The organism is Pseudoruegeria sp. HB172150 (genome assembly GCF_013184805.1).
In the GTDB taxonomy this organism is placed as follows: Bacteria; Pseudomonadota; Alphaproteobacteria; order Rhodobacterales; family Rhodobacteraceae; genus Psychromarinibacter.
Window position 1 is genome coordinate 1 of sequence record NZ_JAATNG010000008.1, and the last position, 55,287, is coordinate 55,287.

Consider the following 55,287-nt stretch of genomic DNA (forward strand, 5'->3'; position numbering starts at 1 on the left):
GCGCCGATCGCGATGGAGAACGGCCTTCGCTTCGCCATCCGCGAAGGTGGCCGCACCGTCGGCGCAGGCGTCGTCTCCGAGATCATCGAGTAAGCTTCGACAATAGAGACCTGCAAAGGGCCGCCAAATCGGGCGGCCCTTTCGCGTTCAATGCGCTGTCGATTAACCTGAATCACGGAATGCTGCCTGAAAACCCAGATTTCATCGCGTTCCTTAGTGGGTTCTGTATCAGGTTAGAATCGAAACCCTGTGGGGTTCAAGCCAGCCCGCGTTCGATCAGGCTCCGGGCCATGTCGGTGACGGACTGCGCGCCGGTAATCGGTGCCCGGCAGAGCAGGCGCCGCGCGCGGCTGGCGTCGAGATACGGGTTGTAGCCCAGTTCGTTCATGGTGGCCCGGACATCGCCATCGAACAGCGAGAGGATGCGGAGCAGCCAGTCCGGCGCCTGCCGCGTCGGGATACTTCCCGCACGATCGGGGAAGGCCTGTACAAGCACTTGCGCCGCCTGTTTCAGCAATAACGTATCGAACGCAGTCAGATGTCGTTTGCCCGCCGCCGAAGGATCCTTCATGGCGGCGACATGGATACGGGCGAGGTCGCGGACGTCGATTTGATGGATGTAGAGCTTCGGCAGCATCGGAAAGTCGCCTGTCAGGATCCGCCGGATTACGGCGCCGGAGGTGCCCGGATCGTTGTCCAGTAGTGGGCCGGATATAAAGCCCGGATTGATTACGGCCAACTCGGGACCACCATCGTAGGCCATTTCCCAAGCTTTCCGTTCTGCCAAGACCTTTGAGGTGGCATAGGCGTTCAACCGCCCGTCTTCCGGGTTTGCCCAGTCATCCGGCCCGAGCTGGTCCAGCCTGCTTGCGCCCCGACGTCCAGCAACGATGGCGACCGTCGAGGAGGTGAGGACGATGCGGTCGACCCGCGCATTTCGGGCGGCGGTGAAGGCGCGTTCGGTGCCCGCGACCGCCGGGCCGATGAGTTCCTGCGGATCCTTCGGCATGGTCGTGACGAAGGGCGAGGCGGAGTGGATCACGTAACGCACGCCCTCGGCGGCATTAGCCCAGCCGTCGTCGGCGGTCAGGTCGAGCGTGACGAAGTCCAGCCGCGAGGTGTCGGCGCCAGCGGCTTCCAGCGCCTGGCGCGTCGCATCCGCACGCTGCGGATTGCGTAGGCTTCCGCGGAGGGTGTATCCCGAATTCAGGAGCTCCAGAGCGACGTGGCCACCCAGAAAGCCGGTAATGCCGGTCAGAAGGACTGTGTCAGACATTTCGGTCTCCAGTTGAAGATAAGAACGAACTGAACGATAATCGTTCATATCGTTCATTTGTGTGGAGGTGTCAAGGGTGAGTCCGGCAGCGTCGGCGAAAGCGCGTGAGCGGGTTGAGCGGGTCGTGGCGGCGGCGGAAGCGCTGTTCGTGGCGAACGGACTGCGGGGTACCACGATGGAGGCGATCGCGAAGGCGGCGGGCGTAGCGAAGCCGACGCTCTATTCCTACTATCCCGACAAGGAGGCAGTGTTCGCAGCAGTGATCGCGGCGGTGGTGGAGCGAATGAAGGCGGTGGCGGATGTCGAATTCAACGGCGACGGTCCACCGGACACGCGGATCGCGCGGGGGCTGACGGCGAAGTACGAGGCGGTGCGGGAGCTGCTGCAAGGGTCGCCGCATGCGCTGGAACTGATGGGCAGCAAGCACCATCATGCCAAAGCGGAGTTTGCGGATCTGAACCGGTGGTTGGTGGAGCGGCTGTCGGGGATTCTGGTGGCTGCCGGTTGGAACGATGGCATTGCCACGGAACGCGCGCGGCTGTTGATCGCCTGCGGCGAGGGGATCCATGACCGCGCGATGGACATGGAAGAACTATCGCGCCAGATGGATTTCGTGACGCGGCGGTTGCTGGCCGAAACCTAAACGGAGGGTCCGGAGCGCAGCAATTGTTGCAGCAACTCGGGGCCGTGCAGGAAGGTTTCGAAGGCAGGGCCACTAGCCCAAAGTGCCTGCAACCCGTCGATCAGTAACAGAACGAAGGCCGACGACACGTCGCGCGGCATCAGGTCGACCCCGGCGGCCCGGTCAGGCGGCCGGCTGCGATCAGCGCACCTGGCCGTTCCGGTTCATGCAGAAGCGAAGCGCGCACGCGGACCCGGTGCGACGAGGACAAGATAACATCGTAACGCGGGCTGTTGATGCCGAAGACGCCGCAGGCAACACGCACTGCCCGCAGGTGACCCACCGCGTCCGGGTGATCCGACTGCGGCGCGATGCGGGTCACTGGGCGCCATCCGCCTTTGTGCGTCCAAACGTGATGACCGGGACGCAGCACATCGGCCGGGACAGCGCCGCCATCCGCCTCGACCAACGTTCCGGCGGCAAGGCAAGCCAGTGTCGGTAAGCGCGCGCGGATGGGATCTAGCCGGTCATCCCCGGTCCAATACGGGGTGAGGGTTGTGTCGAATTGAATTTCCTGACGCAGAACGGACATGACGGTCTTACCTTGAACGGGTGCATCGTCGCCGCACCGCGCCGAGAATTGGTGAACGTGGCGGTCCGGCCGACCGTCATCAAAGGTATGTTTAGAAACCCGGACCTGTGCCGCTGCTTAGGGCTTGATTTCGCCCTGCGAAGCCCGTAGCAGGAGGCTCGGCCTAGGGGTGTAGCTCAGTTGGTAGAGCATCGGTCTCCAAAACCGAGGGTCGGGGGTTCGAGCCCCTCCGCCCCTGCCAGGCCAGATCCCAGTATCAGTCATGTACGCAGCGGCGCCGGGCGAGGTCTACCGTTATCTGGTTCTGGCACTAACGGTTCCGCTGCCTATGCTGATGCCGTTGGCGAACACTGCCGTCGAGGTTACTGCTGAAGTTCCGAGGGCCAGGCTGAACGTGCGTTTCGACCTGGGCATCGCGGCGAGCCAGAAGATTGTTTTTTTACTTCGTAGGCTGGCGGCCGGACGACATAGCTCGCCCGGTCCGGCCTGAGCTGACTATTGCGCGGGCTGAAGTAAACGATGACGGTTTTTGTCGAGGCGGCGGCGCATGGCGATGAATTTCAGATCGCGCCTACGAGTTCCACGGGATTGGCCAAATTCTTGGCGAACTCCCGCCCGGTTAGGGCATCTGGATGAAGATGCCATCGACACTGCCGCGCCTCGTGGGCTTTCGGTTCGCCCCGCATGATCGTCGCCTATGTGGTCTGGGCATACCATCGTATCGCTCTGAGCACCGCCGCCGCCGAAGATCTACAGCCCGAGCGGGGGTGTGCTGGTCAGCCGGGAGGCCGTCAGGCAATGGGTGAACCGGCTTGGCCGCCACTCTGCCGATTGCATCAGACACGACAGGCCCCGCGTAGCCGGCATATGACATCTGGATGAGGTGGTCATCCCGATCAGGGCCGGAAACACTGGTTGTGGCGAACGGCGGATGCGCACCAACTTGCTAGTTAAAGGCGCCCCGATTTCATAGGGCGCCGTGTTCGTTTCTAGGCCAGAGCGACAGCCGACTACTTTTTCGCGAGCGCGATAAGCTCCGCCACTGACTTTACGCGCAACTTGGACAGGATTTGCGCGCGGTGATGATCGACCGTTCTGGGGCTGATCCCGAGACGGGCAGCGAGCTCCTTACTGGAGACCTCGGAAGGGTGCTGCACGATGCGCTCCGCAATTTCCCTTTCCCGCGCCGAAAGCAGCCGAAACCGGCTTTCCAGAGACTGATCGGCGCTTTTCTTCGCGACCAGTTCCTTGCAGAGTTCGAAGCAGGCTTCGATCCGCTCAACCAGATCGCGCTGCCGGAACGGTTTCTCAAGAAAGTCGACGGCCCCGGCCTTAATCGCCTGAACGGTGACCGGAATGCCGCCATGGCCGCTGATGAAGATGATCGGCAGCATCAGCCCCTTGGAGGCGACGGCTTCCTGAAGTTCGAGACCGTTCATCCCGGGCATGCCATAGTCGAGGATTAGGCAGCCTGTACGATCGGCCCCCACATCTTCCAGGAAGGAACTGGCAGCGCTGTAGCCCTCGACGTTGTAGCCGCGTTTCTCTAAGCCCCGCATCAAAGACGCGCGGATGTCATCATCGTCATCGACGATGAAAACGGTCAGCGGTTTCTGCAGCGAGATCTGTGTCATGTGCCAGTTTCACCCCGGACGTCGAAATCTGATATAGCGTAGCTGTCTTCAGTCGGCCGGCGGCTTGTCGCTTCGCTCCTTAGTTGAAGGGTCACGGTGAAATGAAATAGCGCGCCGCAGGTATCCGTGGACTCGTTCCAGATCGTTCCGCCATTTGCCTCCACTATGGATTGACAGATCGAAAGACCGAGCCCCATCCCGGCGGATTTCGTCGTCTCGAATTGGTTGAACAGGTTGATCCCACTGTCTATCCCCGGCCCGTTATCCTGTACGCTGACCTTTAGGAGGCCGCCGTCGCGCACCGCAAGCACATGCACGCGACGATCCCGAACGGAACTTGCGGTCAAGGCTTCGAACGCGTTGTGGAACAGGTTCACCAGTACTTGGGCGATCTGCACTCGGTTGGCATAGACGGGCGGCAGGTTCGGTTCCAACCGGGTCTCAACGGTTACTCCGGCCTCGTTCGCCTCGGCCCGGACGAGGTGCAGCGTCTGGTGCAGCAGGTCCTCGAAGGTGAAGACTGACTTTGCGGATCCGTCCTTCTGGATGAAGTCGCGCAACGCGTGAATGATCTCGCCGGCTCGGAGTGATTGCCCCTCGATGGCCGACAGGATTTCGCGCATCTCGGACATGTCGGCATCGTCTTGCGACAGGACCAGCAGCGCAGTGTCGGCGTTCTGGGCAATCGCCGTCAGAGGTTGGTTTAACTCATGCGCAAGACCCTTGGCCATCTGCCCCATGGTATTGCCACGGGCCAGATGCGAGATGTCCTTGTTCAGCTTCTTGATCTGGTCCTCGGTCGCCTTGGCCGACGTGACGTCCTCCATAGTCATGACCGAGTGCAGCAGCGTTCCCTTCTGGTCGCGAATAAGGATCACATTCACAGTCGCCCAGATGACGGTCTTGTCCTTCCGGACGCAGCGCATCAGCCGGTTGACCGAAATGTCGTGCCCATCGGCGCCGTGCCCGAATAGGCGCGGCACGGTCTCTTCCGGATGCGCGATGTCGGCGAAGTGCATTTGCAAGAGCTCCGGTTCGCTGAAACCGGTAATCGCACAGAAGCGCGCATTCACACGGATGATGGCGCCGGTTTCCGGGGAAATCTGCGCCATGCCCTGTGGTGAGAGCCTGAAGGTTTCGCCATATTCCAGCTCAGCCTCACGCCGCGCGACGGCTTCCTTGGCAAGTGCACTGTTAGCGCGCTCAAGCTCCCTGTAGGTCTTCGGCGCCGGAGCATCGGGATCGATCTCGCCCGAGGAGATCTTCGTTGTCCGGATCTCAAAATCTCGGACCGGGCGATAAATGTACCTCGAAACCACAAGCGCGATAAGGCTGGTGCCCAGCGTCACGAGGACGGCGAACCACATGTTCTGCCGTCGGTTCTGTTTGAGAGCGCCGGTGAAGTCGCCTTCCGGCGCATAGACCGCGATAGTCCAGGGCAGCTTCTTGCTGATGACCGGCAGGATCGACGCGACATAGCTCGAGTTGTGATAGGTAAACTGCGACTGCGTTTCCACCTCAACTGGAAACCCACCAGCCAAGGCCAGCGGCCCAAAAGCCGCCCGAGCGATCGGGTCATCGATCTCGCTAATTTCCGAGAACCTCAGGGTGCCATCGCTGGTTAAGATCTTGATCAGTTCCTGATCCGGGTGCGCGACGACATCACCGTTGTGGTTGATGATCAAGGCGCTGCCGTGTTCACCGATACTGAGGCGCGCCAGGAACTCCGAAATGGCACTGATCTCGATATCCACACCGATGACTCCCCGGATAGCGCCGTCCTCCTGCAGCACCGGCGACGCCAAGGTGATACCTGGTTGTTGCGAGGTGAAGAAGATATAGGGATCGGTCCATATAGTCGTGCTTTCCCGGACGGCCTTTTTGTACCAGGGGCGGCTTCGCGGGTCATAGGTGTCCTCGGGATCGAGACCACGCTCGACTTGTGTGAAATCGTCATTGCGCCAGATCAGTTCTGTCCAGCGGCTGCCGCCATCCGCTCGGATGATCTTACTGCGAAATTCGGCGGGGCCATCATGAGCGCGCATGACGTAAACGAAGTCGCCGTCCCGACCACCGTAGTAAAGGCCGGAGAATTGAGGCGTGATCAGCAACTGCTGGAACAGAAGCTTTTCCACGAGTTCCGGGTTGTCGCTGGCTACGACACTGTTCTCTGCAAGGCGTGCCGCCAGTTCTGCCGCGCTTTCAGCGGGTTGAAGAAACCCCTTGGAATGCTCGGCAGTGTTGATCCCTGCTTCGCGAAGCAGGTCTCGCGCATGCTCGATCAGGGTACGTTCCGAAGTGACGTAGGAAGACGTGACGACAAGAAAGATCGCTAGCACCTGGAGGCCGATGAGCCCAACAGCGAGTACCGAACCAAGTGATCTGCTTTTCACGTTTCAATTCCCGAGCATCTCAGGTCGACAGACTCTGTGATTAACGGTCTGCGTTGCCGGACCCCCTGACCAAATCCGCAACCGAAAAAAACCTCTCACGACTCTGCCGAAATAGGTAATTTCCCCTAAGTCAGTAAGCGCCTTAACTGTGAAAATACAGCCAAGTGTGTGAAATTGGCGGCACAGGCAATTTAACACGTTCAATTTATGGACAGGATTACAGCCGCCGAATGCTCGCCGGCTCATCGGCTGACGAACGGAAAGTTGCCATCCCGGGACTAGCTGACATTGCGAGACTGGTCGCTGCGACTGGTTCGTAAGCCACCGACGACTACGGCCGATTTGAAAGGTGCGGGTGCTGACGCCTGAACGGACAACAGGCGTCAGCACCACCAAGACGCGATCGGGGCAATCGCGCGCTCGTCAGGCACTCGGAGAAGACTACAGCGTGCGGTCTATTGAACAGGGGAAAGAAGGGGATGTCCCAAACTCAACCGAATGCAAGAACGCTTCCATGATGAGGCAGAACGCTGCCGGGTTGAATTCGTAACATTGCCTAGACGCTACGACACCACGGCATATGTTAATTGGCTCATTTGAATGAGTTTTTTGCCTCAACTTGCGGGCGATTCACCCCGTTTCCCCGCCTTGAAACAAGTGGCTGAAAGAACGATTGCGGTCGGCTTTGGACTCTTGGCCGGCCTGTTCGAAAGCGCCTACTATGACGTCCATTTCCGCCGTGTCGTATCCGGCAAGGGCGGGTTGGATTTGGTGACCCCGGCAGGATTTGAACCTGCAACCTATCCCTTAGGAGGGGATTGCTCTATCCAATTGAGCCACGGGGCCACGCAGTCCGGCAGCACGATTTCGCCCGCCGACAGGCCTGGTGATATTCGCTTGCGCCCGCACTGTCATCCCGAAACTACGTCTCGCTCAGCGAGCCAACGCGCTGTACCCTGCCAACAGGCCTGATACACTCCGACTATGAATCCATTGCGTAGTATTTTCGGGGGAAGGGTACGCGGCCCCTCCCGGGAACTGTTGTCATTCCCCCCGCCTCTTCCGGACGAAACCTTCTATGCCGTCGGTGATGTGCATGGTCGTTTCGATCTGTTGTGTCGTCTGGTCGAGAAGATCCAGCGGTCTGATCCGTCTGTGCCGATCGTCTGTGTCGGGGATTACATCGACCGGGGCGAGAATTCGCGTGCCGTCCTAACCTTTCTAAAGCTGCTTCCGGAGTACCGCAACGCACCGGTGATCTGCCTGCTGGGAAACCACGAACAGATGTGCCTTTCAATGATCGACGATCCCTCCCGGCATGCCGACCGATGGCTGCACTACGGCGGGCTACAGACAGTAGCGAGTTTCGGCGTTGCCCTTAGCAAAGGCAACCGAGAAACGCGTGCCCGCAAGCTGCGCGACGATCTCGTTCAGGCGATGGGCGATGACATGATCGCTTGGATACGCAGCCTGCCCAGTTACTGGCAGTCGGGGAATATTGTGGTCACACATGCCGGCGCCGACCCACTGGTCCCAATCGCGAACCAGCCGAAGAACAACATGATCTGGGGCCATCCGGAATTCACGACCGCGCGCCGCAACGACGGCATCTGGGTCGTGCATGGGCATACAATCACGGACCGTCCTACCGCCGAATCCGGGCGGATTGCCATCGACACTGGCGCCTATGCCACGGGGCAACTTAGTGCGGCGCGCATTTCCCCCGAAGGTATCGCTTTCGTCACGGCCTGATCCCTTGCAATGGACATCCGCGGCAGTGCCGGTCTACCGTGTACCGACTGGATGACCGTCAGGGAGGAACAGGTGTCGGGCGACAAGGTTATCCTCTGCTTCGGCGACAGCAACACCCATGGAACCGTCGCGATGGACAGCGTAATGGATCGACGGCGGTTTTCGAAGAATCAGCGCTGGCCCAATGTCATGGCCACCGAACTCGACTCAGGCTGGGAGGTCATCGCCGAAGGCCATCCTGGCCGGACCGCCGTTTTTGACGACCCTGTGGAAGGTGCCCACAAGAACGGGCTGACCGTGCTGCCCTCTCTACTCGAAACTCACCGCCCAATTGACCTTGTGATCGTTCTGCTCGGCACCAACGACACGAAGGCCCGGTTTTCCGCCAATGCCTTCGACATCGCCAAGGCGCTGGAGCGGGTAGTCAGGGCGATCAATTCTTCGGATGCCGGCCCCGATTGCCGTGCACCTCGCGTGTTGCTGGCGGCTCCAGTGCCTGTGGTCGAAACCGGACCGATTGCACCCATGTTTGAAGGTGCCGCAGCTAAGGCCCGCGCCCTCGGCCCCCTGCTGGCACAGGCCGCCGCCCGCTGCGGCGCCGGGTTTATCGATCTGGCGTCGGTTGCAGAGGTTGACCCGACCGACGGCGTGCACCTGAGTGCTGGATCACAGGCGGCCATCGGCCGAGCCATGGCGGAGACCGTCCGCGCGATGTTCAGCTAGGAGTTCTGGTATGCTAGGTGAGATAGTCATCCTCGGTGTTTTTGTGGCCGACACCAGCTATCGCGCCGACCGGATGCCAAAGATGGGAGAGACCATCCTAGGCAACAATTTCGCCCTTGGACCGGGCGGCAAGGGATCGAACCAGGCAGTCGCCGCCGCCCGCGCCGGAGGCCGCGTCCAGTTCATGACACGGCTCGGGCAGGATGCATTCGCCGACATCGCGTTGTCGGTCTGGAACGAAGCCGGTATCATCCCCGTCATTGAACAGGATCCGGACAGCTATACAGGCGCCGCCTATATCTTCGTGGAGGAGGCCAGCGGCGATAACGCTATCATCATCTGCCCCGGTGTCGCAGAGACCATCGACCGAGATTTTGTCGAGACGCGAGCGAACTTGATTTCCGGCGCTGACGTCTTCATGACCCAACTGGAACAACCTGTCGACGCAGGTTTCCGTGCCCTTGAAGTCGCACGCGAGGGCGGCACGACAACGATCCTGAACCCGGCCCCGGCTGCGAATCTGCCAGACGGCATGCTCGCGCTCTGCGACTACGTCACGCCCAATGAATCCGAGGCCGAGGCTCTGACCGGCGTTTCCGTCCGAAACCCCGAGGAAGCGCGTGCCGCGGCGGCCAAGCTACTGTCCCTTGGGGCGGGTGCGGCAATCATAACGCTGGGTGAGAACGGTGTTCTCTTCCACGATGGCGAGCGCACGGAACATGTACCGGCCTTTCATGCTGGCAAAGTTGTCGAGACGACGGGGGCTGGTGACGCGTTCAACGGCGCCTTCGCCGCCGCGCTCGTCGAAGGCGTGGAGCCCGTGGAGGCCGTCCGCTTCGGCTGCGCCTGCGCGGCGATTTCGGTAACCAAACCCGGCACCGCACCGTCGATGCCGATGCGCGAGGAAATCGAGGCCTTGCTTAACAGGAGCCCGGCATCGCTCAGTCGGTAAAGGGCACGCCCGCGAAATAGCTTCGCCGCCTTACCGAAATTCGGTTTATTGTCGAACCCTTGGTACGAGAATTGCGTGACTCAGCTCAAGGCAGATACAGGCTTGTCGCCCTTAAACGCCGATTATTTTGTTGTAGGGTCCTGACCCGAAAAACTGATCCGAACTGAGTGCGATTTTTCGGGCACATTTCCGGCAGGAGAGGAGTGCCCAGATGCCGAAGAAACGATTTACCGATGAGCGGATCGCTTTTGCGGCATCGGAATTGTTCGATCGTACCGATAGGGTCTTGTAAGCCTTGTGTGCACCAATGCAGGTCGCCGCGAGACCCAGCGCGGTGACACCACGTTGAAGCAAGACCGACAGCTGCCCGCCCTCATGAACGATCCGTTCAGGCTCGACCTGCCGTGTGTGAAACTGGCCTGCCTCAGCTTCGTGACCAGCGGGGTAGGTGCTGTGGTCGACAGCATTGCCGTTACTGTCGACCACGCACACCGAAATCTCCTTCGGCGCTACAACCAACCCGGCCGTGATCCTCGGGGGAAGGTCACTCGAGGAGAGTACCGGCCCCCGAAGCGTTCTTTCTGGGTAGTTAACTGGTCCTGATGGGTTCATGGGCCGGCTCTCGCGGAGCGCCGGGCCAGAAAATCGGCAATGGCCTCGACCGCCTGCCCCATGTCGGCGGCTGATGCATGTTCGGAGGGATCGTGGCTGACACCTTCGCGGCAGCGGACGAATAGCATCGCGATGGGGCACAGCGCAGCCATGGCGGAAGCGTCATGGGTCGCGCCGGAGGGCAGGACCGGACCGCGGCCACCCGCCTCCCGGACAGAGTCGCATAGTGTTTTGATCATTTCGGGATCACACGGCTCGGCAATTTGGAAGTAAGTGCGTGTCACGTCGATCGGCAGCCCGAGGGTTTCTGCGACCTTCGACACGATCCGGTGGAGCGCGTGGCCGGCGGACTCGCGGACTGTATCGTCGGGAGAGCGGATTTCGGCTGTGAGCCGAACTTCGCGCGGCACGGCGTTCACCACGTTAGGCTCGACATGCAATTCGCCGACGGTGGCGCGGAGGTCCACTGTTTCGCTGGCGAGCCGGTTGAGCGCGGTGACCAGAGTAGCGGCGGCGACCAGCGCATCCTTGCGCCCCTGCATCGGCAGGGTGCCGGCATGGCCGGTGCGGCCGTAAACGGTAACCTGGTGCCGCTCGATTCCGCAGATCGTCGAAACAACGCCAAGCGCCTCGTTCTCCGCTTCAAGAACCGGGCCTTGCTCGATATGGGTCTCTAAAAAACCTATTGCGGTTTCCGGCGCTCGCGCAAGGGTTGGTATATTGTCGGGCTGCAGCCCGAACCTCTCGAGAGCAGTGCGCAACGTCACACCCGTATTGTCCTTCAGATCCAGAACTCTCGCGTCGAAGGTTCCGGCCAGCGCGCGGGGCCCGATGAGCGCGGTGGGAAACCGGATGCCTTCCTCGTCGGCGAATGCAAGTACTTCGACCGCAAAGGGCAGGTGCACGCCGTCCTCGCGCAGCTTTTCCAGGGCCAGGATCGGCAGGGCGACGCCCATAATACCATCGTAAGCTCCACCTTCGCGTACCGAATCCTGATGCGAACCCGTGTAGAGCGTGCCCGTTCCGTCTGGCCCGTCGAGGCGGCCAACAAGCGTGCCGGCGTCGTCGAGCGTAACCGTCAGCCCAACTTGCCGCATCCAGTCCGAGAGATAGTCGATGGCGGCCCGGTGTTCCGCTGTGAATGGACGGCGTGTGACACCGGGGCCCGGCTCGGAGATGGCGGACAGATCCCTTAACCGTTGTTCTGCGAGAGTGCCCCAGTCAGTCAAGGACCCGGCTCCGGTCGTTCATCGTCGGCACCTGCCTTGCCCAGGCATTATACTCGCCGCTTGTCGCGCGGTGGTGCAGATCGCGCAATGCGCCGATGGGATCGTCGGTGTGATGATCGACACGTAAGGTCAATGGCGCACTGTCGGGATGCAGAATCAGCAGAGCCGCGGATAGCAGACCGCGACTGTCGCTGCCGGCGGCCTGCGCCGCGGAAATCGCATCGAGAAGCCGTGCGTCGAGTGGGCCAGAGCCCGTCATCACCTCTGCCATAGCGTCCAAAACCTCGACCCTCGCCAGCATGTTGCCGGAGGCGATTCCGTTCGAGAACTTGCGACTACCCATCTCCGGAGTGTTCTCTTTCCCGGTGAAGGCTGCAGTGCTGCCGGAAAGGTCCATTGCGGCGAGCTGGCGATAGTCGCGGCCGGCATCCGGCTCAACGACATGCGCGACGGCCTTTGACGCATCGGTTCCATGAGCCATGACGCTCAGCACGTCTTCTCCCCAAAAGGTCGAGGGGGCCGCGCCCTGGCTGGCCGACATTCCTGCCCTAAGAGATCCGCGAAGGACCCATCCACCGACGCAGAGCGAGCCGGTGGCGGCGGCTCCCCCGATCGTCCCGTTCTCGGGGTCGCACGCAAGAATCGAAAAGGTCATGGACCGTCTGCCTCCCTAGAAGCGTGTATTTATCATGAAAAATTGACCGATGCAATTTATCATGATAATTTTGCATTACTTGCCAACACGGGAGAGCACGAAGATGCAACTCATGAATTGGACGCGCCGGGGCCTGCTGGTCGCGGCCGGGGCCTTTCTGGCGTTATCGCCACTGGCCCGCACCGCGGAAGCCCAGACGCCACCCGGCGTTCTGATCGTCGGACAGATCGCCGAACCGAAATCGCTGGACCCCGCGGCTGTCACTGCGGTCAACGATTTTCGTATACTTGTGAACCTTTACGAAGGCCTGGTGCAGTACAAGCCGGGTACCCTAGAGGTCGCGCCAGGACTGGCCGAGAGCTGGGAGATCTCCGAGGATGGAACCGAGTACACGTTTCACCTGCGCGAGGGCGTGACCTTTCATGACGGTACCCCGCTCAACGCCGAAGCAGTTAAATTCAACTTCGACCGGATGCTCGATGAGAATCACCCGTTCCATGACACTGGCCCGTTCCCGCTGGCATTCTTCTTCTCGGCTGTGGCTTCGACCGAGGCGGTCGACGAGCTGACTGTGAAATTCACCCTTAACGAGCCATACGCGCCGTTCCTGTCGAACCTCGCCTATCCGACCGGTCTGCTCGTTTCGCCCGACGCCGTAGAAGCCGGCGGAGCCGATTACGGCCGCAACCCGGTGGGCACTGGTCCGTTCAAGTTCGCCGAGTGGCGCTCGAACGAGGCAGTGGTCATCGAGAAGAACCCGGACTACTGGGGTGCGCCTGCCGGCACCGAAGCCGTCGTATTCCGCCCGATCACCGACGCCAACACCCGCGTGGCAGAGATGCTGGCGGGCGGCATCGACATGATGGTCGAGGTTCCGCCGACTTCACTGAGCCAGTTTCAGGGCGACGACTTCACCGTCGTTGAGCAGGCAGGTCCGCACGTCTGGTTCCTGATCCTGAATGCCAAGGAAGGTCCATTTGCCGAGAAGCTGGTGCGCCAGGCGGCAAACTACGCGATCAACAAGGAAGCGATCGTGAACGACGTGCTGGAAGGCACCGCCGACGTGGCCGCTGGCCCAACGCCGCCGGCTTTCGCATGGGCCTATAACGACTCGCTGGAACCGTACGCATACGATCCGGAAAAGGCCAAGGAGCTGCTGGCCGAAGCGGGTGTCGACGACCTTTCTCTGACCTTCTACGTGACTGAAGGCGGTTCGGGCATGCTCGATCCGATCCCGATGGCCACCGCCATGCAGGCGGACCTGAACGCCGTCGGTTTCGACGTGTCGATCGAGACTTACGAGTGGAACACATTCCTGGGCGAAGTGAACCCGGGGCTGGAGGGCAAGGCGGACATGGCCGAGATGGCCTGGATGACCAACGACCCAGACACTCTGCCGTTCCTGGCACTGCGCACCGACGCCTGGCCGGAAGCTGGCGGGTTCAACTCGGGCTACTACTCCAATCCCGAGGTGGACGAACTGCTCGAGAAAGCCCGCGTCTCGACCTCGCAAGACGAGCGCGCGGACTTCTACAAGCAGATGCAGGAGATTGTGCACGAAGATGCCCCGTGGGTCTTCGTCGCGAACTGGAAGCAGAACGCGGTGACGAGCGACCGCGTCGAGAACTTCTCGCTGGAACCGTCGTTCCTGCTGCATCTGTCGGAAGTTGTGAAGAACTGATTTCACGGCGCCGGGGCCGCTTTCCGGATGGCCCCGGCGTTTTTCTATCCATCTCCACCGAAGCGACCTGCCACGGGGAGGCATGAATGGGCAGTTACATCCTCAAACGCCTGATCTCGGCAATTCCGGTGCTGCTAGGCATTACGGTAATTGTCTTCCTGATCATGGCGCTAATCCCCGGCGATCCGGCGACGGCAATTCTCGGCTCCTACGCGACCCCAGAAAATGTTGAAAAGATCAACCGCGATCTCGGTCTCGATAAACCGGCTGTGGTGCGGTACTTCATCTGGCTCGGCAACATGCTGACCGGGGATTTCGGGCGCTCCTTTTCGCTGAACCGCCCTGTGCTGGACGAGATCCTGGAACGCTTTGGGGCCACGCTGATACTTGCCGGCACAAGCTTCGTACTGTGTTCCTTCTTGGGCATTTTGGCCGGCGTCGTCTCGGCGGCACGCCAATATGGCTTCGCCGACAAGGCAATCACCTTCACGGTGCTGATCGGTATCTCGATCCCGTCCTTCTTTCTCGGGATGATGATGATCCTTCTGTTCGCGGTGAACCTGAAATGGCTGCCAGTTTCGGGAATGTACGCAATCTATGGCGGCGGTGACCTGCCCGACCTGCTTAAGCACCTGATCATGCCAGCGTTGGCGCTGGCAGCTGTCGCGACCGGCGTGATCGCGCGGCTGTCGCGGTCGGCGATGCTGGAAGTGCTGCGCCAGGACTTCATCCGCACCGCCCGCGCCAAGGGCGTAAAGGAGCGTCGCGTGATCCGCGGCCACGCGCTACGCGCGGCGATGGTCTCGATCATCCCGGTTCTGGGCATCCAGGCCGGGTTCGTGTTGTCCGGCGCCGTCTACATCGAAATTGTTTTCCAGTGGCCCGGCATTGGCCGGATGCTTGTGAACGCAATCCTGCAACGCGACATCCTGTTGGTGCAGGGCGGCGTCGTGTTCGTCGCGGCTTGCTACGTGCTGTTCAACATCGCGGTCGACGTGGCGCAGAGCATGCTGGACCCGAGGATCAAGACATGAGGCAGTTTCTCAAGCTCCTGTTCCGCAACCAGCTGGCGGCCTTCGGGGCCGTCGTGCTTGGGTTCATCCTCGTTCTGGCTCTTCTGGTGCCGGTCCTGCCGCTGCAAGACCCGGACGTGACGGCTACCGGCGACCGGTTCCTGCGGCCGTTTTCCGAAGGGCACCTGCTCGGTACGGACCACCTTGGGCGGGATCTGCTGTCGCGCCTGCTCTGGGGCACGCGTCTGAGTCTCGCGGTCGGTATCGCAGCAGCGGTGATCGCGGCGACCATAGGGTCGGCGATCGGGATCATCGCCGGGTATTTCGGTGGGCGTACCGACAACCTGATCATGCGCGGGGTCGATATGCTGATGGCATTCCCCTACATCCTGCTGGCGCTGGCCATCGTAGCGGCGCTGGGGCCTGGGTTGATGAACGCGCTGATTGCAGTTGCAGCGGTGAACATCCCGTTCTTCGCGCGGAACATCCGCGGTGTGACCGTCTCGCTCGCTGGGCGCGAGTTCATCGATGCGGCGCGGTTGGCTGGGATGGGGCATGTGCGGATCATCCTGACGGAGATCCTGCCCAACGTTCTGCCGATCATCGTTATCGCCATGTCCACGACCGTCGGCTGGATGATCCTTGAAACTGCGGGCCTGTCCTTCCTCGGTCTCGGATCGCAGCCCCCGCAGGCGGATCTCGGCTCGATGTTGGGCGAAGCGCGGGACGCGATGATCACGGCGCCGCATACCTCCATCGTGCCAGGTGTGATGATCTTCCTGATCGTGATGAGCGTGAACCTACTGGGCGATGGCGTGCGCGATGCGCTGGACCCGCGGCTGAAATCTGGCGCGCTGAGCCGCCCGCAGGCGAAGACGCTGGTGGAGCGGAAGGGCGCTGTGCCACCTGCAACTGACGATCTGCTGTCGATCCAGGATCTGGAGACGCAGTTCCATGTGGGCAAGCGCGTCTACCGAGCCGTGAACAAGGTCAGCCTGTCGGTCAAGCCGGGCGAATGCCTTGGTGTGATCGGGGAAAGTGGCTCCGGCAAGTCGGTGACGGCCCTGTCCGTCATGGGCCTGGTCGCATCGCCGCCGGGCGTTATCGCCGGTGGTGCCGTGCGGCTGGAGGGCGAGGACTTGCTGGACGTCTCCTACGAAAAGCTGCGCCAAAAGCGAGGTGAAAAGGTCGCCTATATCTTCCAGGACCCGCTGGCGACGCTTCATCCGCTGTACCGCGTCGGCGATCAGCTGGCCGAGGCGATCCAGTGCCACCACAAGGTCAGCGACGCCAAAGCTCGCGAACGGGCACTGGAACTGCTGAAGGCGGTGAGGATCCCGAACGCGGAAAGCCGGCTGAAGAACTACCCGCACGAGATGTCGGGCGGTATGCGGCAGCGGGTCGGTATCGCAATGGCGATGGCCAACGATCCTGACGTGATCATCGCCGACGAGCCAACGACCGCGCTGGATGTGACCGTGCAGGCGCAAATCCTTGCGCTGCTCGACGATCTCCGACGCGAGCGTGGGCTGGCGATCATCTTCATCACCCACGATTTTGGCGTGGTCGCGCAGCTCTGCGACCGGGTCGCCGTGATGTATGCGGGCCGGATCGTGGAACAAGGACCAACCAATGCGGTGCTCGATGCCCCGGCACATCCCTACACTAAACGGTTGATAGCCTGTGTGCCGGAACTTGGCGGCGGACGGCGCGAGCTGGCGGCGATCCCCGGCTTGCCGCCCGTGGTCGACAAACTGCCCGAGGGTTGCGCTTTTGCGCCACGTTGCCAGAAGGCCCGCGAAGAATGCCAGAAAGGTGAAATCGGACTTGAGGGAGCAGCGCCCCGCAAGGTGCGTTGTCTGTACCCCGAGGAGGCCGTATGACCGTCGCTTTGAAGATCACCGACCTCGCCAAGACCTTCTCTCTGGGCAAGCCATTGTTCCGGCCCGCGCTTCCGGGTGTGCGGGCGGTGCGACCGATGTCGTTTCAGGTGGAGGAAGGCGAGACGTTAGGAATCGTGGGCGAGTCCGGCTGTGGTAAGTCGACGCTCGCGCGGATGCTCGTCGGGCTGCTGGAACCGAGCGTAGGCAGCATCGAGATCGCCGGCAAGGCGCTGGACAATGCCGACCCGGCCGTTTTTGGCAAACAGATCCAGTACGTGTTTCAGGACCCGATCTCTTCTCTGAACCCGCGCAAAACCATCCGTCAGATCATGGAGACTCCACTGAAGCGCCTCTATGGCATGGACAAGGCGCAGCGACAGGAGCGCATCTCCGAAATCTTCGCCAGCGTTAACCTGCGCGAGGAATTCCTTGATCGCTACCCGCACGAATTTTCAGGCGGGCAGGCGCAACGGATCGGCATCGCCCGCGCGCTGGCCGCGGCGCCGCGGATCATCGTATTGGACGAGCCGGTCTCTGCTCTTGACGTGTCGGTGCAGGCGCAGGTGCTGAACCTGCTGGCCGACCTGCGGACCGAGTTCAATCTGACCTACCTGTTCATCAGCCACGACCTTGCGGTGGTGGAGGCGGTCAGCGATCGCGTTGTCGTGTTGTATTTTGGGTCTGTCGTCGAGATCGGCCAAGCCGAACACATCTTTAACGCGCCGAAACATCCGTATACGAAACTACTCGCCGAAAGCGCGCCCGTGGTGGGTCGGCCGCTGACGGCACCTGAACAGAAAGACAGCGAGCTACCCGATCCGCTCAATCCGCCGCCGGGATGCGCCTTTGCCGGGCGCTGCCCCCGTGCGACAGAACTTTGCCGGACCGATACGCCAGCATTGCGACAGATGGGGGAGGACCAGCTTGCCGCATGCCACCACCCGATTGAGGGCTGAAACACGGCTCAGCCGCCCCGTACAGGTAGCCGAGGCGATCAAGGAATGGGTTGTCGAGCACGGGATGCGCCCGGGTGACAGGCTGCCCGGCGAGGCTGAGCTGATCGAACGGTTCGGTATGGCCAAGGGCACGATCCGCGAAGCGATGCGCATTCTCGAGGCGCAGGGCCTGGTTAAGACGCGCACCGGCCCGGGCGGCGGTACCTTCGTGCACGAAGTCAGCCGGCAAAGGGCGAAGGCACTGCTCGGAAACTACTTTTACTTCAAGAACTTGACGATCGACGACATTTACCGTCTGCGCCGGGCTCTGGAGCCGGAGCTGGTGGCATCGCTTGCCGGCAAGATGTCCGAGGATGTGCTGGCGCAGCTGGAAGCGACGATTGGAGAGTACTCCGAACCGTCGAAGTCGATCGAGGAAGAGCGCGAGCAGCATATCGCCTCGCTGCGGTTCCACGCGATCCTAGCGGAGCAATCGGACAACCCGCTGCTTAGCTTCATAATCGACTTCATGGTGAACTTGCTTTCGGACCTAACCGTTTACCGACGCCTCTATTCGCCGCCGAACGTGGAACTCTGGGCCAAGGGTCGTGATTACCAGCAACGGCTGGTGACCGCGCTGCGTGAGGGCGAGCGTGGCGCGGCGCGGGCGATTATGAAGGCGCATATGGAAACCGCGTGGTCGCTGATGCTCGGCCAGGAGGCCGAGATGGAGCGGCGGTTCATCACCGAATAGCCCAGCGGACGTGAAAGAACCAAATCGAGACGATTCGTGTAGGTTGGACAATTCGGTCGATTGTACGGGGCCAAATACCCCAGTTCAATTTGCACTCTCACAAATTTCGCGGCCGGAATGCGCCAGCGGTCGTCTGATCGTTGATTAATGTCGGACGATTCGCCCCCGTAGCACTCGAAGTTACAGGTTTCCGCCGATCTGCTAAGGGGTGAGAACGTCGTTTTATCCGTTTGATTTCTTTTGCTGCACAAGCAAAGATCCGCATTTGGCTTTGCCGTAATGGTCGGCCAGAAGCGTGTGTCCGTGGGCTCTGAGCGGTCCGTGATGAGGGCGGAGAGTCAATTGTCAGAACCGCCGCGGCGGCGTGTACGGCAGCAACCATCTGCCGCAGGTCGGGCGGATAACCGCCCACTCAATTTACACAAACTTGACATAATCCGCCTAGGACCGCTTTTTGAGGTCATTCGGAACAAGTCGATTTTCCTTTGCGTGGCTGAACAAAGCGGCCGGCGGATGTGGGGACATTTGCCGTGATCGCGCCACAGGGGAAGGACGACGAAGGGACAGAAGGTACGTTGGGGATGACGAGGCTAGGATTCCTGGGATCGTTGGCGATCGCTCTCTCGCTCGCGGTTTCAGCACCGGCAGAAGCTGGATCGGGCCAGGGGCTTTGCAGCCATAAGCTGACGAAAATGATTCCGGGCCGCAAAAACGGCGCCACGGGCGGGAACTCGGTGGTTCAATCGGTAATGAACCTGAGCGGGCACGAGCGCGACAGCGTGCTTGAGCGTGAGTTGCTGGCCGGCAACATGCCGGGTTTCCTGCGCGATCTGGTGCCAGTTACGATCAACGGTGCGGTGAATGGCCATGCGCTGGAAATTACTATTTGCGTGACGCCGGACTATCTGGCTGTCGGTGATGACAGCGACTTTGTTCGCGTGCCGCTGGGCATGGCGGCGGCCGCACGGGTTGCAGATCATCTCGGTTTCATCCTGCCGACCCCGCGCATGGTCGACCTGATCTACGATCAGGCGGAAGTTCAACTGCCGCCCGAGCCGATGGCGCCGGGTGCCGCAATGACGACGACCAGCTATTTCATGCGCCACGACCGTACTGTCGACAACCAGGCGGGCCCCTACGGTCTGCATCCGGTGGCGCTGATCGCCGGGATCAAGAAGGATCTCGTGCTGTCCGAGCGGCTGCGCAAACAGCCGGGCCGCGTGGCCATCTATGGCTGGCACCGGTCGGGTGGTAACCCCATACAGCCGCTGAGCCTCGTGCATGGTGCAGAATATGCCGATTACAGCCACGGTATCAGGCTGGTCAGCCGCATCGCCTTTATCAATGGCCGCCCGGTCGCGCTCGATAAGGTGATGCAGGACGAAGATATCGCCCGGATCGTCACAGGCGAGGAAGGACCGATGCGGAACGTGCGGAACCTGCTGGCGACGCTCTACCGCTGACGACTTATAGAATAAGACGAGGGACAGCATCGCCCGCGCGCCGAATGGCCGCGGGCGATGTGCTTTTCGGGACAATGCTATGCATAGCGTTGTCGCAGAATCCGATTCCGAGATGCGATGCGGCGGCGCCCTTCGTAGAACGAAACGTTTCCGTCGATTTGTCAAAGCAGTTTCTGACTCGCCACGGCAGTTCGGCAACCTGTTAGGTCATTTGACCGTCGAGCAGCAGCGGAAGCCGAGGTGGTAGTTATGGTGGCTGTGCGGCGCCATCACAGGGCCACCATGCCAGAACGGTGCGCGCCATCGGCACCAGTCCTCGTGTGCACGGTAGGAGTCCCAGATGAACCAACTGCCTTTCATCTCGGTTACGCCCAGCTGAGTGCTGCCCCTCGATGACATTTGCGACGGATTCATCGGCAGGTTCATGTGCTCGGCGGCATTGCCGTGCTGGTCGTAGACGCCTAGTCGGCTGACGCAGCCAGGGAAGGAGCCGCTGGGATAGGTGTTGGTGCCACAGGCCCGGAAGTCTCCGCCGTTGCAACCTGGGCTCTTTGTGCTGGCCTGCGCGCAGATCCCGGTACGGAAGTTCGGCCCGTAGGCCCAGCTTTTCGATCCGCCATAGCGGCCGTTATGGATGCTGCGCATCGCGGCGACGGAACCGGCGCCGAAAGGATAGTCGGGTGGCTCCAGCGCTCCGGCACAGGCCCCCTCCCATTCATGCGCATCGCAAAGCCGCTTGCCCATGGCGGAACAGATCTGCGCCGCCTCAATGGCGCGGACCCATGTCACCGGGTAGGTACAGGGAATATTTGGAAACTCGAACATGTCGATGCAGGCGGTGGCGTCCTCCGGCTGCTGCGTGCGTGGATCGTAAAGTGGCGCCATGTACTTGTTGCCGCAGATCTTCTCGAACCTGGGGTTGTTGTATGCTTCCAGACCGCCCGGCACGCGCGCCGCGCATTGCGCGGGCGATAGGGGATGACGCGTTACCGCAGGGTTGCCTTGGCCCATGATGCCGGAGCGGGCGAATATCTCCTTGATGCGGCCGAGCTGGGCGCCGGTCACGCGGTGCACGCGGGCGATCTGCTGGAACATCGCCTCGTTGTTCTGCGCGAGCGACTGGGCCTCCGCCGCCACGGCAAAGGCGGCGAGCCCGACCGAAAGCGCGATTGCCCATATCCGCATGACTTTATTCCTTTCGCATCAGATAGAATACGTCCCGGTTGTCCGGATAACCAACAAAGCGCGGGATGACGCCGGCACTGCCGCTCTTGTCCAGATAGTCCATGCCATTGGCGATGTGGTCGACCTGAATCTTCCCATCTTTCCAGGTGTAGAGGCCCAGATAGGTGTGTTCCTGCGCGTTCATGTCCAAAAGCATCGCGTAGTCGCAGCCATAGGCCATGAAGGTCCGCGTCATCGCCGAGGGCGTCGCCGTCGAGAAATAGGCATAGACAAGGTACTGGGTTTCGCCGTCCTTGATCATACAGGCCCCGGCGCGCAGCGTTCGCAGGTCGGCATTTGCCGAACCGGACCAGTTGCCGGCCATCCATTGAGTAACGTAGGGCCCAGGTTGGCCGTTCTCGACCAGTGGTGTGCCGTTCTGCCGCGCAAAGCGCAGATTGGGCATCACCTCGTAATCCGACTCTTCCCAGGTCTTCATGTCGATGGAGCCGTCCTGTGCTACCGTGATGGTGGAAAGGCCCGGCCAAAGTTTGGAGAACACCACGCCATGTTCCAGCAGCCCGTAATGGCTGCCATAATTCACGCCGGCCAGCGGGCCTCCTCGGAACGCACCGTGCTGCCGCTTGAAGCCGCCGGTGAAGGTGGCGACCAGGCGATCGGTGTCATAAGAGGCAGCCATGCCCAGCGATACCAGCGGGTCGTCGGTACCGAAGCCATCGGGACCAGGCAGGCCGTACTTGCGCACATAGTGCGGCGGCCGCGGTGACCAGTCGAGCCGTGGGTGTTCGGTGCCACGGGAGTAGGCGAGTTCGAACTTGGACAGATCGAAGGCGATCAGGTAGGCGATCGCACTGCCCTCGACACCGTCGAGCCAGTTGGCGCCGGGCACGCTCATCACCTCATCGGAGACCGAGCGCGGCTGGATTGCGCTGACGAAGACACTCCGATGATCCCTGACCGGATACCAGATGCCCGAGACCATACCGCCTTCCGCATCGTCTAGCTTGAATTCATGATAGGCCGCGACCAGCGGACGCTGACCATCGGGATATCGGACCAGCGCCGAGGGCGGACCGTCAGAGGCAGTGTTGCCGCCGCCTTCGCCAAGCGTACCATCAAGCGCGTACTTGTCCTTGTTCAGCGTCGCCTTGACAAAATCGACCAGCGCGTCGCCGCCCCAGATATGGTCGCGGAGGAACTGCGAGGTCGCTTCGAGGCTGGTGTAATTGCCGCGCGTCGGAACCCGAAGGTAGAGCCGGCTGTCGCAGATCGGCGAATAAGGCAGGTTTGCCTGCGATGCCGCGGTCAGCATTGTCGGCTCGCCCTCCCAGGGTTTGCAGCTATAGCTGCGGCGGCCCTCGGTGATCAGGATCTCGGGGCCGCTCGCGCCGTCTTCCAGAGAGATAGCGCGGGCGTCGGGCGCGGGGTTCTCCAGATGGAAATAGGTGCGCCGGTTGCCCTGGCCGACTCCCAGCAGGAACCAGCTGTTGATGTTGGGGTTCAGCGAGATCAGCTGAACATGCGTCGCGCCATCGGGTAGCACAGCGTTCTGCTCGTGCCGATACATCTGGAGGTCAATGATGTTCTTGGCAACCTCGGCATCGTAGGCAGCGCGCTGCTGGGCTAGCCGGTCCTCAATGGAAAGAGCGGAAGCAGCGGAAGCGGAAAGGGCGACACAGGCAAAAGCAACAAACAGACAGTTCTTCAAATCCAAGGCTCCTCGCATCCGGTGGGCCGGACTGCGCTAATGTGGGGCGGTATCACCGAAGTCATAGAAAACAATGAAGCATCCGTGAAGTCGGGAATGGCTGACCCAAGAAGTTGTTATCCTGCCCCGCGCGATTTCTGCCGCACCCACAGGCACATCTGATCAGGCTGTGCGCTCAAAAAAGACGAACCGCTTGTCCAGCTGGAACTTGACGACATAGCCGATGGTTAGCCCGATCACGGCGCCAAGTTCTCGCATCGCATCGGTGCTCCACACCTGATAGAAGGTGTACTCCATTCCCCAGAAGATCGCCGTGGTGACAAGTCCAGTCATGGTATAGCGCGTAAAGCGCTCGCTGTGCGCGCGAGCGCCTTTCGACGTGTCGAAGAAGATCCAGCGCTTGTCCAACAGGTATTTCGTTACTAGCCCGGCGCCGGTTCCGACGGCGATGGCCAGCAGCACCGCCTGATCGTCAGGCGTGATACCGGGAACCAGCCTCCACCCGTCGGGCAAAACGGCCAACACCGCTCGCTGGGACCCGAGATTGACGATAATGGAGATCACCGCGAAGGCAGAATAACGGAAAATCAGGGTACGAAGAGTCACGAGATCCCACGCCGGTCAGATCATCCGGATTACATCTTTGTCGATCGACAGCATATAACCCTTCCGTGCGATGTTCTTCACCAATAGCTCGCTGACCATCTGATTGCCCAGCGAATCCCGAAGCCGCTTGATTCTGGTCGCTCCCGAGGCCTCGTCGCAATCGGCCGCGTTCTTGCCCGAGATCATCGCCTCTATCTCTGCTCCGGACAGCACGTCCTCGTCCATCCGTGCCTCTGCCAGCACCGCCAGTGTCTCTATCGCCGCGCCGGTCAGCGAGAATTCAAGGTTGTTGTTCAGGTAAACCTTTCGTTCCTCCCGGCTGATGATCAGCGACGAGACCTGAAGTCCGGAGCGTTCGATCTCGCCGATCCGCTTGTTCAACGCAATGATGGTCAGCAGAAACACCAGCGAGGCGATCATCAGCGCAGTGGCAAAAATCAGCAGCACGAAGATGATCATCCGGTAGCTGGCGAGAACCTCGGAAAATGTGCGTCCCGATTCAAGCAGCGCGGTCAAAAGCCCGGTTTCCACTTGCGAGTCGGGCGAGGTCTGCAATTCCAGGAACAGCTGGTCGACGCGGTCAACGAAGGCCGTCGCCGTCGGCAGGTTCAGGAACAGAAGTACGGATGTGATCGCGAGGATCGCGACGATGGCGGTGACGCCAAACGCAACCACCCGACTGCTGGAGCGCCGGGTGGATGCAACGTCATGCCCATTTTCAATCAGGCTCATAGCCGGAAATACTAACCGCCGGGTGTGACCTTGACTATAGCCAAGAGTTGCATCCCTTGATCGGCCAGCGTGCTTTGCACGATCGGCGTCGCGGCGCCCACAGAGCAGGCGTTGTCGGGTACCGACATCCGCTTCTGCACATATTCGGTGCCCTTCCTCGCCTTGTACTCGACGAGACAAGCCGCGGAGGCGTTTGTCGCGAACAGGCCCATGGCGAGGGCAAGTATGGTGACTGCGTGTTTCATATGCCGGACATTGGACTGGGGGCCGGCGTTATTCAATATCCGCAGGGGTTTCCGGGGCGTGTTATCGGATATCAACCTGCCTGGCCCGGACCGTTATCGGATAGCGCGGGGGAGATATTGCTTAACTTCAGCGGATGCAGCGAATTGCGCGTTGTAAGGGTGCCCGGCCGTGAAGCCGGCGTCCGACAATATACAGAAAAAGGACTGTCCCAATGACCAAACGCCTTATTGCGACCGTAGTCGCCGCCGCCGTGGCCATGAGTGCTTTCGCCGCCGCCCCGGCCCGCGCCCTCGACAGTGGCGAGCTTGGCCGCCTGCTTCTTGGCACCGGCGCCGTCATCGTCATCGGCAGCGCAATCGCAAACAACAACAAGAACCACAACAACCGGAACAAGGGGTTGGTGGTGAATCGGAACAAGCCCCACTACACGTACCGGCCCGCGCCCAACCGTGGCCGCAACGCTTTGGTCGTTCCGCAGCAGTGCCTGCGCGGTCACGGCAACAAGCTGTGGGTCGATCAGCACTGCCTGAACCGCTACCGCTACTGATTTCTCATTACGAGCAGTGGCCCGGGCAGCCCCGGGCCATCACGGGAGGGCGGGCGCCATTGCGGGGGTGTCCGCCCTTTCCTTTTGGCTTGTCTCGACCGGTGTCATGCGTTTGTCTGCCGCCCATGCCCCGAGCCGTTCCCGATTTTCTGTATGAAGAAGCCGCTTTCGCCCGCGGCGCGCTCTGGATCATCGGAATCGATGAGGTCGGCCGCGGGCCGCTGGCTGGTCCAGTAACCGCCGCGGCGGTCAGACTGGATCCCGATGCGCTTCCCACCGGACTGAGCGACTCGAAGCAGCTATCGGCGAAGACGCGCGAACGGCTGACTGACGAGATTCATGTTTCGGCCGAGGTCTGCATTGCCCACGCAAGCGTCGAGGAAATCGATGAACTCAATATCTTCCACGCCGCCCATCTGGCGATGTGCCGGGCGGCATCGGGCCTGTCCCGCGTGCCCGAGCATGCGTTGGTCGACGGCAACTTCATCCCCGCCGAACTGACCTGTTCCGCCGAGGCGATCATCAAGGGCGACTGTAAATCGCTGTCGATTTCGGCGGCTTCGATCGTGGCCAAAACGTGCCGCGACAAACTCATGGTGGACTTGGCGCAACAATACCCCGGATACGGCTGGGAAACCAACGCAGGCTACGGGACCAAGGCGCATCTCGCGGCGCTCCGAGATCTGGGGATAACCCCACACCATAGAAAAAGCTTCGCGCCTGTACACAATATCTTGTATCAAGATATTTCTGTAACCGACTGATTCAAAAAAGAATTTGACCGCGAATCGCCTTTGACTCATCTTTCTGCCAACGAACAAGCGGCGCTCGGGACAGGGCGCGGGGACAAGGGCAGCGATGGCGAAGACGGCGAATGGGGCGGATCTGCCGCTCAACGAGATCATTGCGGGTGACTGCATCGAGGTGATGCGGTCCTTGCCCGCGGGCTCAGTCGATCTGATCTTCGCCGACCCGCCCTATAACCTTCAGCTTAAGTCGGATCTGCATCGCCCGGACAATTCGCGCGTCGACGCAGTGGACGACGCATGGGACCAGTTCGCAAGCTTCGCGACATATGACCAGTTCACCCGCGACTGGCTGGCGGCAGCGAAGCGCCTTCTGAGGCCGAACGGCGCGATCTGGGTAATCGGATCATATCACAATGTCTTCCGGCTGGGCGCGGAACTGCAGAACCAGGGCTTCTGGATCCTGAATGATGTGGTCTGGCGCAAGTCGAACCCGATGCCGAACTTCCGTGGCATGCGGCTAACCAACGCGCATGAAACGCTGATCTGGGCGTCGCGGGAAGAAGGGGCGAAATATACCTTTAACTACGAGGCGCTGAAGGCGTTGAACGACGGCGTGCAGATGCGGTCGGACTGGGTGATCCCGCTGTGCACGGGGCATGAGAGATTGAAAGACGACAACGGCGATAAGGCGCATCCGACGCAGAAACCTGAGGCGCTGCTGCACCGGGTGCTGGTCGCAACGACGAAGCCGGGCGATGTCGTACTGGATCCGTTCTTCGGAACCGGAACCACCGGCGCTGTCGCCAAGATGCTGGGCCGGGATTTCATCGGGATCGAGCGCGAGGAAGCCTACCGCAAGGTGGCGTTGAAACGGCTGGACAAGGTGCGCCGCTACGACAAGTCGGCGCTGGAAGTGTCTTCCAGCAAGCGCGCGGAGCCGCGCGTACCCTTCGGTCAGTTGGTCGAACGCGGGATGCTGCGGCCGGGCGAAATACTGGAATCGCAGAACGGCAAGACCGCCAAGGTCCGAGCTGACGGAACGCTGGTTTCCGCTGATGTGACCGGCTCGATCCACCAGGTCGGTGCGGCGCTGGAAGGGGCGCCATCCTGCAACGGCTGGACTTACTGGACCTTCCGCCGCGAGGGGAAACGCATTCCGATCGACGTGCTGCGCCAACAGATCCGGTCAGAGATGCGCTGAGAACTCCGAACTACCGCCGGTGCCTGTGGCCCGTCCACGGCACGAACTGGCCCCGCCGATCTAACTCGGCGGGGCTTTTTTCGCGGCGACGTTACATTGGCTGACCAAGTGTAAGCCAATATTCAGGACAGACGCAAAAGCGTCGGACAGGAGAGTACGCATGAACATGACGATACGGGCGGTGTCATGCCTCTGCCTCGTCTGGGCCGCATTCGGCGCCGGAGCTCAGGGCCGCCGGGATCTGAACGAAACGAGATTCCCGGGAACCGGCGCGGTTCAGATCACTGCAGAGGTCTGGGTGGACAACTGGTTCGCGATTTACATCGATGGCGCGAAATTGATGGAGGATAGCATTCCGTATCAGACCGAGCGTTCGTTCAACGCCGAACGGATCACGTTCAGCACCGATCTTCCGGTGACGATCGCCTTCGAATTGCGGGATTACATGGAGAATAATTCCGGTCTGGAATACATCGGCACGCGCAAGCAGCAGATGGGCGATGGCGGAGCGATCTTCCAGTTCCGTGATCAGACAGGACATTTGCTTGGCGCCAGCGCCGCAGGATGGCGCTGCAAGGTTGTTCAGCACGCGCCGGCAAACCCCAGCTGCGCGAATGAGCGCAATCCGGTCGCCGGTGTAGGTGCCTGCATGGCGGAAGCAGAGGTTTCGCCAGCCAATTGGGCGGCGCCCGGATTTAACGACGCCAGCTGGCAGGACACCCGCGTCTATAGTGCGCGGGAAGTCGGGCCGAAAGACGGCTACGACATGATATCGTGGGACAGGTCGGCGGAATTGATCTGGGGGCCCAGCCTCAAGCAGGACAATATCGTGCTGTGCCGCGGGGTACTGCAGTAACCGTGGTTACTCCGGCAGCGGCGTGCGGCCCTCCTTATATGCCGACCAGTCTTCGATCTCCGGGTAGTGCTGCCGTCGCCATGCCCGCACGCGCGGGTTCATCACACGACGCCAAAGGGGCGGGACCAAAGCGGCCAGCGTCATCAGCGGATAGCCGAAGGGCAATTGCGGCGCTTCGTCCTCTGCATAGGTCTGTAGCAGCGGAAAACGGCGGCTGGGTTTTGTGTGGTGGTCCGAATGGCGCTGCAGGTTGATCAGCAGCCAGTTCGATGCCTTGTGCGCGGCATTCCACGAATGCCGGGGCTGGACGCGCTCGTACTTTCCGGCTCCCAGATGTTTCCGGGTCAGCCCGTAGTGCTCGATATAGTTGGTCAGCTCCAGCTGCCAGACGGCGATGAAGGCTTGGAAAACGAAAAGCGCCAGCCCCTCGAGCCCGCCGATGAGAAACGCCAACAAGAGTGCAGCAGCCTGCAGGATCGCATAGCGCCAGAATGGGTTGCTCCTGTGCCAGACCGGCCGGTCCCTGCGAGCCAGCAGGGCCTTCTCCGCCTCCCAGGCTGAGCCGGGGCATTCGAATAGAACGCGGAAGAAGTAACGGTGGAAACCTTCATTGTATCGCGCGGTCACCGCGTCGCGGGGTGTGCCGACATGGGTGTGGTGGACTAGCAGATGCTCGGTCCGGAAATGGCTGTAAAGCACGGTCGCAAGCAGCAGGTCCGCGAGCTGGCGCTCCAGCCGGTTCTTCTGGTGCATCAGTTCGTGCGCATAGACGATGCCGACCGTACCTGACAGGATACCGACATTGAAGAACAGCAACAGCTTTTCCCACGCCGCCAGGTGACCGGTATGGGTGGCGTACCAGATGGTCAGGTAAATCGCGGCGAACTGCAGCGGAAACCAGATCAGCGTGATCAGGCGGTACCAGAACAGCTGATCGTCATCTGTGTTGGTATTCAGGTTCTCCTCGTTCAGTCCGAGAAGCGCATCGAGCAGGGAATAGAGCCACCAGGTGCCAAGCGGAGGCAGGAGCAGTGTCCAGCCGCCGTAGGTCGCAGAGATCGCCAACAGCGGCAACAGTGCAAGCGACAGCCAGAACGGCAGTGCGTTACGGATGCCTCCTATATTGGGTGCCTGTGCCATGCCGTCTGCGCCTCAGATGGTTTTGGCAGAGTATAGGGCCGGGTGGCGCAGCGGATCAATTCGTCAGAAACGACGCCGCAGCAAGATCATAGGCCTTGCGCATAACAGTTGGCAGGTCGGACGGGCGGAAGCGGTCGCGCGTCATGAATTCCCCGCGCATCGGAATGGCAATCGCTGGTGCGCTGGCCACCCGCAGGGCAAGCCGCAGGTGGAAATGGGTGAAGGTGTGCCGCACCTCCGCTCCCGGATCCCGCCAATCCGCCACAAGCGGTGGCGCCTCCACCGGCGCATCGCCCCAGTCGGAACCGGGCCAGCCGAGCATGCCGCCGAGCAGACCCTTGTCGGGCCGCCGTTCCAATAGCCACGCGCCATCGCTGCGCCGGGCGAGATAGGCAATGCCAAGCCGCGTCGGCTTCGCCTTCTTCGGTGCCTTGCGCGGCAGGTGCGCCTGAACCCCCGCCAACCGCGCCTCGCAGCCGGACATCCAGGGACAGATGCCGCAGGCAGGCGAGGTCGGGGTGCAGATTGTCGCGCCAAGGTCCATGACCGCCTGCGCGTAATCGCCGGGTCGCTCGAACGGCGTTAGCCGCGCGGTAAGCTCGGTGAGTTCCGGCTTTGCCGCTGGCAGCGGCGTCTCGACAAGGAACAGGCGCGACATCACCCGTTCGACGTTGCCGTCGACCACAGGCACCTGTTCGTCGAATGCGATGGCGGCTATAGCGCCCGCCGTGTAGGGGCCGATGCCGGGCAGCGTCAGCAGACCGTCACGCGTCTCCGGGAACCGGCCGCCATAATCCTGCGCCACCACGCGGGCGCATTTCAGCAGGTTGCGTGCGCGTGCGTAGTAGCCCAGCCCTGCCCATTCACCCATCACGTCACCATCGTCGGCTGCGGCGAGGTCCTGCACAGTGGGCCATCGGGTCATAAAGCGGTGGAAATAGTCGCGGACAGCGGCGACCGTGGTCTGCTGCAGCATCACCTCTGACATCCATACCGCGTAAGGGTCAGGGCGGACACCGGCACGGCGTGCGCTTGGGCCGACGCGCCATGGCATCTCTCTCGCATGTCTGTCATACCAGTCCAGAAGTGTCCGGCTCAGCGCCTCGTCACGCAATGTTTATGGCTCCTTTAACGGCTTTGCGCTGGCGCCGGGCATGGCGCGACCGTTAGGATAGCGCCATGACACGAGAGTGCCAGAGATGACAGGCCCGACCCAGAAAGCGCCGCGCCGGTTGCGCGGGTTTGAGCGTGCCTCCGGCCTGCTCTCGACCCGTATTCGCGAAGCAGGCGAAAAGCGCGGCTTTGCCATATCTCGTGTACTGACCCATTGGGGTGAAATCGTGGGAGAAGACACCGCTGCCATCGCGCTCCCTGTTAACGTGAGCTATGCCCGTGGCGGGTTCGGAGCCACGCTGACCGTACTGACCACCGGCGCGAATGCCCCAATGCTAGAGATGCAGAAGGAGCGGATGCGAGAGCGAGTGAATGCCTGCTACGGTTATTCCGCGATCTCCCGCATAAGGATCACTCAGACCGCTCCCACCGGTTTTGCCGAAGGGCAGGCGCAGTTTGCACCCGCGCCGAAGGCAGAGCACGTGTCTGATCCCGAGATCGCGCGCGAGGCGCAGGAAGCGGCAAGACCAGTTGCCGACGAGGGCCTCAGACAGGCCCTTGAAGCGCTGGGTGAAAACGTCCTATCCCGACACCGACAAAGCTGAGGCTGATTGATGAACAAACTTCTTCCCTTCGCCGCCGCCGCGGTGATCGCTGCTGGTGCCGCCTTTTTCTGGCCAGTGTCGAACAGTAGCGAGTTGACTGCTTTTGGTGCTGCCGAAGCACAGGAAGCCGATGCCGAGGTCGATACCTCCATCGTCAAGGAAATGGTGCTGGGTACCGAGGATGCGCCGCTGACCATCGTGGAATATGCTTCGGCCACCTGCCCGCATTGCCGGAACTTCCATCTGGGAACCTTCCGCGAGTTCAAGGAAAACTACGTCGACACGGGCAAGGTACGGTTCGTCTATCGCGAGGTGTACTTCGACCGCTTTGGTCTTTGGGCAGGAATGGTAGCCCGCTGTGGCATGCCGACCGAAGAGGATGCCGATTCCGCCGTTATAGAGGCGTCTAGAAAACGCTATTTCGCGATTATGGACCTGATCTTCGAGAAGCAGCAGGATTGGTTGGAAGGTGATTCCCCAGCGGCGATTGCGCAAAACCTTGCCACGATCGGCAAGTCGGCCGGGCTGTCGGCCGATCAGGTCGATACCTGCATGCAGGATGCCGAAATGGCCAAGGCGCTGGTCGCCGTGTTCGAACAGAACTCGAAGGCCGACGACGTCACCTCGACACCGACCTTTTTTGTCGGAGGCGAGAAGATCACCGGCGCACGGAGCTATGACGAATTCAGCGAGCTGGTCGATGCGCAGCTTGGCGAGGAATGACAGCACCTCTTGCCGGCCTCCGCGTTGTTGAACTGGCACGCATCCTGGCCGGCCCCTGGGCCGGCCAGTGCCTCTCGGACCTGGGCGCTGACGTGATCAAGGTGGAAAGCCCCGCCGGCGACGATACTCGCCAATGGGGACCTCCTTTTGTGGAGCGCGAGGGCGACAGTTCCGCCGCGTATTTCCACGGCTGCAACCGCGGCAAGCGGTCGATCGCGGTCGATTTCCGCACTGAGGTGGGGCAGGAAACGGTGCGCCAGCTTGTCGTTACGGCGGACATCCTGATCGAGAATTTCAAGGTCGGGGGGCTGGACAAATATGGTCTCGATTACGAAAGTCTGCGCGCCGTCAATCCGGGGCTGATCTATTGCTCGATCACCGGCTTCGGCCAGGATGGGCCTTACGCGCATCGGGCAGGCTACGACTACATCATCCAAGGTATGTCCGGGCTAATGTCGATCACCGGAGAGCCGGACGGCCAACCACAAAAAACCGGCGTGGCGATCACTGACGTATTCACCGGGATGTACGCTGCGGTGGCAATTCTGGCGGCGGTCAACCAGCGGCACACGTCCGGCAAGGGCCAGCATATCGACATGGCGCTGCTGGACGTGGCAACCGCAGTGACAGCGAACCAGGCGATGAACTACCTGACCACCGGAACCGCGCCGGTACGGCTGGGGAATACGCACCCGAACCTTGTGCCGTACCAGGTATTCGACTGTGCTGACGGATACATCATCATCGCAACCGGGAACGACCCGCAATTCCGGCGTCTCTGCGATCTGCTGGGTCTGCCGGAACTAAAGGACGACCCAACTTACGCTACCAATGCTGACCGGGTTGCCAATCGCGATCGGCTGGTCGCTCTACTTTCAGCAGAGACACGCAAGCGAAGCAAAGCGGATCTGCTGGACGGCTGCGAGGCAGAAGGCGTGCCTGCAGGGCCGATCAACGACATGGGTGAGGTCTTTGCCGATCCTCAGGTCGCTGCGCGTGGCCTCAGGTTGGAACTGGACGGCGTGCCGTCGGTCAGGCCGCCGTTCCGGTTCTCGGAGGCAGAGCCGAAACTGGACCGGGCCTCACCGAAACTGGATGAACATGGCGACGAGATCCGCGCAGAGCTGAAGCGCGGCTAGTCTGCTGACCTCGGCACTACCCCGTCAAGCAGAGTCTTCATCTTGTCGGGCTCGTTGATCTGCAGACGCACAGGTAGCGTCAGCACCTTCTGACGGAAGCTGGCAGGCAAGCGTACCGCGTCCTTCTCCGTCGTCACCAGTTGCGCACCAAGCATGTACGCCTCGTTCTCCAGCCTGATCATCAGCGACTCGGTCAGCAGCTGATGGTCGCTTAAAGCCTCCGCGCGCTTCAGGCTGGCGCCAAGGCCGCGCAGTGTGGCAAAGAATTTTTCCGGATGGCCGATACCGGCGAAGGCCAGTACGTCCTGTCCCTGCCAGTCCATGCCTGTCTGTATCGGATCGAGTACGGCGGTAAGATGCGGCACGGGGATATCCTCGGCCCAGCAATCCGAAAATCTCTCTTGCGCCGTGGCATCCCCGATCGACAACACCGCGTCGGCGCGTGAAAGTCCTGCATCGACCGGTTCACGAAGGGGGCCCGCCGGGATCACTCGTCCATTGCCGAACCCCGCTCGGGCATCGACAACAACAATGGACAGGTCCTTGGCGACCTGCGGGTTCTGAAACCCGTCATCCATCAGAATGACTTGTGCCCCCGCCGCTTCGGCGGCCTTCGCCCCGGCGGCACGATCCTTCGCAACCCAGACCGATCCGAATGCCGCCAGCAGCAGAGGTTCATCACCGACCTGCTCCGCACTGTGCGCCCGCTCTTCCACACGTACGGGCCCTTCTTCGCTGCCCCCATAGCCACGTGTCACGACGTGCGCCTCATAGCCGCGTGCCTGCAACTCCTGCAACAGGGCAATCACTGTGGGCGTCTTGCCGGTGCCGCCAATGTTCAGGTTGCCGACGCAGATCACTGGAACTGCAGCGCGGTAGCCTTGCTGCATCACCCTGCGCGCCGTTGCGCGCGCATAGAGTGCGCCTAGGGGTGCCAGCGCACGCGCCTTCCAGCCGGGACGGTCCGGTGGCGCCTGCCAGAACGCGGGTGGACGCATCAGGCCGGCTCTCGCTCGTCGAGCTCGGTCAGGACCAGATCCATCGCGCGGTCAGTCACCTCGGCGCCGGAGGTACAGAGCTTCCAAGCCTCGTGCGCCATAAGGGCGGCAATGTCCGGCGACAGCAGGGCCTCAAGTGCCTCGGAAAGCTGGTTGGTGTTCCGTACCATCCGCGTGGCACCGGCCGAGGCGAGCCGGCCATAGGCGCGGCGGTAGTTGCGGACATTCGGTCCGTGGATGATCGCGGATCCGAGCGCGGCGGCCTCGAACGGGTTCACTCCCCCCGACGCTTCCAGCGAACGGCCCAGATAAGATACTGCAGCAAGCCGGTACCAAAGTCCCATTTCGCCCTCGGTATCCGCGATGTAGATCTGCGTGTCCGAGACTGGAAAAGCCCCGGAAGAACGCAAAGATGCAGTGAATCCGTGATCACGGATCGCCTTGGCAAGGTCGGGGCCCGCTTCCGGATCGTCGGGGACGAGGATCAGCAGCAGCTTGTGCGTCCGGCGCAGCACCTGCCGATGCGCGTCCAATATCGGCTCTATTTCGGCATCTGCGGCGTGGCCCGCCAGCCAGACGGGCCGGCCGACAATATCCTTCGCTATATCGTCCCGTTCGGCGGTATTGCAGGGTAGGGCGGCGGTGCCTTCCTCGAGATAGCCTACGATTTCGGTCTTCGCCGGGCCGGCGCCCAGGCGGCGCAGTGCCCCGGCCTTGACCGGGTCGCCTGTGATCACGTGTCGAAAATCGGTGAGCAATGTCGATGATACACCGGGCCAAAAGCGCCAGCCCTGCGTTTCAGTTGGAGCCGTATGGGCGTCGATCAGGTAGAGCGGGACGCCGAACCCGGCTGCCCCAGCGGCCAATGCGGGCCGGACATCGGGTTCTGTCCAGATCGACAGGTCGGGCTTCCAGTGGGTCAGAAAGCTTCGAATCGCGGGCACGTACTCATCGGGCGCGAACTGCGAAATCAGGTGTTCTTCGGAATCGCGCCGCGCCCGGGCGGAAGTGGTGAACAGAAAATTCAGTTCTTCCCGCTCGGCGCGCAAGCGGTTCGCCAGTTCGCGTGCCGCCAGAGCGTGACGATCCTGCCCTGAATGGATCCAGATCAGCGGCCCGTCCGGCCGCTCGATGCCGGCATGGCCTAGGCGTTCGTGCTCCTGCGCCTTCTCATCTTCGGGCGTGTCACCTCGCGCCAGCGCCCGGCGCGTACCACGCTCGGATCGGGCGCGGGTGGCGAGGTAAAGCTTCAGGGGGATCGAATTGGCCATCCGGGTCCTGTCAGCTATCGAGTTCCTCGGTCGAAGAGGCTTCCAGCTCCTCGTCGCGTAATCGGTGCAGGTGGGCAATGAAATAGCGCATGTGCGCATTGTCGACGGTCCGTTGGGCTGCGTCTTTCCATGCGTCATAGGCAGCGGCGTAATTCGGGAAGATTCCAACAATGTCGATGGCGTCGACGTCGCTGAATACGGTTTTGGAGGGATCTACGAGCTCGCCGCCGAAGACGAGGTGCAGTCGTTGGGTCATGGATGCTCCTACAGGTTTGACGCAGGGCGCAAAGTAATGGACCCAGCCAGCGGGGGAAAGGGGAGACGGCAGGGAGTTGACAACGAGCACAATACAATATTACTGATTAGTTATATAGCCATTGGAGACTATATGGGTACCGCTACTCTCGACGCGACTTTCCTAGCCCTTGCCGATCCGACACGGCGCGCAATCCTGGCGCGCCTCGCCGAGGGCGAGGCGACGGTAAACGAACTGGCAAAACCTTTTGAGCTGAGCCAGCCGGCAGTTTCTAAGCACTTGTATGTACTGGAGAAGGCCGGGCTTGTTGAAAGCCGGGTCGACGGGCAGCGGCGGCCGCGGAGCCTGAGGTTGGAGCCAATGCTCGCGGCAGGCGAGTGGATTAGGAGATATCGCGAGGTCTGGGAGATGAATTTCCAAAGGCTTGACGCGGTACTGGAGGAGTTGCAGCGGAATGGAGACGGTGATGCGCGGTGACGAAACGGAAGTGGACCTGCCCGATGAGCGGACAGTCCGGGTGAAACGGGCTTTCGCCGCCCCACCTGACCTCGTTTATAAAGCATTTACAGAACCGGGTCTTCTGAGACGCTGGCTGCTCGGTCCGCCGGGCTGGGAAATGTCGGTCTGCGAGATGGATTTGCGTGTCGGAGGCAAATACCGCTGGCGCTGGCGCAACCAGGAGAACGGTCAGGAATTCGGTTTCTACGGCGAGGTCACCGAACTGGATCCGCCGGGCAATATTTCTCATACCGAGTACTTCGATCCAGGTGACGTCGGCGGTGACATGGGCAAGGGCTCGGCGGTGACGACGAGTTTCGCAGCGGAAGGTGCTGGGACACGGATGACCGTAACAATCGTCTATGACAGCGCCGAAGATCGCGAGGCGGCGATGTCGACCGGCATGACAGACGGTATGGAGATGAGTTACCAGCGGCTGGACGGGATGCTGGCGGAAGGTATCTAGAAAAAGGCCCCGCACCGCCAGGACGGGAAGAGGCGGTGCGGGATGGGCTGCCGAAACAGGAACATAACAAAGCGACAGCCCCATCGGGAGAGACTCCGGCCCTGTCAGTGGGGAAACGACAGGACCGGCCCGAACATTTACATCGCCGGCAAAAGCACGGCGTCGATGACGTGGATAACGCCGTTCGACTGGCGCACGTCGGCGGTGGTGACGGTTGCGGTTGTGCCGTTCTCGTCCGTGAGGGTGATCATGTCGCCGTCCATCTCTGCCTGCAGTGTGCAGCCGCCGACGGTCGACACCGGATGGGTGCCACCATCATCGGCGATCATTCCGGCAATGGCGTCCGACATCGCATTGGCTTCGACAACGTGGCAGGTCAGGATCTTGGTCAACTGATCCTTGTTTTCGGGCATCAGTAGCGAGTCCACGGTGCCTTCGGGAAGCGCCGCAAAGGCTTCGTCGGTCGGCGCGAAGACGGTGTACGGGCCTTCACCGCTCAGCGTGTCGACAAGGTCGGCGGCCTGAACCGCGGCGACCAGCGTCGTATGAATCGGAGAGTTCGAAGCGTTCTCGACGATGGTCATGTCGGCCATCATGTCGGCGCCGCCTACCTGCGGGTTTTCCATCGAATGGCTGGCCGAGAAGGCCATGGAGGAGACCGCGGTAAGGGCGGTAGCGGCGAAAAGGGTCTTGATCGGTTTCATCTTGAAGCTCCCTAACTGTGCTTTCGGGCCGTGAGTGGCCCTGATGCAGGAAGTCACGGATTCAAGTGGTGCGAAGTTTCAGAGCGTTTGATCACGTGTTGTCACGCGGGCGTGAACTCGGTCAGCCCTGTGTCGGAACGGGAGCAATCGCTCCCGTGGCCAGCACTGTGCCAGTCGGCAGGCCCGACGGCGAGCCGCCCGGCGGCTCGTCGGTGATTGCCAGAGTTCCGCCTGGCAGCAAGGATCGGTGGCCCGATGCGACGATCAGATGCGTGGTCGGCTCGTCCTCGGCCAGCACTCCCAAAGAAATCGGGTTGGGCTGACTCTCGGCAATGATCCACAGCTCTAATGAGCGGCCGACCGGCGCGGTCCCGGCCAGCCGGGTCAATTCCAGGTCGCCGGTTTCCCCATTCATCACGGCGTCGATGTGCAGACTGTTATCCTCCGCCACAATCTCGGCGTGATGGGTCGGCTGGGGCAGGGGCGAAGGTGGCTCCAGCGGAACGGCTGCAACGAATATGATGGCAAGCATCAGCCCGACAGCCGCGCCGACAAGAACCGAGAACCAAGGTCGTCCGCCACGCTTGGGCTCGTCAAACAGCCGCGCCTCAACCTTCTTGCGCACGCGGTCGGGCGGCGTCTCCGCTGCCACGCTGTCCGCCAGTGCAACGAATTCCTCGTCCCAGTCCACTACGAGGCGGCGCAAAGCCGGCTCTTCACTCAGCCGCGACTCAAACGCCCGTCGGTCCGCATCCGGCAGCAGGCCGAGGACATACTCACCCGCAATGGCGATATCCTCTTCGCTGAATTCCGGTCCGGTCGTCATCGTGTCAGGCACTCTCGCAGGCTCAGAAGGCTGCGGCGCAGCCATGTTCGCATGGTGTTGAGCGGCACTTTGTAACGAAGCGCCAGCTCTTTGTAACTCTCCCCGTCCAGATAGGCACTTCGCACCGCCCCCGCCCTGTCTGTCTCCAACTCGGCAAGGCAAGCCTCGATCTGCCGTCGTTCCGACGCTGCGAGCGCCTCGCCCTCAGGCGTCGGCCCCGGCGCGGCGATCTCAGGCAAGTCATCGATATCGGCGGATGCGGTCTTGCGGGACCTCAGCTTGTCGATGGCGATATTCCGCGCCATCGTAATCAGCCAAGTCATCGGCGAATAGCCTCCGGCCGTGTAGGCGTCGGCCTTCCGCCATATCCTTACATAGACATCCTGCAACGCCTCTTCAGCTTCTGCCCGGTTCTTCAAAACACGAAGGCAGATGCCGAAAAGTTTCGCGGACGTAACGGAATAAAGTCTGGCAAAGGCCTCGCGATCCCGCAACTTCACCCGTGCAATCAGCTCTTCGATCTCGTCAGGGCTGGACATCGGGACTCGGCAATCCTTGGTTACGGGCACGCACACCGGTTGGAACGGGGTAACCCGCAGCAGACCACGAGCTAGGGTGTCCGGTCAATCCGGCAAGACTTTGCCAGGGTTGAGGATCCCCTTCGGATCGAGCGCCGCCTTGACGGCTCGCATCACGTCCAATGCCACCGGGTTCTTACGCCGCGCCATCGAAGGTTTCTTCGACAACCCTATGCCATGCTCTGCCGAGAAGGAGCCGCGGAACTGCAGCACCAGATCTTCGATCATCTCGGAAATGCAGTCATGGAACGCGGGGTCCTTGCTCGACGGATAGATGCTGAAATGGATGTTGCCGTCTCCGAGATGCGCGACGCACAGGTTCTCGGACATTGGATCGAGTTCGCCGAGCGTCTGCGTGGCGCGCTCCAAGAAAATGCCGACCTTGTCGACGGGCAGCGCCACGTCGCAGTTCACTATGGGCAGGCGGCCCAGTGTAACTTCAGCGGCCTGTTCGCGGCGTTCCCAGATGCTGCGCCGCTGCGCCTCGTTCCGGGCGACTATGGCGTCGAGAATAGCGCCTTCCTCGAGCATCCCCGAGAGGGCTTCCTCCAGGTAGGCCGCAATCGGAACGGTACCGTCGGGCCCTGGCGTCGCGTCGCGTGGGGCGGTCGCACCTACTTCGACCATTATGTTGATCTCGTGTGGGGCGTCGAAGGGTTCACGGGCCGACGGGAACTTTTTCAGGTGCGCCTCAATGTAACGGCGTGGCATGTATTCAAAGGCTTCGACGGCTCCACCGGTCGCTTCCTGCAGACGGTTCAGAAGGACAAGCGCCTGCGACAGGTCCGGCGCCGCGACCATGGCTGTGGCATAGGCGCGCGGCTTCGGCGCAAGCTTCACGACGGCGGCAGTGATGATGCCCAGAGTTCCCTCGGCGCCAATGAACAGGTCCTTTAGGTCGTAGCCGGAGTTGTCCTTGTGGAGTTGGCTCATCAAATCCATCACCCGACCATCCGCCAGCACGACCTCCAATCCCAGGCACAACCCGCGGGTTGAGCCGTAGCGCACCACGTTCGAACCGCCGGCATTAGTGGACAGCACGCCGCCGATCATCGCCGACCCCTTCGCCCCGAACGTGAGCGGAAAGACGAGGCCCTGCACTTCGGCGGCTTCGTGCAACTGCGTCAGCACCACTCCTGCGCCGACGGTGGCGGTGAGCGCGTCCGCCCGGATCTCGCGGATATCGTTCAGCCGCTCAACAGACAGCAAGAACTGCCCGTCGGCGTAGGCTCCGCCATTCAGGCCCGTGCGCCCGGCCGCAGGAACGATAGCGGTGCCAGTTTCATATGCGAGTTTCAGGATTGCGCTGACCTCGGCGGTGCTGCCGGGGCGCAGGACGGCGGCGGGGTTCGACCGATACTTCTTGGTCCAGTCCTCGCAGTAGGGCGCCATGTCGTCGCCGGTTAGCACATGGGCGGCGCCCAGGATCTTCCGGAACCTGTTTTCTAGGTCCATTCCGCCTCCTCCCATTTCGGCCTGAATGTCGTCCCAGATGACCGGTTTTGCCGTTGTGGACAAGGTCCGAGATTGTCGCTCGCAGCAAATCGCGTTTTGCGAAACGGGCCGAAACGGGTACCCTAAAGACAACTTTTAGCTGTTCCCAGATAGAGGATCGAATTCGAGCAGAGTCATCCTGAGATATCAAACTTCAACAGAACCGGTTTCGCCAAAGACCACCGACTCGCAGCAGAATCCGATTCGCGGAATCCCCCCTAGGTAACCAGTTTCGCCATCCGCGTGGCGTCGTTCAGTGAACTACCAGTACCCGCTTTGACATACGGAAAGTGGGGCGATGACAAGCGCATTCGATGAGTAACTCAGGACTAGATGGAGCGAAATATGGTCAGAACACCACTTTTGGCATCGGTTTTCGGCATGGTCTTCGCCAGTGACATTTCGGCCGGAACCATTACCTTTGATGACGCAGAGATTCTGGATTTCGACGATGAGACATTTACAGAGCTCGGCTTCACCTTCGGGAACAGCATAGCCTATTACGAAGGTACGCAGCTGTACCTCCACGATGACAACGGCTTGCTGACGTCGATCTTCACACGCGACGACGGTAGGTTGTTTTCGGTGCGTGCCGGGGAGGTTTCCGGCTACTCACGGTTGTACAAAGGTGTTTCCGGCCCAAATCCCGATGGGTCAGGCGAGCTGGATTACAGCAATGGCGGAAATCCGATGCACCTCGAACTCGAAGAGGACATCTATTACCAGCTGGAAGGTTACCGAAACGGCAGCCTGGTCTCCAGCCTGACATCGCTCATTCCGACGGGGCTGTTCCCATCCTTCCAGCAAACGAAGTGGGGCGGGTCTTTCGCCGACATCGACACATTCGTCATATCGTTGCTGCTTCCGCCGGGGATCACCTCTTATGCTGGCGACTTATACAACTGGCCATGGGACGGAAACGGCTCCCAGTATATCGCAAGCTTGCCCTTCGGCCCGGGTGAATATCTGTGCGAGGAATGGTGCGCGGGCCTGCAATTCGACAGCCTGCGCGTTTCCACGGTCCCGTTACCGGCAACGTTGCCGCTTCTCGGTGCCGGGTTCGTTGCGATGGGCCTGATCGGGCTGCGCCGCCGGAAACGTTCATAACCATCGGCGTGGTGGCAGGATTTTCCTGTCGCCGTCGCCGACCTTCAAGCAATGGGCTCCAGCGGACCGTTACGTGATTGTCATCTCACGTGACGCATTTCGGCCTGCAAAGGGCTGCACCTGCCGCATAGGCTGGGCGCCAGGCACTCCCCGAAGGACACCCGATGACGACCGACCCGCTGCTGCAACCCTACCGCCTGAAACACCTTTCCCTGAAGAACCGGATAATGTCGACCGCGCACGAGCCGGCCTATTCCGAGAGCGGCATGCCGACGGAGCGATACAGGCTCTATCACCGGGAAAAGGCCAGGGGCGGCTGCGCTCTTACGATGACGGCAGGCTCGGCTGTTGTGTCGGCGGACAGTCCCGAGGCGTTCGGGAACCTGCATGCGTATCGCGATGAGATCGTGCCGTGGCTCAAGGCACTGGCGGATGACTGCCACGAGGAAGGCTGTGCAGTGATGATCCAGCTGACCCACCTGGGTTGGCGAACGGGGTGGAACCGGGGTGACTGGCTGCCGGTAGTGGCGCCGTCAGCGGTTCGGGAACCGGCACACCGGGCCTTTCCGAAACCATTGGAAGAGTGGGACATCGCGCGGATCCTGGCGGATTTCGCCGCCGCAGCGCAGCGAATGCAGGCGGCTGGACTCGACGGGATCGAATTTGAAGCCTACGGCCACTTGATCGACGCGTTCTGGTCGCCCTATCAGAACCGCCGCGACGATGACTGGAACGGCTCGCTGGACAACAGGCTGCGGTTCCTGTGGGCGGTGATCGACGCGGTGCGCGCGGCGGTTGGGCCGGACTTCATCGTAGGATTGCGGATGGTAGCGGACGAGCAATTCGACAAGGGATTGTCGCGGGAAGAGGGGATGGAGATCGCTCGGCGGGTGGCGGCATCCGGCAAGTTCGACTTCATCAACCTGATCCGCGGTCGGGTGGCGACCGATGGGGAACTGACGCGTGTGATCCCGGTGCAAGGGATGGCCTCTGCCCCGCATCTGGATTTCGCGGGCGAGGTGCGGGCGGAGACGAAGTTTCCGGTGTTCCACGCGGCAAAGATTTCCGACGTCGCGACTGCACGCCATGCAGTAGCTTCAGGCAAGCTGGACATGGTGGGAATGACCCGCGCTCACATCGCCGATCCGCATATCGGCGCGAAGGTCGCAGCGGGGCATGAGGATCGGATCCGACCATGCGTCGGCGCCACCTATTGTCTCGACCGGATCTATGAGGGCGGCGGTGCGCTGTGCATCCACAACGCTGCGACCGGGCGCGAGGCGACCATGCCGCATGCCATCTCGAAGGCCGGGGCGGCGAAGCGCGCAGTGATCGTCGGCGCTGGCCCGGCGGGACTGGAAGCGGCGCGCGTTGCGGCAGAGCGGGGGCACGATGTGACGCTGCTGGAAGCGTCGGACCGCGCTGGAGGCCAAGTGAACCTGCTGGCCGCCAACCCGCGGCGGAGGGAGATGATCGGGATCGTCGACTGGCGGCTGGCAGAGCTGGACCGCCGCGGTGTGACCATCCGGTACAACCTCTTTGCCGAAGCGTCGGACGTCTTAGCCTTGCGTCCCGAGGTGGTGATCGTCGCCACCGGCGGTCTGCCGCAACCGCCTGAGATGGAAGGCGATGAACTCTGTGTGTCCAGCTGGGACATCCTGTCAGGTGCGGTAAAACCGGCGGCGCGTGTGCTGGTCTACGACGACAACGGTGCGCATCCGGGGATGAGCGCGGCGGAGGTGATCGCTCGGTTGGGATCGGAACTGGAACTGGTCTCGCCCGAACGGTTCTTCGCTCCGGAGGTGGGCGGGTTGAACCACGCGCCCTACGCCACCGCGCTGCAGGAGGCAGGCGCGAGGGTGACGATCAATACCCGGGTGGCCGGCGTGCGGCGTGAGGGCAACGAACTGGTCGCGGTGCTCAGCTCCGATTACGCGCCGGACTATCGCGAGGAGCGCCGTGTCGATCAGGTAGTGGTGGAACACGGGACTGCTGCGCTCGACGAGCTCTATTTCGACCTGAAGGCACGGTCGCGGAACCTTGGTGAGGTCGACTACACCGCGCTCCGCTCAGTAGGTGCGCTGTTCCCGGAACGCAATCCTGCGGGTGAATTCCTGCTCTACCGGATCGGCGACGCCGTTGCGTCGCGCAATATCCACGCGGCAATCTACGACGCCCTGCGTTTCGGAATTCGCTGGTAACGCAGTCTGTCAGACTGCGTGGCTGTGACCGGTCGACGCTGTGTCGTAGGCGTCGAAATAGCGCGCGATCATGCGTGCCAGCGACCGGCCCTCTGGTTGGATCGAGACCCTGCCGCCCGATACGGTCAGCATCCCTGGGAAGGTACGGTCCAGCCCTTCGGCCATGGCAATCGCCGTGGCGGTCGGAGCGCCGGTTTCCTTCGCAGCCTCGGCCAGATCGGCTCGGAAATCGCAAAGCAGCATCTCAATGATGCGCCCACGCAGCAGGTCGTCGCCGCCGAACGCATGGCCGCGTTTGGTCGCAAGAGCGTCATCGCGGATCCGCCGCTGGTAGCCGGATGTGCTGGCGTCATTTTGGGCATAGCCCTGCGCATAGCGTGAGATAGCCGATGCGCCGACACCGATCAGCGTCGTGAAATCATCCTCGGTATAGCCCTGAAAATTCCGCCGCATCGTGCCGTTACGCTGCGCTACCGCCAGGCCGTCCTCGGGCCGAGCGAAATGGTCGATGCCAATCTCCTGAAACCCGTCCCACAGGAATAGCTCGCGCGCGGTGTTGAAAAGCCGCAGCCGTTCCTCCGGCGCGGGCAGGGCATCGGTCGGGATCAGGCCCTGCCGCTTGGCCATCCAAGGCACATGGGCATAACCGAACAGCGCCACGCGGTCGGGACCAAGCGAAAGCAGTTTCTGCACCGACTCAGAGATCTTGTGCTCTGTCTGATAGGGCAGTCCATACAGGATATCGGCGTTTAGACTGGTAATTCCGCGGGCGCGCAGGCCGTCGACGGCGGTTTTGGTCACCTCGTAGCTTTGCGGTCGACCAATCGTCTCCTGAATCGCAGGGTCGAAATCCTGGATACCGATCGAGGCGCGGTTCATGCCGACAGCGGCGAGAGCGTCGAGGCGCGGGGCGTCGATCTCGTTTGGGTCGATCTCGACTGAGAACTGGGCGTTTTCCGCCAGTGGTGCCGCGTCGAATATCGCGTCGGCAAGCTCGGTGATCATTTCCGGCGCCAGCAGTGTCGGCGTGCCGCCACCCCAGTGAAGGTGGCCGATCCGGACACCTGCAGGCAGGAGCATACCGATCTTTGCTAGCTCCAGCTTCAGCGTCTCGATATAGGCAGCTACGGGTGACAGGGTCGATGTGCCCTGTGTGCGGCAGGCGCAGAACCAGCAAAGCCTGCGACAGAACGGCACATGCACGTATAACGATATGAGAGAGCCGGCCTCTACAGATTGTATCCATTTGGCCGTTTCCACTGCTCCAACGCCGCCGGAGAACTGTGGTGCGGTGGGATAGCTCGTGTAACGCGGCACACGCGCGTCAAAGAGGCCCATCTGCTTTAGTTGCGAAATCTGTGCCATGACTTTAGAATTCTCACGGCGCGACAGGAGCCACCTTGATACGGATCAAGCTGGCAGATGAATATCCGAATGGACGATCTTAGACTTCACGATCACAGGAATTGTGCGAGCTGCCCGATCCGGCACCGTGCCGTCTGCTCGAAATGCGAGCCGGACGAGCTGGAGTTGCTCGACTCGATCAAGTACTACCGCAGCTACGATCCGGGCCAGCCTGTGGTCTGGGCCGGCGATCCGCTGGATTTCGTGGCCTCGGTGGTCAGCGGCATCGCCACGCTAAGCCAGACGCTGGAGGACGGTCGAACGCAGATGGTCGGGCTGCTGTTGCCGTCGGATTTTCTTGGACGACCAGGACGCGCCACCGCCCCGTACGACGTGACCGCGAACTCCAAGCTGCTGCTCTGCTGCTTCCGTCGCGGTCCATTCGAGAGGCTGCTACGTGAAACGCCGTCCATCGCGCAGCGCCTGCTGGAGATGACGCTGGACGAACTCGACGCTGCGCGCGACTGGATGCTGATTCTCGGCCGCAAGACCGCGCGCGAGAAGATCGCGAGCCTTCTGACAATCATCGCGCAGCGCGAGGCGTCGCTGCAGAAACTGTCGCCGACGGACGGCTCGGCATTTGACCTGCCGCTTACGCGAGAGGCGATGGCGGATTATCTGGGCCTGACGCTCGAAACGGTAAGCCGGCAGATCTCTGCCCTGAAGCGGGATGGAATCATCCGGCTGGAAGGCAAGCGCCATATCGTGGTGCCGGACTTCGATGCGCTGATCGCTGAAACCGGCGACGATGCGGATGGCGGGCTGCTGGTCTAGCCGTTTTTCCAAAACCGTAAAGACGGAACGCCCGGGGCCAAGGCCCCGGGCGTTATCGTTTCAGTGTGCCATCAGCACCGGTACTTCGGCGATCTCCAACATGTTGCGGGTGGCACCGCCCAAAATCGCCTCGCGGAAGCGGGAGTGCCCGTAGGCGCCCATGACAATCATGTCGGCGCCTGTATCGCCGGCATGCCGGCACAGGATGTCTGAGATCCGCGGCATGGTCTTCGCCAGCACCGAAACCTCCGGCCGAACGCCGTGGCGAGACAGGACTTGGCTCAATTGGCCGCCCGGATCGGAGCGGTCGGGGCTATGCGCTGGAGGATCAATGACCGTGATATTCACCAGATCCGCCTGCTGCAGGAACGGCAGCGCGGCGCGAATGGCGGTCAGCGACTCGGTGCTTTCGTTCCAGGCAACAACCACGTTCGACAGCGACTCGGGCAATGCCTTGTTATTGGGGATCACCAGCACCGGAACGGCGCCATTGAACAGTACCGCCTCCAGGATCGCCTCGTTCTCATGCGCCCGGTCGCCAGCGTATGGCTGCGGCAGGACGGCGAGATCGGCCATCCGTGTGCGGTGCGCGACAAGCGGCGCCATTCCGGCGATTTGAACCGTCGCCCGGAAAATCGCATAGGGCAGATCCTCGCCCGCCATGCGTTCCTTGAGCTTCGCCTCCAGCGCCTCGGCCTCGGCCTGTGCCTGTGCCAGGTTGTCCTGAAGAACGACGGCGCTTGCGCCGGCATAGTAGAAACCTGGCTGGGTGCGGTCGATCCCGAGGCAGAGAATGTCCAGATGCGCCTCTTCCCGCGTCGCGAGCGCGATCGCGGCATCTAGCGCGGACTTGTTCGTTTCTAAATCGTTAACCACCGTGACGATAGTCTTGTAAGCCATGGGTGTGCCTCCGGAATTTTGCGGGACATGCGCCGCGACTGCGCGGTCGTGTCACACAGTGTGTGCCCATGATCGCACGCTTGGCGCAACCCTCATTGATATGGATCAAGGTATGTGTACGGTCGTGGGTGCAGATGCGGGAGCGTCGAATAATGTCCGGCGGCGAGGGTAACCGTAAGCCGGGCGAAGGACAAAGGGACGACATAGATGTGGAATACAGTGAAGCTGGTGGTGTTTGGGCTGGTCGCTCTGGCCGCCGCAATAGCCGCCAACTATGGCCGTGACCTGGCCTATCAGGTCCACGCCCTGATCTTCATGGCCGTCGCCGCCGGGCTTTTCATCTGGAGCCTGCGGCACTGGGACGATCCGCCGGCGGAGATTAATCAGGCAGAGTACATGGACGGCGTGATTCGCGCCGGTGCCATCGCCACCGCCTTCTGGGGAGCGGTCGGGTTTCTGGTCGGTGTGTTTATCGCTTTTCAGCTGGCATTTCCGGTGCTCAACTTCGAATGGGCGCAAGGTTATGCCAACTTCGGCCGGCTGCGGCCATTGCACACCTCAGCGGTGATTTTTGCCTTCGGCGGGAACGCCTTGCTGTGCACATCCTTCTATGTCGTCCAGCGGACCAGCGCCGCGCGCCTATTCGGCGGCAATCTCGCCTGGTTCGTTTTCTGGGGCTACAATCTGTTCATCGTGCTGGCCGCAACGGGGTATCTGCTTGGCGCCACCCAGTCCAAGGAATATGCCGAGCCGGAATGGTACGTCGACTTGTGGCTGACCATCGTCTGGGTCGCCTATCTGGCCGTCTTCCTCGGCACGATTCTGAAGCGGAAAGAGCCGCATATCTATGTGGCTAACTGGTTCTACCTGTCCTTCATCGTAACCATCGCGATGCTGCATATCGTCAACAACATCTCGATCCCGGTCTCGATTTTCGGCTCCAAGTCGGTGCAGGTCTTCGCCGGCGTGCAGGACGCGATGACGCAATGGTGGTACGGTCACAACGCCGTGGGCTTCTTCCTGACCGCGGGCTTCCTCGGCATGATGTATTACTTCGTGCCGAAGCAGGCGGAACGGCCGATCTACAGCTACAAACTGTCTATCGTCCACTTCTGGGCGTTGATCTTCCTGTACATATGGGCCGGCCCGCACCACCTGCATTACACAGCACTGCCCGACTGGGCCTCGACCCTTGGTATGGTGTTCTCGATCGTGCTGTGGATGCCCTCCTGGGGTGGCATGATCAACGGCCTGATGACGCTGTCGGGTGCCTGGGACAAGCTGCGCACCGATCCGATCATCCGCATGATGGTAATCTCCATCGGCTTCTACGGCATGTCGACCTTCGAGGGCCCGATGATGTCGATCCGCGCGGTGAACTCGCTTTCGCACTATACTGACTGGACGATCGGTCACGTGCATTCCGGTGCTCTGGGCTGGAACGGCATGATCACCTTCGGCGCGCTTTACTTCCTGGTACCGCGCCTTTGGAACCGCGAGCGGCTGTACAGTCTCTCGATGGTCAGCTGGCACTTCTGGCTCGCGACCATCGGTATCGTGCTCTACGCCGCGTCGATGTGGGTCACCGGCATCATGGAAGGCCTGATGTGGCGCGAAGTCGACGCGCAGGGCTTCTTGGTGAACTCCTTCGCCGACACAGTCGCGGCGAAGTTCCCGATGTACGTCGTACGCGCCCTTGGCGGGGTCCTGTACCTCACCGGTGCGCTGATCATGTGCTACAACCTCTGGATGACCGTCCGGGCCCAGCCGAAGATTTCGGACGAGCCCGCCATGGTCCCGGCCGAATAAGGAGCGCCGGAGATGGCTGATACAACTGCAAACACTCCCCCAGAAGGCGACAAGCCGAAGAAGAAGGGGCTGCTCGACCGCCACGCGTTCCTGGAAAAGAATGCCACCTTGTTGCTGATCTTCTCCTTCCTAGTGGTCACCATCGGCGGCATCGTCGAGATCGTGCCGCTGTTCTACCTCGAGAACACGATCGAGGACGTGGAAGGCGTGCGGCCCTACTCGCCGCTCGAGCTGGAGGGTCGGAACATCTACATCCGCGAAGGCTGCTATGTCTGCCACTCGCAAATGATCCGGCCCATGCGCGACGAGGTCGAACGTTATGGTCACTTCTCGCTGGCCGCGGAGTCGAAATATGACCACCCGTTCCAGTGGGGATCGAAGCGGACCGGGCCCGACTTGGCGCGTGTCGGCGGCCGGTACTCCGACGCCTGGCACGTCGCGCACCTGACCGACCCGCAGTCTGTGGTGCCGGAGTCGCTGATGCCGAAATACGGCTACCTGCTGAACAACATGCTGGACGGCAAGTACATCGAGGACGTGATGAGCACCAACCGCTTCGTTGGTGTGCCATACACGGACGAGATGCTGGAAAACGCCGCTGCCGACTTCCGGGCGCAGGCCGATCCGGACAGCGACTACGACGACATGCTGGAACGCTATCCGGGGGCGCAGGTCAGGAACTTCGACGACGCGCCCGGCATTTCCGAGATGGATGCGCTGATCGCCTATATGCAGATGCTCGGGACGCTGGTCGATTTCTCGACCTTCACGCCCGACGACAGCCGGTAGGGAGGGGCGGATGGACTATCACATCCTCAGAGAGATCGCCGATAGCTGGGCGCTGCTCGTGCTGTTCCTCTTCTTCATCGGCGTCGTTGCCTGGGCGTTCCGCCCGGGCAGCCGCAAGATCCACGAGGACTCAGCAAGTATTCCGTTCAGGAACGAAGACAAACCCGCCGATGCGCAGGAGGCACGGCAATGAGTGCAGAAGAGAAAAAAGACGAAACCACGGGTGTCGGTACGACAGGTCACGAATGGGACGGCATCGAAGAGTGGAACAATCCGCTGCCAAGATGGTGGGTCTACACATTCTACGCCACGGTCATTTGGGGGATCATCTATACGATCCTGTTCCCGGCCTGGCCGATGGTGACGCGAGCGACCGCAGGGATGCTGGGCTTTTCGACGCGCGGGCAGGTGATGGCCGACATCGCGGCATTCGAAGACAAGCACGCCGGGTTGCGCGAGGAACTGGCAGTGGCCGACCTGAACACGCTGAACGAGAACCCTGATCTGCAAAACTTCGCCGTCCAGATGGGAAGCTCGGTGTTTCGCAACAACTGCTCGCAATGCCACGGTTCCGGCGCTGCCGGCGTGCAGGCCTCCGGCTATCCAAACTTGCTGGACGACGACTGGTTGTGGGGCGGAACGATCGACGACATCGCCTATACTGTCACCAACGGCGTCAGGAACGAACAGTCTCCGGATACCCATTGGTCCGAGATGCCGGCCTTTGGGGCCGATGAGATCCTGTCGGGCGAAGAGATCGCCCAGGTCGTGCAGTACGTACGGCAGATCTCGGGTCAGGAGCATGATGCCGAACTGGCTTCGGCCGGCGCGGTGCTCTTCGCCGACCAATGTTCCTCCTGCCACATGGAGGACGGAACCGGCGATCCAGCCCTTGGCGCGCCGGACCTGACCGATGCGATCTGGCTATATGGCGGCGACGTCGCGACGCTGACCGAGACGGTTACCTATGCCCGTTTCGGCGTGATGCCGGCCTGGTCGGAGGAATTCCGCAAGGGCGCCGGCCTCAGCCAGACCGAGATCAACGCGGTCGCGGCCTACGTCCACCAGTTGGGCGGTGGCGAATGAGCTGAGCCAGAAAACCCGGGGGCTAGCCCCCGGGCCAGGCGTCGGAACCAGGATCCTGTTCGCGCGTTTCTTCCTGGGACCGGCGCCGCCCTAAGACCGGCTGTTAGCGCAGCCGGTCTTTTCCTATTTGCAGAAGGGCGGCAGCGGATCAAGCCGATTGGGAAGCGCCGCCAAATGACGTGGGGCAGCAGAAACAGCATATCTGAAAGAAAAGACCTCCGGCGGTGGCGCCGGCACCGGGGACCGGCAAATGCAGGCGCGTTCTTGGTTCTCGCGCCCGCCAACGGGCAGCAGGCGCGCAGGATACCGCCGGAGGAGTGGTTCGGACCAGGCCGGGTTAGCGCGAATAGCCCGGTCCGACAGGGTCTCTTGGGTTAAGCGAAGCACGCCGGCCGACGGCCAGGGCTTAAAGGTCGCGCGGGTCCGTGGCGGCGGGCCGGCGACGGAACAGGCGGAACCGGCTACGCGACCGATGCCGGGGCGGCGCCGACAAAAGGCGCGGCCGCACCCTGTTGTCACGGAGGTTGGCGAAATGCTGGTCCTCCCAGTAGGGAGACTGGCGCATGCGGGTTGCGATCATGAAAGTACCTGCAAGTGGGTTGATCATCGGTCTGGCTCCTGAAGGGCGTTTGATGCCTGTAATATTGCCTCTTGCGCCCTCCTAAGCGAATCAGGAATTCTGCGAATATGTAAGCAGGAGTTACAGATGTCTTTCCGCAACCTGCCGCCGCTTGCTCAGTTGCGCGCCTTCGCAGCCCTTGCCGAGACCGGTGGTATGTCCTCTGCCGGTGAACTCCTGAACGTCAGCCATGCTGCGATCAGCCAGCAGGTCCGCGCATTGGAAGAACGGCTGGGTGTGAAGCTGATGGAGCGGGAAGGGCGCAGCATCGTTCTCACGCCCGACGGGCGGCGGCTGGGCAAAACCCTCCGCGATGCTTTCGAGTCGGTTACGCGGGAGATAGAGGACATGACTGGCGCCGATGCCGACCGGCCGCTGCAGATCACATGCACACCCAGCTTTGCCGCGCGCTGGCTGATGCCGCGCATGGGTAGCTTTCGCGAAGCTCACCCGGATATCAACCTGATGATCAACCCGACAGCCGACCGCGTGGATCCGGCGCCCGGGGGTCTTGACCTGGCCATCCGCTTCGGACTGGGCGACTGGAAAGGGCTGGATAGCGAAGTGTTCCTGAAAACCAGGTTCGTGATCGCCGCCGCGCGCAGTCTGATCGGTGATCGAGAGATCACCTCGCCCCGCGACCTGCTTGAATACCCCTGGCTACAGGAGATTGGCACCAACGAAGCCAAGGAATGGCTGACTTCGCGCGGCGTGACCGAGGCACGGGTGCGCAGGATGACGGATCTTCCCGGAAACCTGCTGCAGGACGCGCTGCGGGCCGGAGAGGGCGTGGCGGCAACCGCCCGCGCCTTCATCGAGCCAGAAATCGCAGCCGGCGACATCGTCGTTCTGTTCCAGGACGACGGACGCGGCATGGGTTATCATCTGGTGACCCGGCCGGGGCCGAAACGGCCCGTTCTCAAATCCTTCCTTCGCTGGCTGCGCCGCCAGGAACCTGCGCGGCCGGAATGATGCCGGGAAAGCCTTCGACAGCAAGAATTGACCCGAATTAACATCTTGTCCCGAAAGGGTTATCGCATGGGTGCGGCAAAAAGGTGCACGCCACTTACTTGATACAAGTCAAGGACGCTTACAGGCTGTTCCTGCGACAAGCCGTCAAAGCCAGAAAATCGTGTCAGGATTCGCTCGATGAGCAGCACCGATTCCAGCCCCCTCTATGCCGCCCGAGAACCGATCTTCCCCCGCAGGGTGAATGGCAGCTTCCGCACGTTCAAATGGGTGATCATGGCGGTGACGCTGGGCATCTACTACCTGACGCCCTGGATTCGCTGGGACCGTGGCCCGGAATTGCCGGACCAGGCGGTGCTGGTCGATCTCGCCGGACGTCGGTTCTTCTTTTTCTGGATCGAGATCTGGCCGCACGAGTTCTACTTCGTCGCCGGCCTGCTGATCATGGCGGGGCTGGGATTATTCCTGTTCACGTCGGCGCTGGGCCGGGTCTGGTGCGGCTATACCTGCCCACAGACAGTTTGGACTGACCTCTTCATCCTCACCGAGCGCTGGATCGAAGGCGACCGCAACGCGCGGGTGCGGCTGTGGAAACAGAAATGGGACGCCCGCAAGTGGCGGCTCCGGATCAGCAAATGGATTGTCTGGCTGCTGATCGGTCTCGCCACCGGCGGTGCATGGGTGTTCTATTTCACCGACGCGCCCACGCTAGCGGTCGATCTGGTGACGCTGAACGCACATCCGGTCGCCTATACAACGATGGCAATCCTGACCTTCACCACTGTCCTGTTCGGCGGCTTCGCGCGCGAACAAGTTTGCATCTACATGTGCCCTTGGCCAAGGATTCAGGCGGCGATGATGGATGAGGACACAATCACCATCGCCTATCGCGAATGGCGCGGCGAGCCGCGCGGCAAGGGTAAGCGCCGCCGCGAGCTCGCCGAGCAGGCCGAGGCGGTGTCCTACGCGGCAGGCGCAAAGCACGGCGGCACCTCACCCAAGGTCCCGATGCCGGGCATGCCCTCGGGCGTCGGCGGGCCGATCCCGGCCAAGGAGGGCTATGGCGATTGCATCGACTGCAATGCCTGCGTCAATGTCTGCCCGATGGGGATCGACATCCGTGACGGACAGCAGATGGCCTGCATCACCTGCGGCCTCTGCATCGACGCCTGCAACGACGTGATGGATAAGATCGGCAAGCCGCGCGGGCTGATCGGATACATGGCGTTGACCGACGAACTGCGCGAGCGGGAAGGCCAGGAACCGAAGCCCGTCATCAAGCACATCCTGCGACCGCGTACGATCCTCTACACGACGCTTTGGTCGCTGGTGGGCATCGGCCTTGTCGTAGCCCTCTTCATGCGCTCCGATATCGACGTTACAGTCGCCCCTGTGCGCAATCCGCTCTACGTAACCCTCTCAGACGGATCGATCCGCAACGCCTATGACGTGCGGCTGCTGAACAAGCATGGCGAGGAACGGCCGTTCCGCGTCTCGGTCACCGGCGATCCGGCGGTGCGGATCCAGGTCGAAGGGACACCTTACGAGACCGTGACCGTACCCGCCGACGAAACGAGGCTGCAGCGGGTCTACGTGATCGCGCCGCCGGGGTCGGATCCCGCGCAGGGCGGGCTGACGGATATCCGGTTCTGGGTCGAAGACCTGATCAACGGCGACCGGGCCTACAAGGACAGCACTTTCAGCGGAGTGGGGCAATGAGCGCGAAACCTCTTACCGGGCGCAAGGTCTTCCTGATCTTCGCCTCGGCCTTTGGCGTGATCATCGCGGTGAACGTTCTGCTGGCGGTCAAGGCTGTCGGCACATTCCCGGGGCTGGAGGTGAAAAACTCCTACGTCGCCAGCCAGACCTTCGATGCCGAGCGCGCAGCGCAACAGGCGCTGGGGTGGGATGTTACGGCAGAGGTTGTAGACGGGTCACTCGTACTCATCATCCTCGGACAGGACGGTGTATCGGTTCAACCCGCCGTTTTAGAGGCGACGCTGGGCCGCGCAACAGTGCGCGATCAGGACTTCGCACCCGATTTCGCGTATGATGGCCGAGCTTATGTCGCGCCGGTTGATCTCGAACCTGGAAAATGGGACCTGCGGATGACCGCGACTGCGGAGGATGGCACCGCCTTTCGCCAACGAATCGTGATGCACGTGGACTGACTCTATGGCCGCAACCGCACAACCCGCTGCTTGCCCAGCCTGCGCCGTCGCACCGGCGGCGGCGGAGATTGCAGGCCGACAGGGTGCGGTTGGCGGCGAGCAGGTGCTGCTGTCTTTGCCCGAAATCCACTGCGCCGCCTGCATCTCGGGCGTCGAGCGGTCGCTCTCGGCAATGCCTGGGGTCCGGCGGGCGCGGGTAAACCTGACACTGAAACGCGCAACTGTGGATGTCGATCCAGGGATCGACGCGGCGGGGCTGGCACGTGAGCTGAAGGCGCAGGGTTGGGCCGCGCATGAACTTGACACCGCGACACTGGCGGGAACGCAGGGTGACCGTGCCGGTCGCGACCTGCTGATGCGGCTGGGTGTGGCGGGGTTCGCGATGATGAACGTCATGCTGCTGTCCGTCGCTATCTGGAGCGGCGCAGAAGCGGCGACGCGCGACATGTTCCACTGGATTTCCGCCGCGATAGCCTTGCCGGCTATCGCCTTTTCCGCGCAACCGTTCTTCCGGCATGCCTGGACGGCAGTGCGCGCGGGGCGGCTCAACATGGATGTGCCGATCTCGCTGGCGATCCTGCTGGCGGCGGGCTTGAGCATATGGGAAACGGCGCATTCCGGCGCCCATGCCTATTTCGATGCGGCCCTTTCCCTGACCTTTTTCCTGCTGGCGGGGCGATACCTTGATCACCGCACACGATCCGTCGCGCGTTCCGCGGCGCAGGAATTGGCCGCTCTTGAAGTGCCCCGCGCCCTGCGTATCAGCGGCACGGGTGAGGCGATGGTGCCAGTGGCGGAACTGGCCGTCGGTGACGTTGTGCGCGTTCTTCCAGGTCAGCGCGTGCCGGTGGACGGCGTCGTCGAAAGCGGCGCCAGCGAGATCGACCGCTCCCTGCTGACCGGTGAAAGCCTGCCGGTACAGGCGGCCAAAGGTGGTGAAGTTAACGCCGGCGAGGTCAACCTGACCGGTGTCCTGACAGTGCGGGTAACCGCGGCAGCAGTGGACTCTACGTTGCACCGGCTCGCGGATCTGGTCGCGGTCGCGGAATCGACGCGCAACCGCTACACCTCGCTGGCCGACCGCGCGGCGCGGATCTACGCGCCTGCAGTGCACCTGCTGGCGCTGGGCGCCTTCGTGGCGTGGCTGGTCGTGTCGGGCGGCGACGTCCGGCTGTCACTGAACATCGCGGTGGCAGTGCTGATCATTACCTGCCCCTGCGCGCTGGGACTGGCGGTGCCCGCCGTGACCACGGCGGCCAGCGGACGACTGTTCAAACGCGGGCTGCTGATCAAAAGCGCTACCGCGTTGGAGCGTCTGGCAGAGGTCGACACGGTCGTCTTCGACAAGACCGGAACGCTGACGGCGGGAATGCCCGAGTTGGAAAACCTGGATGCCTTCGACGCCGCCGATTTGTCGTTGGCGCTCGCACTCGCAGAAGGCTCGGCGCATCCGCTTTCCGTTTCGCTCGCGAATGCAGCGAAAGCCGCAGGCATCGCACCTGCCAAGGTGGCGCTCCTTCACGAGGTGCCGGGTTATGGCGTAGCGGCCGAATGGCGCGGCCAACGTGTGCGTCTTGGCCGTGCAGCATGGGTCGGGAAAGAACCGGCTGGACAGACGACGACTTATCTTCAGATTGGCGAGCGCGTG

Annotated in this window: 57 protein-coding genes, 2 tRNA genes and 1 pseudogene (1 of these 60 only partly in view); 34 read left to right on the forward strand and 26 right to left on the reverse strand. The window is 61.8% G+C overall.

The window, feature by feature from the left end:
* On the forward strand, window positions 1-93 hold a 93-nt coding region (locus HCO70_RS23335), incomplete at its 5' end, for a hypothetical protein (protein WP_172296298.1).
* 163 nt (window positions 94-256) lie between these two features.
* On the opposite strand, the gene HCO70_RS23340 is transcribed toward HCO70_RS23335, so the two are convergent.
* A complete protein-coding gene (locus HCO70_RS23340) occupies window positions 257-1,276 on the reverse strand; it encodes an NAD-dependent epimerase/dehydratase family protein (protein ID WP_172300323.1) in 1,020 nt (339 codons plus the stop codon).
* A gap of 76 nt (window positions 1,277-1,352) precedes the next feature.
* Between HCO70_RS23340 and HCO70_RS23345 the strand changes: the two genes are divergently transcribed.
* The gene (locus HCO70_RS23345; protein WP_172300324.1) at window positions 1,353-1,919 is read left to right on the forward strand and encodes a TetR/AcrR family transcriptional regulator; all 567 of its coding nucleotides are present in this window, start codon (window positions 1,353-1,355) and stop codon (window positions 1,917-1,919) included.
* Here the strand turns inward: HCO70_RS23345 and HCO70_RS23350 are convergent.
* Together HCO70_RS23350 and HCO70_RS23355 are read right to left on the reverse strand one after the other, a co-directional pair.
* Window positions 1,916-2,059 carry a hypothetical protein gene (locus tag HCO70_RS23350; protein ID WP_172300325.1) on the reverse strand — a complete coding sequence of 48 codons (144 nt, stop codon included), beginning with the start codon at window positions 2,057-2,059 and terminating at the stop codon, window positions 1,916-1,918. The genes HCO70_RS23345 and HCO70_RS23350 overlap by 4 nt on opposite strands.
* Complete coding sequence (locus tag HCO70_RS23355; RefSeq protein WP_172300326.1) at window positions 2,059-2,490, reverse strand: Hint domain-containing protein; 432 nt, start codon at window positions 2,488-2,490, stop codon at window positions 2,059-2,061. The genes HCO70_RS23350 and HCO70_RS23355 overlap by 1 nt, the downstream gene beginning before the upstream one ends.
* 165 nt (window positions 2,491-2,655) lie before the next feature.
* Between HCO70_RS23355 and HCO70_RS23360 the strand changes: the two genes are divergently transcribed.
* From HCO70_RS23360 to HCO70_RS24930, 3 genes and pseudogenes are all read left to right on the forward strand, one after another.
* Window positions 2,656-2,731 (forward strand) — tRNA-Trp (locus HCO70_RS23360).
* Window positions 2,732-2,752: 21 nt separating this feature from the next.
* The gene (locus tag HCO70_RS24695; RefSeq protein ID WP_216665599.1) at window positions 2,753-2,980 is read left to right on the forward strand and encodes a hypothetical protein; all 228 of its coding nucleotides are present in this window, start codon (window positions 2,753-2,755) and stop codon (window positions 2,978-2,980) included.
* A gap of 142 nt (window positions 2,981-3,122) precedes the next feature.
* Window positions 3,123-3,429: pseudogene (locus tag HCO70_RS24930) on the forward strand (IS6 family transposase); the annotation flags it as partial.
* 71 nt (window positions 3,430-3,500) lie between these two features.
* On the opposite strand, the gene HCO70_RS23365 reads toward HCO70_RS24930, so the two are convergent.
* From HCO70_RS23365 to HCO70_RS23375, 3 genes are all read right to left on the reverse strand, one after another.
* Window positions 3,501-4,124 (reverse strand): response regulator transcription factor, encoded by a 624-nt coding sequence (locus HCO70_RS23365; RefSeq protein ID WP_172300327.1) that lies wholly within the window; start codon window positions 4,122-4,124, stop codon window positions 3,501-3,503.
* Window positions 4,121-6,517, reverse strand: coding sequence for a cache domain-containing protein (locus HCO70_RS23370; RefSeq protein ID WP_172300328.1), 2,397 nt, complete (start codon window positions 6,515-6,517; stop codon window positions 4,121-4,123). The genes HCO70_RS23365 and HCO70_RS23370 overlap by 4 nt, the downstream gene beginning before the upstream one ends.
* Before the next feature lie 769 nt (window positions 6,518-7,286).
* Window positions 7,287-7,363 (reverse strand) — tRNA-Arg (locus HCO70_RS23375).
* Window positions 7,364-7,501: 138 nt separating this feature from the next.
* On the opposite strand from HCO70_RS23375, the gene HCO70_RS23380 reads away from it, so the two are divergent.
* Genes HCO70_RS23380 through rbsK form a run of 3 tightly spaced genes read left to right on the forward strand, consistent with a single transcriptional unit; the run spans window position 7,502 to window position 9,944 of the window.
* Complete coding sequence (locus tag HCO70_RS23380) at window positions 7,502-8,269, forward strand: metallophosphoesterase (RefSeq protein ID WP_172300329.1); 768 nt, start codon at window positions 7,502-7,504, stop codon at window positions 8,267-8,269.
* A gap of 51 nt (window positions 8,270-8,320) precedes the next feature.
* A complete protein-coding gene (locus tag HCO70_RS23385) occupies window positions 8,321-8,992 on the forward strand; it encodes an SGNH/GDSL hydrolase family protein (RefSeq protein WP_172300472.1) in 672 nt (223 codons plus the stop codon).
* Between the two features lie 10 nt (window positions 8,993-9,002).
* Entirely contained in the window at window positions 9,003-9,944 is a 942-nt protein-coding gene (gene rbsK / locus HCO70_RS23390) for a ribokinase (protein WP_172300330.1), read from the forward strand.
* A 111-nt stretch (window positions 9,945-10,055) separates the two neighbouring features.
* On the opposite strand, the gene HCO70_RS23395 is transcribed toward rbsK, so the two are convergent.
* The 3 genes from HCO70_RS23395 to HCO70_RS23405 all read right to left on the reverse strand — a co-directional run bounded on the left by HCO70_RS23395 (window position 10,056) and on the right by HCO70_RS23405 (window position 12,440).
* Window positions 10,056-10,436, reverse strand: coding sequence for a hypothetical protein (locus HCO70_RS23395; protein ID WP_172300331.1), 381 nt, complete (start codon window positions 10,434-10,436; stop codon window positions 10,056-10,058).
* Between the two features lie 116 nt (window positions 10,437-10,552).
* The gene (locus HCO70_RS23400; RefSeq protein ID WP_172300332.1) at window positions 10,553-11,785 is read right to left on the reverse strand and encodes a M20 family metallo-hydrolase; all 1,233 of its coding nucleotides are present in this window, start codon (window positions 11,783-11,785) and stop codon (window positions 10,553-10,555) included.
* Window positions 11,778-12,440 carry a DUF1028 domain-containing protein gene (locus HCO70_RS23405; RefSeq protein WP_172300333.1) on the reverse strand — a complete coding sequence of 221 codons (663 nt, stop codon included), beginning with the start codon at window positions 12,438-12,440 and terminating at the stop codon, window positions 11,778-11,780. The genes HCO70_RS23400 and HCO70_RS23405 overlap by 8 nt, the downstream gene beginning before the upstream one ends.
* A 103-nt stretch (window positions 12,441-12,543) precedes the next feature.
* On the opposite strand from HCO70_RS23405, the gene HCO70_RS23410 reads away from it, so the two are divergent.
* The 6 genes from HCO70_RS23410 to HCO70_RS23435 all read left to right on the forward strand — a co-directional run bounded on the left by HCO70_RS23410 (window position 12,544) and on the right by HCO70_RS23435 (window position 20,169).
* Complete coding sequence (locus HCO70_RS23410; RefSeq protein WP_172300334.1) at window positions 12,544-14,121, forward strand: ABC transporter substrate-binding protein; 1,578 nt, start codon at window positions 12,544-12,546, stop codon at window positions 14,119-14,121.
* Window positions 14,122-14,207: 86 nt separating this feature from the next.
* Window positions 14,208-15,155 (forward strand): ABC transporter permease, encoded by a 948-nt coding sequence (locus HCO70_RS23415; protein WP_172300335.1) that lies wholly within the window; start codon window positions 14,208-14,210, stop codon window positions 15,153-15,155.
* Window positions 15,152-17,017 (forward strand): dipeptide/oligopeptide/nickel ABC transporter permease/ATP-binding protein, encoded by a 1,866-nt coding sequence (locus HCO70_RS23420; RefSeq protein WP_172300336.1) that lies wholly within the window; start codon window positions 15,152-15,154, stop codon window positions 17,015-17,017. The genes HCO70_RS23415 and HCO70_RS23420 overlap by 4 nt, the downstream gene beginning before the upstream one ends.
* Window positions 17,014-17,973, forward strand: a complete 960-nt coding sequence (locus HCO70_RS23425) for an ABC transporter ATP-binding protein (protein WP_172300337.1) — start codon at window positions 17,014-17,016, stop codon at window positions 17,971-17,973. The genes HCO70_RS23420 and HCO70_RS23425 overlap by 4 nt, the downstream gene beginning before the upstream one ends.
* Window positions 17,963-18,706 carry a FadR/GntR family transcriptional regulator gene (locus tag HCO70_RS23430; protein WP_256373028.1) on the forward strand — a complete coding sequence of 248 codons (744 nt, stop codon included), beginning with the start codon at window positions 17,963-17,965 and terminating at the stop codon, window positions 18,704-18,706. The genes HCO70_RS23425 and HCO70_RS23430 overlap by 11 nt, the downstream gene beginning before the upstream one ends.
* A 734-nt stretch (window positions 18,707-19,440) precedes the next feature.
* On the forward strand, window positions 19,441-20,169 hold the full coding sequence (locus tag HCO70_RS23435; RefSeq protein ID WP_172300338.1) for a hypothetical protein: 729 nt from the start codon (window positions 19,441-19,443) through the stop codon (window positions 20,167-20,169).
* 207 nt (window positions 20,170-20,376) lie between these two features.
* Here the strand turns inward: HCO70_RS23435 and HCO70_RS23440 are convergent, their stop codons facing one another.
* From HCO70_RS23440 to HCO70_RS23460, 5 genes are all read right to left on the reverse strand, one after another.
* Window positions 20,377-21,354 carry an SUMF1/EgtB/PvdO family nonheme iron enzyme gene (locus tag HCO70_RS23440; protein WP_172300339.1) on the reverse strand — a complete coding sequence of 326 codons (978 nt, stop codon included), beginning with the start codon at window positions 21,352-21,354 and terminating at the stop codon, window positions 20,377-20,379.
* A 4-nt stretch (window positions 21,355-21,358) separates the two neighbouring features.
* Window positions 21,359-23,062: a hypothetical protein gene (locus HCO70_RS23445; protein ID WP_172300340.1), complete on the reverse strand. Its 1,704-nt coding sequence runs from the start codon at window positions 23,060-23,062 to the stop codon at window positions 21,359-21,361.
* A gap of 162 nt (window positions 23,063-23,224) precedes the next feature.
* Window positions 23,225-23,668 carry a GtrA family protein gene (locus HCO70_RS23450; protein WP_172300341.1) on the reverse strand — a complete coding sequence of 148 codons (444 nt, stop codon included), beginning with the start codon at window positions 23,666-23,668 and terminating at the stop codon, window positions 23,225-23,227.
* Between the two features lie 15 nt (window positions 23,669-23,683).
* Window positions 23,684-24,400, reverse strand: a complete 717-nt coding sequence (locus tag HCO70_RS23455) for a hypothetical protein (RefSeq protein ID WP_172300342.1) — start codon at window positions 24,398-24,400, stop codon at window positions 23,684-23,686.
* Window positions 24,401-24,411: 11 nt separating this feature from the next.
* On the reverse strand, window positions 24,412-24,645 hold the full coding sequence (locus tag HCO70_RS23460; RefSeq protein ID WP_172300343.1) for a hypothetical protein: 234 nt from the start codon (window positions 24,643-24,645) through the stop codon (window positions 24,412-24,414).
* Window positions 24,646-24,857: 212 nt separating this feature from the next.
* Here HCO70_RS23460 and HCO70_RS23465 point away from each other — a divergent pair, with 212 nt between their 5' ends.
* From HCO70_RS23465 to HCO70_RS23480, 4 genes are all read left to right on the forward strand, one after another.
* The gene (locus HCO70_RS23465; protein WP_172300344.1) at window positions 24,858-25,193 is read left to right on the forward strand and encodes a hypothetical protein; all 336 of its coding nucleotides are present in this window, start codon (window positions 24,858-24,860) and stop codon (window positions 25,191-25,193) included.
* A 125-nt stretch (window positions 25,194-25,318) separates the two neighbouring features.
* Window positions 25,319-25,957, forward strand: a complete 639-nt coding sequence (locus HCO70_RS23470; RefSeq protein WP_172300474.1) for a ribonuclease HII — start codon at window positions 25,319-25,321, stop codon at window positions 25,955-25,957.
* A gap of 94 nt (window positions 25,958-26,051) precedes the next feature.
* A complete protein-coding gene (locus tag HCO70_RS23475) occupies window positions 26,052-27,143 on the forward strand; it encodes a site-specific DNA-methyltransferase (protein WP_172300345.1) in 1,092 nt (363 codons plus the stop codon).
* 298 nt (window positions 27,144-27,441) lie between these two features.
* A complete protein-coding gene (locus HCO70_RS23480) occupies window positions 27,442-27,999 on the forward strand; it encodes a PEBP family protein (protein WP_172300346.1) in 558 nt (185 codons plus the stop codon).
* Between the two features lie 6 nt (window positions 28,000-28,005).
* On the opposite strand, the gene HCO70_RS23485 is transcribed toward HCO70_RS23480, so the two are convergent.
* Window positions 28,006-29,139, reverse strand: coding sequence for an alkane 1-monooxygenase (locus HCO70_RS23485; RefSeq protein WP_172300347.1), 1,134 nt, complete (start codon window positions 29,137-29,139; stop codon window positions 28,006-28,008).
* Window positions 29,140-29,194: 55 nt separating this feature from the next.
* Window positions 29,195-30,253 (reverse strand): A/G-specific adenine glycosylase, encoded by a 1,059-nt coding sequence (mutY, locus tag HCO70_RS23490; protein WP_172300348.1) that lies wholly within the window; start codon window positions 30,251-30,253, stop codon window positions 29,195-29,197.
* A gap of 85 nt (window positions 30,254-30,338) precedes the next feature.
* On the opposite strand from mutY, the gene HCO70_RS23495 reads away from it, so the two are divergent.
* The 3 genes from HCO70_RS23495 to HCO70_RS23505 are packed head-to-tail and all read left to right on the forward strand — an operon-like array spanning window position 30,339 to window position 32,719.
* Entirely contained in the window at window positions 30,339-30,857 is a 519-nt protein-coding gene (locus HCO70_RS23495; protein WP_172300349.1) for a DUF721 domain-containing protein, read from the forward strand.
* Window positions 30,858-30,866: 9 nt separating this feature from the next.
* Window positions 30,867-31,580 carry a DsbA family protein gene (locus tag HCO70_RS23500; RefSeq protein WP_172300350.1) on the forward strand — a complete coding sequence of 238 codons (714 nt, stop codon included), beginning with the start codon at window positions 30,867-30,869 and terminating at the stop codon, window positions 31,578-31,580.
* Window positions 31,577-32,719: a CaiB/BaiF CoA-transferase family protein gene (locus tag HCO70_RS23505; RefSeq protein ID WP_172300351.1), complete on the forward strand. Its 1,143-nt coding sequence runs from the start codon at window positions 31,577-31,579 to the stop codon at window positions 32,717-32,719. Before HCO70_RS23500 ends, HCO70_RS23505 begins: the two co-directional genes overlap by 4 nt.
* Here the strand turns inward: HCO70_RS23505 and lpxK are convergent.
* The 3 genes from lpxK to HCO70_RS23520 are packed head-to-tail and all read right to left on the reverse strand — an operon-like array spanning window position 32,716 to window position 35,244.
* On the reverse strand, window positions 32,716-33,717 hold the full coding sequence (lpxK, locus tag HCO70_RS23510; RefSeq protein ID WP_172300352.1) for a tetraacyldisaccharide 4'-kinase: 1,002 nt from the start codon (window positions 33,715-33,717) through the stop codon (window positions 32,716-32,718). The genes HCO70_RS23505 and lpxK overlap by 4 nt on opposite strands.
* Window positions 33,717-34,988: a 3-deoxy-D-manno-octulosonic acid transferase gene (locus HCO70_RS23515; RefSeq protein ID WP_172300353.1), complete on the reverse strand. Its 1,272-nt coding sequence runs from the start codon at window positions 34,986-34,988 to the stop codon at window positions 33,717-33,719. The genes lpxK and HCO70_RS23515 overlap by 1 nt, the downstream gene beginning before the upstream one ends.
* Before the next feature lie 10 nt (window positions 34,989-34,998).
* Window positions 34,999-35,244 (reverse strand): DUF4170 domain-containing protein, encoded by a 246-nt coding sequence (locus HCO70_RS23520; protein WP_172300354.1) that lies wholly within the window; start codon window positions 35,242-35,244, stop codon window positions 34,999-35,001.
* A 36-nt stretch (window positions 35,245-35,280) separates the two neighbouring features.
* Here HCO70_RS23520 and HCO70_RS23525 point away from each other — a divergent pair, with 36 nt between their 5' ends.
* Both HCO70_RS23525 and HCO70_RS23530 read left to right on the forward strand, forming a co-directional pair.
* Window positions 35,281-35,721: a helix-turn-helix transcriptional regulator gene (locus HCO70_RS23525; RefSeq protein WP_253913460.1), complete on the forward strand. Its 441-nt coding sequence runs from the start codon at window positions 35,281-35,283 to the stop codon at window positions 35,719-35,721.
* Window positions 35,711-36,208: an SRPBCC family protein gene (locus HCO70_RS23530; RefSeq protein WP_172300355.1), complete on the forward strand. Its 498-nt coding sequence runs from the start codon at window positions 35,711-35,713 to the stop codon at window positions 36,206-36,208. The genes HCO70_RS23525 and HCO70_RS23530 overlap by 11 nt, the downstream gene beginning before the upstream one ends.
* Window positions 36,209-36,345: 137 nt before the next feature.
* Here HCO70_RS23530 and HCO70_RS23535 read toward each other — a convergent pair whose 3' ends face one another.
* The 4 genes from HCO70_RS23535 to HCO70_RS23550 all read right to left on the reverse strand — a co-directional run bounded on the left by HCO70_RS23535 (window position 36,346) and on the right by HCO70_RS23550 (window position 39,771).
* Complete coding sequence (locus HCO70_RS23535) at window positions 36,346-36,912, reverse strand: fasciclin domain-containing protein (protein WP_172300356.1); 567 nt, start codon at window positions 36,910-36,912, stop codon at window positions 36,346-36,348.
* Window positions 36,913-37,033: 121 nt separating this feature from the next.
* Window positions 37,034-37,750 carry an anti-sigma factor domain-containing protein gene (locus tag HCO70_RS23540; RefSeq protein ID WP_172300357.1) on the reverse strand — a complete coding sequence of 239 codons (717 nt, stop codon included), beginning with the start codon at window positions 37,748-37,750 and terminating at the stop codon, window positions 37,034-37,036.
* Window positions 37,735-38,277, reverse strand: a complete 543-nt coding sequence (locus HCO70_RS23545) for a sigma-70 family RNA polymerase sigma factor (RefSeq protein ID WP_172300358.1) — start codon at window positions 38,275-38,277, stop codon at window positions 37,735-37,737. The genes HCO70_RS23540 and HCO70_RS23545 overlap by 16 nt, the downstream gene beginning before the upstream one ends.
* 84 nt (window positions 38,278-38,361) lie before the next feature.
* Window positions 38,362-39,771 (reverse strand): FAD-binding oxidoreductase, encoded by a 1,410-nt coding sequence (locus HCO70_RS23550; RefSeq protein WP_172300359.1) that lies wholly within the window; start codon window positions 39,769-39,771, stop codon window positions 38,362-38,364.
* A 372-nt stretch (window positions 39,772-40,143) separates the two neighbouring features.
* On the opposite strand from HCO70_RS23550, the gene HCO70_RS23555 reads away from it, so the two are divergent.
* The gene (locus HCO70_RS23555) at window positions 40,144-40,917 is read left to right on the forward strand and encodes a VPLPA-CTERM sorting domain-containing protein (RefSeq protein WP_216665600.1); all 774 of its coding nucleotides are present in this window, start codon (window positions 40,144-40,146) and stop codon (window positions 40,915-40,917) included.
* Between the two features lie 164 nt (window positions 40,918-41,081).
* The gene (locus tag HCO70_RS23560) at window positions 41,082-43,118 is read left to right on the forward strand and encodes an NADH:flavin oxidoreductase (protein ID WP_172300361.1); all 2,037 of its coding nucleotides are present in this window, start codon (window positions 41,082-41,084) and stop codon (window positions 43,116-43,118) included.
* A gap of 9 nt (window positions 43,119-43,127) precedes the next feature.
* On the opposite strand, the gene hemN is transcribed toward HCO70_RS23560, so the two are convergent.
* Window positions 43,128-44,483, reverse strand: a complete 1,356-nt coding sequence (gene hemN / locus HCO70_RS23565) for an oxygen-independent coproporphyrinogen III oxidase (protein ID WP_172300362.1) — start codon at window positions 44,481-44,483, stop codon at window positions 43,128-43,130.
* Between the two features lie 69 nt (window positions 44,484-44,552).
* Here hemN and fnrL point away from each other — a divergent pair, with 69 nt between their 5' ends.
* Window positions 44,553-45,296, forward strand: a complete 744-nt coding sequence (gene fnrL / locus HCO70_RS23570) for a transcriptional regulator FnrL (protein ID WP_172300363.1) — start codon at window positions 44,553-44,555, stop codon at window positions 45,294-45,296.
* Window positions 45,297-45,356: 60 nt separating this feature from the next.
* On the opposite strand, the gene HCO70_RS23575 is transcribed toward fnrL, so the two are convergent.
* On the reverse strand, window positions 45,357-46,196 hold the full coding sequence (locus HCO70_RS23575; RefSeq protein ID WP_172300364.1) for a universal stress protein: 840 nt from the start codon (window positions 46,194-46,196) through the stop codon (window positions 45,357-45,359).
* Window positions 46,197-46,403: 207 nt separating this feature from the next.
* Here HCO70_RS23575 and ccoN point away from each other — a divergent pair, with 207 nt between their 5' ends.
* The 4 genes from ccoN to ccoP are packed head-to-tail and all read left to right on the forward strand — an operon-like array spanning window position 46,404 to window position 49,880.
* Window positions 46,404-48,005, forward strand: coding sequence for a cytochrome-c oxidase, cbb3-type subunit I (gene ccoN / locus HCO70_RS23580; protein WP_172300365.1), 1,602 nt, complete (start codon window positions 46,404-46,406; stop codon window positions 48,003-48,005).
* A 12-nt stretch (window positions 48,006-48,017) separates the two neighbouring features.
* Complete coding sequence (gene ccoO, locus HCO70_RS23585; protein ID WP_172300366.1) at window positions 48,018-48,794, forward strand: cytochrome-c oxidase, cbb3-type subunit II; 777 nt, start codon at window positions 48,018-48,020, stop codon at window positions 48,792-48,794.
* A gap of 10 nt (window positions 48,795-48,804) precedes the next feature.
* Window positions 48,805-48,987, forward strand: a complete 183-nt coding sequence (locus tag HCO70_RS23590) for a cbb3-type cytochrome c oxidase subunit 3 (RefSeq protein ID WP_172300367.1) — start codon at window positions 48,805-48,807, stop codon at window positions 48,985-48,987.
* Window positions 48,984-49,880, forward strand: a complete 897-nt coding sequence (ccoP, locus tag HCO70_RS23595; protein ID WP_172300368.1) for a cytochrome-c oxidase, cbb3-type subunit III — start codon at window positions 48,984-48,986, stop codon at window positions 49,878-49,880. Before HCO70_RS23590 ends, ccoP begins: the two co-directional genes overlap by 4 nt.
* Window positions 49,881-50,286: 406 nt before the next feature.
* On the opposite strand, the gene HCO70_RS24700 is transcribed toward ccoP, so the two are convergent.
* Window positions 50,287-50,487, reverse strand: coding sequence for a hypothetical protein (locus HCO70_RS24700; RefSeq protein WP_216665601.1), 201 nt, complete (start codon window positions 50,485-50,487; stop codon window positions 50,287-50,289).
* A gap of 99 nt (window positions 50,488-50,586) precedes the next feature.
* On the opposite strand from HCO70_RS24700, the gene HCO70_RS23600 reads away from it, so the two are divergent.
* From HCO70_RS23600 to HCO70_RS23615, 4 genes are all read left to right on the forward strand, one after another.
* The gene (locus HCO70_RS23600; RefSeq protein WP_172300369.1) at window positions 50,587-51,471 is read left to right on the forward strand and encodes a LysR family transcriptional regulator; all 885 of its coding nucleotides are present in this window, start codon (window positions 50,587-50,589) and stop codon (window positions 51,469-51,471) included.
* Window positions 51,472-51,648: 177 nt separating this feature from the next.
* Window positions 51,649-53,187 carry a cytochrome c oxidase accessory protein CcoG gene (locus HCO70_RS23605; protein ID WP_172300370.1) on the forward strand — a complete coding sequence of 513 codons (1,539 nt, stop codon included), beginning with the start codon at window positions 51,649-51,651 and terminating at the stop codon, window positions 53,185-53,187.
* Window positions 53,184-53,639, forward strand: a complete 456-nt coding sequence (locus tag HCO70_RS23610; protein WP_172300371.1) for a FixH family protein — start codon at window positions 53,184-53,186, stop codon at window positions 53,637-53,639. The genes HCO70_RS23605 and HCO70_RS23610 overlap by 4 nt, the downstream gene beginning before the upstream one ends.
* 4 nt (window positions 53,640-53,643) lie before the next feature.
* Window positions 53,644-55,287, forward strand: the 5' portion of a protein-coding gene (locus HCO70_RS23615) for a heavy metal translocating P-type ATPase (RefSeq protein ID WP_172300372.1). The gene runs 540 nt beyond the window's last position; 1,644 of the gene's 2,184 nt are visible here — the first part of the coding sequence; the start codon lies at window positions 53,644-53,646; its stop codon lies off the right edge, out of view.

Coding starts and splice junctions, on each gene's coding strand:
- hemN (WP_172300362.1), bottom strand. CDS start 44,483: ATGGCACAGATTTCGCAACTAAAGCAGATGGGCCTCTTTGACGCGCGT.
- HCO70_RS23380 (WP_172300329.1), top strand. CDS start 7,502: ATGAATCCATTGCGTAGTATTTTCGGGGGAAGGGTACGCGGCCCCTCC.
- HCO70_RS23550 (WP_172300359.1), bottom strand. CDS start 39,771: ATGGACCTAGAAAACAGGTTCCGGAAGATCCTGGGCGCCGCCCATGTG.
- HCO70_RS23460 (WP_172300343.1), bottom strand. CDS start 24,645: ATGAAACACGCAGTCACCATACTTGCCCTCGCCATGGGCCTGTTCGCG.
- HCO70_RS23555 (WP_216665600.1), top strand. CDS start 40,144: ATGGAGCGAAATATGGTCAGAACACCACTTTTGGCATCGGTTTTCGGC.
- HCO70_RS23495 (WP_172300349.1), top strand. CDS start 30,339: ATGACAGGCCCGACCCAGAAAGCGCCGCGCCGGTTGCGCGGGTTTGAG.
- HCO70_RS23470 (WP_172300474.1), top strand. CDS start 25,319: ATGCCCCGAGCCGTTCCCGATTTTCTGTATGAAGAAGCCGCTTTCGCC.
- HCO70_RS23405 (WP_172300333.1), bottom strand. CDS start 12,440: ATGACCTTTTCGATTCTTGCGTGCGACCCCGAGAACGGGACGATCGGG.
- HCO70_RS23575 (WP_172300364.1), bottom strand. CDS start 46,196: ATGGCTTACAAGACTATCGTCACGGTGGTTAACGATTTAGAAACGAAC.
- HCO70_RS23525 (WP_253913460.1), top strand. CDS start 35,281: ATGGACCCAGCCAGCGGGGGAAAGGGGAGACGGCAGGGAGTTGACAAC.
- HCO70_RS23415 (WP_172300335.1), top strand. CDS start 14,208: ATGGGCAGTTACATCCTCAAACGCCTGATCTCGGCAATTCCGGTGCTG.
- fnrL (WP_172300363.1), top strand. CDS start 44,553: ATGGACGATCTTAGACTTCACGATCACAGGAATTGTGCGAGCTGCCCG.
- HCO70_RS23420 (WP_172300336.1), top strand. CDS start 15,152: ATGAGGCAGTTTCTCAAGCTCCTGTTCCGCAACCAGCTGGCGGCCTTC.
- ccoN (WP_172300365.1), top strand. CDS start 46,404: ATGTGGAATACAGTGAAGCTGGTGGTGTTTGGGCTGGTCGCTCTGGCC.
- HCO70_RS23500 (WP_172300350.1), top strand. CDS start 30,867: ATGAACAAACTTCTTCCCTTCGCCGCCGCCGCGGTGATCGCTGCTGGT.
- lpxK (WP_172300352.1), bottom strand. CDS start 33,717: ATGCGTCCACCCGCGTTCTGGCAGGCGCCACCGGACCGTCCCGGCTGG.
- ccoP (WP_172300368.1), top strand. CDS start 48,984: ATGAGTGCAGAAGAGAAAAAAGACGAAACCACGGGTGTCGGTACGACA.
- HCO70_RS23610 (WP_172300371.1), top strand. CDS start 53,184: ATGAGCGCGAAACCTCTTACCGGGCGCAAGGTCTTCCTGATCTTCGCC.
- HCO70_RS23440 (WP_172300339.1), bottom strand. CDS start 21,354: ATGCGGATATGGGCAATCGCGCTTTCGGTCGGGCTCGCCGCCTTTGCC.
- HCO70_RS24700 (WP_216665601.1), bottom strand. CDS start 50,487: ATGATCAACCCACTTGCAGGTACTTTCATGATCGCAACCCGCATGCGC.
- HCO70_RS23425 (WP_172300337.1), top strand. CDS start 17,014: ATGACCGTCGCTTTGAAGATCACCGACCTCGCCAAGACCTTCTCTCTG.
- HCO70_RS23355 (WP_172300326.1), bottom strand. CDS start 2,490: ATGTCCGTTCTGCGTCAGGAAATTCAATTCGACACAACCCTCACCCCG.
- HCO70_RS23340 (WP_172300323.1), bottom strand. CDS start 1,276: ATGTCTGACACAGTCCTTCTGACCGGCATTACCGGCTTTCTGGGTGGC.
- HCO70_RS23590 (WP_172300367.1), top strand. CDS start 48,805: ATGGACTATCACATCCTCAGAGAGATCGCCGATAGCTGGGCGCTGCTC.
- HCO70_RS23455 (WP_172300342.1), bottom strand. CDS start 24,400: ATGAGCCTGATTGAAAATGGGCATGACGTTGCATCCACCCGGCGCTCC.
- HCO70_RS23365 (WP_172300327.1), bottom strand. CDS start 4,124: ATGACACAGATCTCGCTGCAGAAACCGCTGACCGTTTTCATCGTCGAT.
- HCO70_RS23600 (WP_172300369.1), top strand. CDS start 50,587: ATGTCTTTCCGCAACCTGCCGCCGCTTGCTCAGTTGCGCGCCTTCGCA.
- HCO70_RS23350 (WP_172300325.1), bottom strand. CDS start 2,059: ATGCCGCGCGACGTGTCGTCGGCCTTCGTTCTGTTACTGATCGACGGG.
- HCO70_RS23475 (WP_172300345.1), top strand. CDS start 26,052: ATGGCGAAGACGGCGAATGGGGCGGATCTGCCGCTCAACGAGATCATT.
- HCO70_RS23485 (WP_172300347.1), bottom strand. CDS start 29,139: ATGGCACAGGCACCCAATATAGGAGGCATCCGTAACGCACTGCCGTTC.
- HCO70_RS24695 (WP_216665599.1), top strand. CDS start 2,753: ATGTACGCAGCGGCGCCGGGCGAGGTCTACCGTTATCTGGTTCTGGCA.
- HCO70_RS23605 (WP_172300370.1), top strand. CDS start 51,649: ATGAGCAGCACCGATTCCAGCCCCCTCTATGCCGCCCGAGAACCGATC.
- rbsK (WP_172300330.1), top strand. CDS start 9,003: ATGCTAGGTGAGATAGTCATCCTCGGTGTTTTTGTGGCCGACACCAGC.
- ccoO (WP_172300366.1), top strand. CDS start 48,018: ATGGCTGATACAACTGCAAACACTCCCCCAGAAGGCGACAAGCCGAAG.
- HCO70_RS23535 (WP_172300356.1), bottom strand. CDS start 36,912: ATGAAACCGATCAAGACCCTTTTCGCCGCTACCGCCCTTACCGCGGTC.
- HCO70_RS23410 (WP_172300334.1), top strand. CDS start 12,544: ATGCAACTCATGAATTGGACGCGCCGGGGCCTGCTGGTCGCGGCCGGG.
- HCO70_RS23505 (WP_172300351.1), top strand. CDS start 31,577: ATGACAGCACCTCTTGCCGGCCTCCGCGTTGTTGAACTGGCACGCATC.
- HCO70_RS23530 (WP_172300355.1), top strand. CDS start 35,711: ATGCGCGGTGACGAAACGGAAGTGGACCTGCCCGATGAGCGGACAGTC.
- HCO70_RS23520 (WP_172300354.1), bottom strand. CDS start 35,244: ATGACCCAACGACTGCACCTCGTCTTCGGCGGCGAGCTCGTAGATCCC.
- HCO70_RS23385 (WP_172300472.1), top strand. CDS start 8,321: ATGACCGTCAGGGAGGAACAGGTGTCGGGCGACAAGGTTATCCTCTGC.
- HCO70_RS23545 (WP_172300358.1), bottom strand. CDS start 38,277: ATGTCCAGCCCTGACGAGATCGAAGAGCTGATTGCACGGGTGAAGTTG.
- HCO70_RS23515 (WP_172300353.1), bottom strand. CDS start 34,988: ATGGCCAATTCGATCCCCCTGAAGCTTTACCTCGCCACCCGCGCCCGA.
- HCO70_RS23560 (WP_172300361.1), top strand. CDS start 41,082: ATGACGACCGACCCGCTGCTGCAACCCTACCGCCTGAAACACCTTTCC.
- HCO70_RS23465 (WP_172300344.1), top strand. CDS start 24,858: ATGACCAAACGCCTTATTGCGACCGTAGTCGCCGCCGCCGTGGCCATG.